Below are 41,532 nucleotides of genomic sequence, written 5' to 3'. Positions count from 1 at the left end.
CGCTGGTACTCCACCAGCGGGTCGCGCTGCGCCATGGCCCGCAGGCCGATGCCCTCGCGCAGGTAGTCCATCTCGTAGAGGTGCTCGCGCCACTTGCGGTCCAGGACGGTCAGCAGCACCCGGCGCTCGAGCTCCCGCATCACCTCGGGGGTGAGTGCCTCCTCGCGCTGGTCGTAGGCCGCCTGGGCGTCGGTCTTGAAGTCCTCGACCAGCTCCGCCAGCTCGAGGTCGTCGCGATCCTCGTACTCGGCCCGGACCAGCGACACCGGGTAGAGGGTGCTCATGTTGGTCCACAGCTGCTCGAGGTCCCAGTCCTCGGCGAAGCCCTCGGTCGCGGCGCTGACGTACTGCTCGACGACGGTGTCCACCGTCGAGCGCAGCCGGCTCTCGACGTCGGCACCCTCGAGCACCTTGCGACGGTCCCCGTAGACGGCGTGCCGCTGGCGGTTCATGACGTCGTCGTACTTGAGGATGTTCTTGCGGATCTCGAAGTTCTGCGACTCCACCTGGCCCTGCGCGCTCGCGATGGAGGAGCTGACCCGCTTGTTCTCGATCGGCTGGTCGTCGGGCATTCTGAGGGCCTGCAGCACCCACTCGACGATGTCGGACTTGAACAGCCGCATCAGGTCGTCGCCCAGGGAGAGGTAGAAGCGGCTCTCGCCCGGGTCACCCTGGCGGCCGGAGCGACCGCGCAGCTGGTTGTCGATCCGCCGCGACTCGTGCCGCTCCGAGCCCACCACGTAGAGCCCGCCGGCCTCGACGACCTGCTCGTGCTCGGCCGTCGCGGCCTCCTCCAGCCCCGCGAGGACCTCGGGGTAGCGGGCCTCGTACTCCTCGACGTGCTCGGAAGGGTCGATGCCCTGCTCGCGCAGCTCGTGGTCGGCCTGGAACTCCGGGTTGCCGCCGAGGATGATGTCGGTGCCGCGGCCGGCCATGTTGGTGGCCACCGTGACCGCACCGGCGCGGCCGGCCATCGCGACGATGGCGGCCTCCCGCTCGTGCTGCTTCGCGTTCAGCACCTCGTGCGGGACGCCGTCGGCCTTCAACAACCTGGACAGGATCTCCGACTTGGCCACGGAGGCGGTGCCGATCAGGACCGGCTGCCCCTTCTCGTGCCGCTCGGCCACGTCTTTGACGATCGCGTCGAACTTGGCCTCCTCGGTGCGGTAGATCAGGTCGCGCTGGTCGGCGCGGACCATCGGCTTGTTGGTGGGGATCGGCACCACGCCGAGGCCGTAGATCTTCTGGAACTCACTGGCCTCGGTCATCGCCGTGCCGGTCATGCCCGAGAGCTTCTCGTACATGCGGAAGTAGTTCTGCAGCGTGATGGTGGCCAGCGTCTGGTACTCGTCGCGGATCTCGACCCGCTCCTTGGCCTCGATCGCCTGGTGCAGGCCCTCGTTGTAGCGCCGTCCGACCAGCGACCGGCCGGTGTGCTCGTCGACGATCAGCACCTCGCCGTCCACGACCACGTAGTCGCGGTCGACCTTGAACAGCTCCTTGGCCTTGATCGCGTTGTTCAGGTAGGAGATGAGCGGGGTGTTGGCCGACTCGTAGAGGTTGTCGATGCCCAGGCGGTCCTCGACCACGTCGATGCCCTGCTCGACGATCGCGACGGTCCGCTTCTTCTCGTCGACCTCGTAGTGCTCATCGCGCTTGAGCCGGTCGACCAGCTTGGCGAACTCGGGGTACCAGCGGTGGGAGTCCTCGGCCGGGCCGGAGATGATGAGCGGCGTCCGCGCCTCGTCGATCAGGATCGAGTCGACCTCGTCCACGACGGCGAAGTGGTGGTCGCGCTGGACGCAGTCCTCCAGCGTCAGGGCCATGTTGTCGCGGAGGTAGTCGAAGCCGAACTCGTTGTTGGTGCCGTAAGTGATGTCGGCGTGGTAGGCCGCGCGACGGGACGCCGGGTCCATCTGGGAGAGGATGGCGCCCACCTCGAGACCGAGGAAGTGGTGGATCCGGCCCATCTGCTCGGACTGGAACTTCGCCAGGTAGTCGTTCACCGTGATGACGTGCACGCCACGACCGGTCAGCGCGTTGAGGTAGGCCGGCAGCGTCGCGACCAGCGTCTTGCCCTCACCGGTCTTCATCTCGGCGATGTTGCCCAGGTGCAGCGCCGCGCCACCCATGATCTGGACGTCGAAGTGCCGCTTGCCGAGCACCCGGTGGCTGGCCTCGCGGACGGTCGCGAACGCCTCGGGCATCAGCTGCTCGAGGGTCTCGCCCTTCTCGAGCCGATCCTTGAACTCCACCGTCTGGCCGCGGAGCTCCTCGTCGCTCATCGCGACGAAGTCGTCCTCGATGGCGTTGACCTGGTCGGCGATGCTCTTCAGCCGCTTAAGGATCTTGCCCTCGCCCACACGCAGCAGCCTGTCCATCAATGCCACGAAACTGGCTCCCTCACGTTGTCGTCACCCATGTGCACTCCTCGGAGCGTCCAGTTGTTCCGCTGGACCCCCGCGTCACCCGCGCACAGCCTCCCCCGGGCCGCGCGACGGCAGACGCACTGCGCCATCCTAGGCCACCCTTCGGCTGACGGCGTGCTCCAGCGGAGCGGCCAGGTCGCCCCTCGGCAGCACCTGGACCCCACTCAGGCCCAGCCAGCCGGCCATCAGCGCGAGCTCGTCGGCGAGCTCGGTGGCCACCTCGAGCACGTCGTGGCCGGGCTCGGCGAACGCGGCGTTGACCCGCAGCACCCCGGCCGCCCGGTCGGCCTTGAGGTCGACCCGTGCCACGAACGCGTCCCCGAGCAGGAAGGGGTAGACGTAGTAGCCGTGCACGCGCCGCTCCGCCGGCACGTAGATCTCGATCCGGTAGAAGAAGCCGAACAGCTGGTGCAGCCGCTCACGCTCGAAGACCATCGAGTCGAACGGGCTGAGCAGGGCCCGCGCCCGGACCCGGCGCGGCACCCGGGCCTCGTGCCACAGGTAGAGCGGCCGGCCGATCTCCCGACCCAGCTGGACCGGCCGCAACAGGCCCTCCTCCACCAGCTCGCGGATCGCGGGCCGGGTCAGGGTCAGCGAGGTGCGGAAGTAGTCGGCGAGGCTGCGCTCGCTCGCCACGCCCAGCGCCCGCGCGGCGCGGGCCACGAGCCCGCGGACCGCCTCGGCCGGGGTCGGCGTCGGCTGTTCCCAGACGGCCCGGGGCAGTACCCGCTCCGGCAGGTCGTAGATGCGCTCGAAGGAGGAGTTGCGGCAGGCCGCGGTCACCTCGCCGCAGGTGAACAGCCACTCCAGCACCGTCTTGACCGCGGACCAGTTCCAGCCCCAGGAGCTGCGGTCGCGAACCTCCTCGACCTCCAGCTGGCGGGCGCTGACCGGTCCGCGGGCCGCCACCTCCTCGTACACCTTGCGGACCAGGTCGGGCTGCTCACCAGCGATCCGGCCGACGTTGGCCCAGACCTCACGGTGCGCGGGCTCCATCCGGAACCGCAGCAGCGGCTGGAGCGAGACGTCGAGAAAGCTCGCCGCGTGCCCCCAGTACTCGAACAGCCGACGCGGTGCCGTCCCGGCCGCGCGGTCGAGCAGCGCGGGGTCGTAGGGACCGAGCCGGGAGAACAGCGGCAGGTAGTGGGCGCGCTGCACCACGTTCACCGAGTCGATCTGGAACTGCCCGAGCCTGCCCACCGTCGCGGTGAGGTCACGCATCCCCACCGGCCGTCCGGGCCGCGGAACGGCCAGCCCCTGCGCCGCGACGGCGACGCGCCTGGCCTGCCCGGGTGTGATCGACTCCATCTGTCGGACGCTAGCGGGCCGGGCTGACAGTTCCCGACGACAGGTCAGCCCCCGACGGTGGCCAGCGCGGAGTCGAGGCGGATGACGCCGTAGTCGTAGGCCCGGCGGCGGTAGACCACGCTGGGCATGTGGTGCTCGGCGTCGATGTAGAGGTAGAAGTCGTGGCCGACCAGCTCCATCTCCATCAGGGCCTGGTCGAGGGTCATCGGCACCGCGGCGTGCATCTTCTCCCGGACCACCAGCGGCCCCTCGCCCTGGACCTGCATCCCAGCGACGGTGTGGGTGTCGGACTCCTCACCGTCGGCGGCGGAGTCGAGCGTCACGGGCTCCTCGACGGAGGCCTTGAGCGAGGCGAGCGCGTGCTGGCCGTGGTGCACCCGCTTGCGGTCCGCGGCCCGTCGGAGCTGGGCCATCAGCCGGTCCAGGGCCATCTCGAACGCCGCCGACTTGTCGTCGGCCGCGGCCTCGGCCCGGACCACCGGACCCTTGCTGCGCAGGGTGATCTCGACCCGGCAGGCCTGGTCGTGCTGTCGCTTGTTGCGCTCCGTCGAGACCTCGACCTCGACCCGGATCGCCCGGTCGTCGAGCTTCTCCAGCCTGGTGATCTTTTCCTCGACGTGGGCCCGGAACGCCTCCGACACACTGCAGTGGCGGCCCTTCACGACAACATCCATGTCTGCCTCTCTCGGTCGATCGGTGGGGACGAGAAAGCGCTCAGCATCCCCCAGCCAGGCAGAGCCTGGTGCGCAGGAGGAAACGGAGCGCCATGAACTGACGCTAGACCCTGGTCTGGCCGTTGACCACGGCGGGGCGAAGTCCACAGCGACTTGTCAGGCTGCTGACAGAGCCCCGAGCCTCGGCTGCCCGCTCACGCAGCACGCCGGGCGGTGGCCGCGACCGTGGCCGCCCCGAGCACCGGCAGCCCGGCCCCGCGCAGCACGCGGGCGGCTTCGGCGAGGCTGCTGCCGGTGGTCACCAGGTCGTCGACGAGCACCGCCACGGCCCCCTCGGCGCGCAGCCGGGCCACGACGGCAGGCCGCCCGATCCGCAGGGCGCCGGCCAAGTTGCGGCGTCGGGCAGCGGCGTCCAGCCCGGCCTGGTCGGCGACCCCGGCGCGCTGGGCCAGCACCGGGACGGCCGAGACGGCATGCCGCCCCCGCAGCTGGCGCGCCGTCAGCCGAGCCAGCGCGGCCGTCGCGTCGTACCCGCGACGCCGGACCGCGGCCGCGGCGGAGGGCACCGGGACCAGGACGACGGGGCCCGCCGGTGCCGCCTGGCTCAGCAGCGCGTGCACCGCCTGGGCCAGCCGGTCGGCCAGCACCGGGCTGAGGCCGAGCGCGGACCGCTCCTTGTGCGCCACGATCAGGCCACGGGCGAGCGCGTCGTAGGGCGAGCACGTCGCGGTCATCGGGAAGCCGTCGGGGGCCGGCTCCGGCCAGGTGAGGTACGGGCGGAGCGCACGCAGCCGGGTCCGGCACTCCGGGCAGACCCCCCACCACGGCCGGCCGCAGCCGTGGCAGGCCGAGCCCAGCAGCAGGTCGCCCGCCGCGGCCAGCCACGGCTCGAGTCCCACCCACGCCAGTCTGCCGGAGGATGGTCGGCTCGGCAGGTGGGCGTGGCGACCTGTGGAGAACTCGGCGCCCGCCGCCGCCCTGTGGGCAGAGCCGGACCGCGACGGGTCAGCCAGGCGTCGCGACGGCGGAGACCTTGGTCAGGTACGGCTGCCAGGTGGTCCCGTCGTCGCGGTAGACCTGTCCGTCGGCGCTGACCAGCAGGGCCGTCTTGGTGCGCTGCAGGACGGCGAGCCCGCGCGGCTCCCAGGTGTGGGACTCCACTTCCGGGGTCACCCGGGACGCGTCGTCGCTGACCCGGACGGGCACGAAGGGGCCGGCGGTGCCCTGCCGGCGCAGGACCATCAGGTTGGTCGCGTCGGTCCAGGCCACGTCCTGCATGAACGTCCTGGGCGGAGGTTTGGTCGTTCCTGCTGCCGTCTCGGTGGACAGGGCGTACCAGCTGCTGACCGTGGTCGTCGTGCCCTTCCGGACGACGCGGGCCAGCCCCAGCTCGGTCGTGCCGCCGCGCTCGAGCAGCATCGCCATCCGGGTGCCATCGGGAGAGAGCCGGAAGGCCACGAGCCGGTGCCCGAGGAGGTCAGGGACACGCACCTCGGTCGCCGCCGCGGGTGTGACGATCCACATCCGCTGCCGCCCACCCTGCTCACCGGCCACCCAGAGCTGGTCGTTCCGGCTGAACTGGGGCCGCAGCAGGTGGGAGGCCCCCGGGGGGGTCACGGTGGTGACCGACGTGGTGCCCGGGGTGGTCTGCCGGAGGACCGATCCGCGGTCGGTGACGGCGGCCAGCGTCGAGTTGGTGAGCGAGACCGCCACCGAGGTGACGAGCACCCTCCCGTCCCCCAGCGGTCCCACCACCCTGGTCAGCTCGTGGCTGTCGGCGTTGGTGCTCACCGTGGCCAGCTCGCCACGCCGGACGGCGTACAGCTGCTCGGAGGAGACGAACGGGACGGGGTCGAGCCCGGCGGGCACGGCCCCGACAGGGACGGCCAGGTCACCCGGCTCGCTCTCGGGCACCGGGAACGGCTGGTTGTCGGTCAGCAGCAGCACCTTCTTGACCCCGGTGACCTGCTGCAGGGTGTACACCAGCTGCGCGGTGAGCCGGGTGCGGTCCGCGGCCGCCAGCTGCTGGACCTGGCTGCTGAGCGGCACCTGCGCCACCCCGTTGACGATGGTCACGGCGTCCCCGCTGAGGGTGGTCCCCTTGGGCACCGCGGTGATCACCGCCGGCGCCAGCCAGGTCGAGGGCCCGCCCAGCAACGTCTTGACCAGCGCGGACGCCACGTTGTCGGGGTTGCGCAGGTTGGGCAGGTAGATCGACTGCGGCACGAGACTGCCCGCACTCCCGAGGAAGAAGACGTCGTAGGGCTTGTACAGGCTGTCGAAGGAGGACTGGACCACCATCAGCCCGCCGGGCGGGCTGTCGATCCGCCACTGTCCGTTCTCCCGAATGAGCTGGAACTTCTGCAGGAGCTTCTGGGGGCGGGCGCTGAACGTGCGCTGCGGGCTGAGGAAGCCGACCTGGCGGCCCGTCAGCGTCACCGTGTTGCCGCTGACGACGTAGCTCGGGTCGCTGTAGAGGGTGGCGCCGGCGTCCGGGTCCCACTTCGCGGCGGCAGTGGCGCTGAGGTACTCCCGGGCGACCGCGTAGCTGGGCTGGTAGTTGGCGTTGGCCCGCAGGTAGTTCCGGACGATGGTGGTGGGGTCGTCGTCCGCCGCCGGCGGCGGCACCTCGACGTTGACGCAGTTGTCGCAGCTGGCCTGGGAGCCCTCGATCTTCTCGATCGGCCCGGACGTCGGCACGTTGACGCAGCCGCTCAGCAGGAGCAGCGGCACCAGGAGCAGCGGCACCAGGAGCAGCAGGAGCACCCGTGCCGGCGGACGCCGGACCGGGCTCCCCCTCATCCGGCCACCACCGACGGCTCGGAGCCGCTGACCGTCAACGGCCCACCGGACCCGCCACGCTCGTCGAGGGCGTCGGCGGGCTCCTCCGGCGGGCTCGTCGGGGTGGCGTAGTCGCGGGGAACCAGGGGCAGCGGCGACGTCTCGAGGATGGCCCCGACGGTCCGTGGCAAAGTCAGCCGGAACTGGGCGCCCAGGCCGGGGCGGCCCCAGGCCGTCAGCCAGCCGCCGTGCAGGTTGGCGTCCTCCAGCGCGATCGAGAGGCCCAGGCCGGTCCCGCCGACCATCCGGGCCCGGGCCGGGTCGGCGCGCCAGAAGCGGTGGAAGACCTGCTTGGCCTGGCCGGCCTCGAAGCCCACGCCGTGGTCCCGGACGGCGATGGCCACGGCGTCGTCGTCGCTCTCCACCCAGATGTCGATCGGGCGCGACTCGCTGTGCTCGATCGCGTTCACCACGAGGTTGCGCAGGATGCGCTCGATCCGCCGGACGTCCACCTCCGCGGTGGCCGGCTCCGGTGCGTGGATCAGCACCATGGTGCTGTTGCGGTCGGCCAGCGGCGCGTAGGCGTCCACGACACGGACGACGATGGCGCGCAGGTCGATCGTGCCGAGGCTCAGCTCGGCGGCGCCGGCGTCGAAGCGCGAGATCTCGAGCAGGTCGGTGAGCAGGGCCTCGAAGCGGTCCAGCTCGGCCTGCAGCAGCTCGGCGGAGCGGGCGGCGATCGGGTCGAAGTCCTCGCGCGCGTCGTGCAGCACCTCGGCGGCCATCCGCACGGTGGTCAGTGGCGTCCGCAGCTCGTGGGAGACGTCGGACACGAACCGCTGCTGGACCGCGGAGAGCTCCTCGAGGGTGGTGATCTGCTTCTCCAGCTCGCTCGCCATGTAGTTCATGGAGGTGGCCAGCCGGGCGAGGTCGTCGGTGCCGCGGACCTGCATCCGGTCGTAGAGGTTTCCCGAGGCCAGGCTCTCTGCGGCCTGGCGCGCGGCCCGGACCGGGGTCACGACCTGACGGCTGACCAGGGCGGCGATGAAGGTCAGCAGGATGACCAGGATCACCCCGGTGGTCACCGCCGCGTTCCGCAGCACCTTCAGCGTCGAGACCTCCTGGGTCAGCGGGAAGACCAGGTACATCTGGTAGCGCCCCGAACCCGGCAGGTTCAGCGACGCCCCGGCCACCAGGCCGGCCACCGCCGGCGTGCCGTCGTTGTAGTGCACCAGGGTCGGGGTGATCAGCAGGTCGCTGCTCTCCTGCACCCGGGCGGCCAGCCCGGGCGGGATGCTGCTGGGCAGCATCGCGCCGGAGGTGATGGTCTGGCCGCTCGTCGGCAGCACGACGCCGAAGGGCTCGGTGCCGCCGGCCCGGGCCGCGAAGCTGTAGACCAGGTCGCGCAGCACCTGGTCGACGTCGACCTGGGCTACCTGGTCGGCCCCGTCCAGCTGCTGCTGCGCGAGGTCGATCGCCTGCCGCGCCTCGCTCCGGGCCGAGTCCTCCTTGCCCTGCATCACCCCCGTGGTCGCCTGCTGCATCAGCAGGAACCCACCGAGGACCAGCACCAGCACCGAGGCGATGAAGACCGTGGCGATCACCCGCAGCGGCAGCGACCGCCACCACAGGTTCGCGGGCCGGCGCCACCAGGGCTCACGTGCACCCTCGGGCACCGCCGGGTCGAGATCAGCCATCGTGGGAGACAGTCTGGTTCAGTCGAGTGGGTTCGGCACAGTCGGCGGCGGTCAGGCCTGGACGGTCTCGCCGGCCTTGTAGCCGATCCCCCGCACCGTGACCACGATCTCGGGCCGTTCCGGGTCGCGCTCGATCTTGGAGCGCAGCCGTTGCACGTGCACGTTGACCAGCCGCGTGTCGGCGGCGTGGCGGTAGCCCCAGACCTGCTCGAGCAGGGTCTCGCGGCTGAAGACCTGCCACGGCCGCCGGGCCAGCGCCAGCAGGAGGTCGAACTCCAGCGGGGTCAGCTGGATCGGCATCCCGTTCCGCTTCACCGAGTGGCCGTCGACGCTGATCGCCAGGTCGCCGATGCGCAGCGTCTCGAGCTCGTTCTCGTCCGGACCGGACGGCCGACGCAGCCGCGTCTTGATCCGCGCCACCAGCTCCTTGGCCTTGAACGGCTTGGAGACGTAGTCGTCCGCCCCGGCCTCGAGGCCCTCGACGACGTCGATGGTGTCGGTCTTCGCCGTCAGCATGATGATCGGGACGCCGGACTCCAGCCGGATCTCCCGGCAGACGTCGACGCCGTCGCGACCGGGCAGCATCAGGTCGAGCAGGATGAGGTCGGGTCGGGCTTCGCGGAAGATGGTGACGGCCTTGTCGCCGTAGGCGCACCAGATCGGCTCATAGCCCTCGTTCCGCAGGACGATGGAGAGCATTTCGGCCAGGGCGGCATCGTCGTCGACGACCAACACCCGGCTTCGCGCGCCACCATTCCTGGTCGCTTCCGACACGATTTCTCCCTTCGTCCTTCTGCGCGTCGGAAAAGCCCAGCACGCTCACCGCACCAAATCCCGGCACCACACCATAAAGCCTCCGTGCCTCAATCGTGATCTTAGACATCGGGGCCGAACGAGCCCGGCGCCGAAACGGCCCCCTAGTTGAGGTCGGGGTCCTCCAGCCAGGTCGAGAAGTAGGCCATCTCGCTGCGCTGACGCCGCAGCACACCGCGCCACAGCTCGAGCGGACGGGCGCCGAAGACGTCGTCGTACTCGGCCGTCGCGATGTGCCACATGCCCGAGGCCACCTCGCCCTGGAGCTGCCCGGCGGCCCATCCGGCGTACCCGGCGAAGATCCGCAGGTCGCGGTAGGCCCCGGCGACGATCTCGATCGGGGTGTCCAGGTGCAGCAGGCCGACGGTGTCGAAGAGCGGACGCCAGCCCGGGGGCTCCTCGCCGGGGCTGGCCACGCTGGCCAGACAGATGGCGCCGTTGGGCGAGACCGGGCCGCCGTGGAAGAGCAGCCGCGGCTCGGAGACGGTCTCGACCCAATCGGGCAGTACCGCGTCGAGCGGGGTCTGGGAGATCTCGTTGAGGATGACGCCGAGCGCGCCGTCCTCGTCGCAGTCCAGGACCAGCACGACGGTCCGGTCGAAGACGCCGTCGGCGAGCAGCACGCTCGCGACCAGCAGGTCCCCGGGCGCGGGGGCGCGGGCGGTCACGCGACCCGGACCGCGTCAACGGGGCGCCGTCGGAGCGCGAGCCCGACGGCCACGCCGAGCGCGGTGCCCACCCAGTCGGCGACGACGTCCAGCGGGTCGCCGCTGCGGCGGGTGTAGAAGAAGTGCTGGACCAGCTCGCTGACCACCGCGTGGGTCGCGAACACCGCGGCCACCCGGACGACCGTGCGGCCGGACAGCACGCGGACCGGGGTCTGGGCCTGCGCCCGGACGACCAGCGCGGTCAGCACGAGGGCGGTGGGTAGCGCAAAACCGGACGCGTGCTCCAGCTTGTCGGTCTGGGGGAACCCGGACGGCGTCGGCGGCCCGGCCACCCGGTACAGCCCGTAGAGCTGGCCGGCGAGCGCCAGGACCGCCAGCACCGCGAGCACCCGCCAGCTGCGCCCGCCTCTCATCGGCTGGAGGTGGCCACTACGGGACGGCGTCGGGGTCGACCGGCAGCTCGACCGGGCCGCCGGCGGCGCGGCGGACGGCGGTGGCGACGGCCGAGTGGACGGCGGGGTTGAACACGCTGGGCGTGATGTACGCGGGGTTCAGCTCCTCGTCGGTGACCACCCCGGCCAGGGCCCGCGCGGCGGCCAGCAACATGGTGGAGGTGATCTCCGACGAGCGGGCGTCGATCAGGCCGCGGAATACCCCGGGAAAAGCGAGCACGTTGTTGATCTGGTTGGGAAAGTCCGAGCGGCCGGTGGCCACCACGGCGGCGTGCTTCATCGCCTCGATCGGGTCGACCTCGGGCTCGGGATTGGCCAGCGCGAAGACGATGGACTTCGGGGCCATCCCCGCGATGTCGTCCCCGGTCAGCAGGTTCGGCGCCGAGACCCCGATAAAGACGTCCGCACCCACCAGCGCCTCGGTCAGGCTGCCGCTGAGGCCCGCCTCGTTGGTGTGCTCGGCCAGCCACGCGAGCTGGCCGGTGATCCCCGGCCGGCTCCGGTGCACGACGCCGTCGATGTCGGCCACCACCACGTGCCTGACGCCGGCGGCCAGCAGCAGCTTGATGATCGCCGTCCCGGCAGCGCCGGCGCCCGACATCACGATGCGCACGTCGGCGATGGACTTGTCGGTGACCCGCAGCGCGTTGTAGAGCGCCGCCACCACCACGATCGCGGTGCCGTGCTGGTCGTCGTGAAAGACCGGGATGTCCAGCTGCTCGCGCAGCCGCGCCTCGACCTCGAAGCAGCGCGGGGCCGAGATGTCCTCGAGGTTGATGCCGGCGAACCCGGGCGCGATGGCCTTCACGACGGCCACGATCTCGTCGACGTCCTGGGTGTCCAGGCAGAGCGGCCAGGCGTCGATATCGCCGAAGCGCTTGAACAGCGCGGCCTTGCCCTCCATCACCGGCAGGGCCGCCTCGGGACCGATGTTGCCCAGACCCAGCACCGCCGACCCGTCGGTGACCACCGCGATGGAGTTCCGCTTGCTGGTCAGCCGGCGCGCGTCCTCCTTGTTCTTGGCGATCGCCAGGCAGACCCGTGCCACCCCGGGGGTGTAGACCATCGACAGGTCGTCGCGGTTGCGGATCGGGTGCTTGGAGCGCATCTCGATCTTGCCGCCGAGGTGCATCAGGAAGGTCCGGTCGCTGACCTTGCCGATCGTGACGCCGGGAACCGAGCGCATCACCTCGACGAGCTGGTCGGCGTGGTCGGTGTCGCGCGCCGCGCAGGTCACGTCGATCTGCAGCCGCTCGTGGCCCGACGCCGTGACGTCGAGGGCGGTGACCGTACCGCCGGCACCTTCGACCGCCGACGTCAGCGCGGAGACCGAACCACCGCCCGCCGGCACCTCCAGCCGGACCGTGATCGAGTACGACACCGAGGGCAGGGCAGTCACGTCCGGCATCTTCTCATGCGGCGTCGCCGACCGGCACTCATCGGGCCGCGCCTCGCTCGACCGCCTCGCGGGCCGCCCAGAGCCCGATGTCGCCGCGGCTCAGCGCCACCGCGAGCAGGTCGGGGAACTGGTCCGGCGTGCAGGCGAAGGCGGGGACGCCGAGGGCCGCGAGCGCCGCCGCGTGCTCGCCGTCGAAGGCGGGAGCGCCGGCGTCCGACAGCGCCAGCAGCACGACCACGGTCACGCCGTCGGCGAGCAGTTGGGCGACGCGGCGCAGCATCTCCTCGGCGATGCCGCCCTCGAAGAGGTCGGAGATGAGGACGAGCAGGGTCTCCTCGGGCCTGGTCACCAGCGACTGGCAGTAGGCCAGGGCCCGGTTGATGTCCGTGCCGCCGCCCAGCTGGCAGCCGAACAGCACCTCGACCGGGTCGGCCAGCCGGTCGGTCAGGTCGACGACCTCGGTGTCGAAGGCGACCAGAGAGGTGCGGACGGTGCGCAGCGACGCCAGGGTGGCGGCGAAGACGGCGGCGTAGACCACCGACTCGGCCATCGACCCCGACTGGTCGATGGCCACCACGACGTCGCGGGCCAGGGCGGAGCTGCGGCGGCCGTAGCCGATCAGGTGCTCGGGCACGATGGTGCGCTGCTCGGGCAGGTAGTGCTGCAGGTTCGCCCCGATCGTCGCGGGCCAGTCGATGTCGGGCAGCCGCGGCCGGCGGGTCCGGCTGGCCCGGCTGACCGCTCCGGAGACAGCCGCCACGGTCTGCCGGGCGACGCGGCGCTCGATCTCGGCGACCACCCGGCCGACTACCAGGCGCGCCGTCCGGCGCGTCGTCTCGGGCATCACCCGGTTCAGCCCGACCAGGGTCGCGGCCAGGTGCACGTCCGGTTGGACCGAGTCCAGCAGCTCGGGCTCCAGCAGCATCGACGTGAGCTGCAGCCGGTCGATCGCGTCCCGCTGCATCACCTGCACCACGCTGGTCGGGAAGTAGGTCCGGATGTCGCCGAGCCACCGGGCCACACCGGGGGCCGAGGAGCCCAGCCCGCCGGCCCTCCGCGGGCTGCTCCGCTCCTCCCCCTCCCGCCCGTCGTACAGCTGAGCCAGCGCACGGTCCATCCCGGCCTCGACCGGGCCGAGCGTGGTGTCCATCGCCTCCTCCGCCGCGTCACCCAGCAGCAGCCGCCAGCGCCGCCGGCGGGCGTCGTCGGTGCTCACCGGCCGGCCAGGATCAGCTCGACGGTGGCGAGGGCAGGCCCCACCAGGTCCGGCTCGGGCTCCGGCTGTGGCTGTGATGTCGTCGAGTCCGCCGACGCGGACCCGGCGGCGAGGCGGCCGGCGATGGCACGGCGTTCGGCGGGGCTGAAGGTGCCGAACGTCCGCCGGACCAGGGGCAGCAGGTCGGCGAACTCGGCGTCGTCGAGGCCGGCCACCCAGCGGTCGAGCAGCAGCCGCAAGGCTGGGTCATGGATCAGCAGCAGCGCCCCGTCGGCGAAGAACCCGTCCACCCAGGCGGCCTTGGCCCGGGCGTCGACGCCGTGGGAGAGCGCGCGGTCCACCCTCACGTCGACGTCGTCGAGCCGCTCGGCGTCCACCAGCAACCGGACCACCCGGCCCACCAGCAGTCCGTGCACGTCCCGTCGGTCGACCAGACCCGCCAGCGTGCCGAGCCAGCGTTCGCGGGACCCCTCGTCGGTCAGCAGCCCGACCGCGCTGCTGACCCGGTCGAGCCGCTGCCGCATCAGCGTCGCGGTGTCGTCGTCGAGCCCGGCCACCGCCTGCGGCAGCCCGGCGCAGATCCGCACCAGCAGCACCTCGCTGACGTGGCGCAGGGCGCTGGTGTCGGTCTGCCGGACGTCGCCGTAGCGCTGCGCCCGGGCCAACGGCGGCAGCGCGTCCATCAGGTGCACGACGTCGGCGTCCAGGGCCGCCCGTTCCGCCAGGACCTCGAGCAGTCGGCTCAGGGCCTCGGGCAGGGCGGCCAGCAGGCAGTGCTCCACCGCCCGGGTGAGCTCGACCAGGGTGCCCTCGGCCAGCCGGTCCTCGACCCGCGCCGTGGCGGCGGACTCCACCGTGGTGCCCCAGACAGCCGCGCGGACCAGGTCGACGGCGAACACCGGCTGCCAGGTCGCCGACCAGGTCTCGCGGAAGGTGCCCTGGCTCTCGACCGCGCTGTCGGCCGGGCGCACCCAGTCGAGGTCGAGCAGCTGGAGGCGGTGGAACAGCTGGGAGCGGGCCTGGTCGATCGGCCGGCGCAGGTCGAGGTCGAAGCTCCGAGTCTGCGGCTCACGCCGGACCCGCAGCCGTCGGCACGTCGCGACGAGGTCGGCCTCCAGCGGCACCATCGGCACCCGCTCGTCGACCGCACCCAGCTCCTCCCTCACCACCAGCTCGGCGGTCACGAACCGCGCGGACGCCTCGTCGCCGTCGCAGAGCACCGCCCGGGTCGCCTCCTGCACCTCGGCCAGCCCGGCCAGCGGTCGGTCGCGCAGCGCGGCCAGGGTCTCGGCGAGCCGGACGGCCTCGATCACGTGTGCGCTGGAGACCACCAGGTCGTGCCGGCGGAGCGCGTGCGCGACCTTGGTCAGCCAGCGCACGATGGGCTCGTCGCTCGCCTGCCACAGGTGCGCGTACCAACCCGGAGAGGTGATGCCGGCGCCGTAACCGCTCGCGCTGGCGAGGTGGCTGTGCGTCCAGGGCACCCAGGTGAGCGTGACCTTGCGCTTGGGTGCGCCGCGCAGGATCCGGGCATCGGCGACCGCCGGCGGCAGCGGCAGGGTGAGCACGGGCGCGTGCCAGGCCCCGCAGACCACGGCGACGCGACGGCGACCGCGCTTCAGCGCCGCCCGGATGGTCTGGCGCATGTACGCCTCCCGGCGGGCCTCCTGCTGGGCCGAGGAGTAGTGCGCCCCGGGGTCGGTCCCGGCTCCCACCTCCTGCCGCAGCTCGACCATCGCCTCGAGCAGCAGCGGGAAGGGCGACGAGCCGTCCCGACGACCCTCGACCACGTCGTCCCACCAGCGCTCGGCGTCGTCGTACCCCGCCGCCTCCGCCAGCGCCCGCAGCGGGTCCGACCGGGCCCAGCGGCGCGGGTCGTCCAGGCCCAGCGCGTCCTCGGGCTCGTGCTGGTCGGGCTCGGCCTCGTCCAACAGGTCCCGCGGCCGGGGCGCGAGGGTGAGCGCGGCGGGCAGGTCGCACATCCCCACCTCGACCTCGTGCTGCTGAGCCCAGCGCAGCGCCTGCCACTCCGGGGAGAACGCGGCGAACGGCCAGAAAGCGGAGACCGCCGGCTCGTCGACGGCGTAGGCCAGCAGCGCCACCGGCGGCACCGTGCCCTCCGCGGCCGCCCAGCCCAGGACGGGGTCGGCGTCGGCCGGCCCCTCGATCAGCACGACGTCGGGCTGGTACTCCCCGAGTGCGCGCACCAGCGACCGGGCCGAACCCGGGCCGTGGTGGCGGATGCCGAACACCTCGACCCGCGGGTCCGCGTCCGGCTCAGCACTCATCTGGCTCAGCACTCATCTGGCTCGGCACTCATCTGGCTCGGCACTCATCTGGCCTCGCGGCAAGCGGCGTAGAAGTCCGACCAGCCCTCGCGGTCGCGGACGACCACCTCGAGGTACTCCTCCCAGGCCACCTGGTCTGAGACCGGGTCCTTGACCACGGCTCCGACGATTCCGGACGCGATGTCCCCGGCGCGCAGCCGGCCGTCCCCGAAGTGTGCGGAGAGGGCCAGGCCGCTGGTGACCACCGAGATCGCCTCCGCGGTGGACAGGGTGGCCGACGGGCTCTTGATCCGCGTCCGGCCGTCCGCGCTGACTCCCGAGCGCAGCTCGCGGAACACCTGGACGACCCGCCGGATCTCCTCCAGCGCGGGTGAGACCTCGGGCAGCTCGAGGGTGCTCGCCATCGCCGCCACCCGGCTGGCCACGATCGCCACCTCGTCCTCCTCCCGCTCGGGCAGCGGCAGCACCACGGTGTTGAAGCGGCGACGCAGCGCCGAGGAGAGCTCGTTGACGCCCTTGTCCCGGTCGTTGGCGGTGGCGATCACGTTGAAGCCCTTGAGCGCCTGCGCCTCGTCGCCGAGCTCGGGGATGGGCAGCGTCTTCTCCGACAGGACAGTGATCAGCGCGTCCTGCACCTCGGCCGGGATCCGGGTGAGCTCCTCGATCCGGGCGATGCTGCCGGTGCGCATCGCCACCATCACCGGCGAGGGCACGAGCGCGGCCGGGCTGGGCCCTTCGGCGATCAACCGGGCGTAGTTCCAGCCGTAGCGGATCGCGTCCTCGGTGGTGCCGGACGTGCCCTGCACCAGCAGCGTCGAGCGACCGGACACCGCAGCGGCGAGGTGCTCCGACACCCAGGACTTGGCCGTCCCGGGTACGCCCAGCAGCAGCAGCGCCCGGTCGGTGGCCAGCGTGGCGACCGCGACCTCCATCAGCCGCCGCGAGCCGACGTACTTGGCGCTCACCACGGTGCCGTCGGCCAGGACGCCGCCCATCAGGTAGGTCACCACCGCCCACGGCGACAGCCGCCAGTGCGGCGGCCGCGGTCGCTCGTCGGCGGCAGCGAGGGCGGCCAGCTCGTCGGCGTAGACCTGTTCGGCGTGCGGCCGCAACGCGTCCGGGGGTGAGGCCGGGGGTGAGGTTGCGGGTGAGCTCGGGTCGCTCAGGCGGGGGTCACTCGGGTCCATCGGGGTCCTTCCGACTGGGCGGGGGGTCGACCGGGCCGGTCGCGAACGTCCGGGCGATCTCGGCGCGGATCTCGACCGACCGCGCGGCGGCGACCAGGGCGTCCTGGACGAGCCGGACGCCGGGGGCCGAGGCCCGACCGTCGTCGGCCAGCGCCTCGTGGGCCTGTGCGAGCAGGTCGGCGTCCCCGGGGTGCATTCGCGTCCCCAGCGCCGAGCCGTACGCCGCCGCCCGCCACCCGAGCTGACCGCTGAGCAGGACCCGGAGCGCGGCGACGGCGAGGGAACGGGGCCACGGGCCGGGCACGTCCAACGCGGCGTCGGGGCGCGCACGGAGCTCGGCCTCACCGGGCAGGGCGCCGGCCCCGCCGGTCGGGTCCCTGCGGGCCGGGACGGGGGCGGGGGCGCGGACGGCGACGGCGAGCCGCTGCCACGCCGGGTTCTGTTCCAGGAACCAGCAACCGGCCGCGCCGAGGGCTCCCGCGAGCAGTCTGCGGTCGTAGTCCGGACGCGTGGCGGCGAGACCGGCGAGGGGCGTCCAGTGCTGCGGCGGCAGCAGCACGTGCGCCTCGACGGCGGCCGCGAGCCACGCGTTGACCAGCTCGGCGACCGGCCGGGCGAGGAGGGCGTCCAGCAGGTCCTGCGCCGCCGGCGGAGCCCAGGGTCGCTCCGGCTCCGGCGCCGTGGCCGCGGCCGGGCAGTGCGCCAGGGTCGGCGAGGACCGTGTGCGGACCCAGCGCCGGGCCGCTTCACCGAGCAGCTCGGTTGCCGTGAGGGCCGGCCGCCGGTCAGTACCCAGCAGCGCCGTGGTGACCAGCTCGTCCCCCTCCGGCGCGACCGGGCCGTGCTCGAGCGTGGACACCTCAGGCCGACTGCCGGAGGAGGCCGGCCCGATCGGGGTGCGGGACGTCGGCGTCCAGCACAGCGAGGGGTCGCATCCCGGCGTCGCTCCACTCGACCACGACCGGTACCTCGTGCCCCCGGGCCCGGGCCAGCAGCGGCCACGGGTCGGCGCCGGGACCGACCACGTCGCGGCAGTGGCCGTCGCGGTCACGCAGCCGCCAGGGACCGGCCCCCTGGGGCGGCACCGGGGTCACGGCCACGACGGCGGGCATCCGGCTGGCCCAGGGGTCGGCCGCCAGCAACGCCGCGTAGCGGGCGCGGGCCGCGGCGAGCGACTCCGGCGCCAGATCCTTCGTGGTGAGGGCAGGCGCAACCTCCTCGAGGCCTGTCGTCAGGCTCACGACAGCTTCGTCGACAGGCTCAGCACGCGCCCGCTCGCCGACCACCGCCCGGTACTGGCCCGAGCCGGGGTAGAAGTGGAGCCGACCCCTCAGCCGGTCCCCGAATGTCACCGTGGTGTCGGGCGCCTGCCCGGGGACGGCGAATGTCAGCCACAGCGCCCAGCGCCGGCTGCGCCGGCCCCGGAGCCAGACCCGTCGGGTCTCCAACCGGGACTCCACGGCGTCCACCTGACCGACGGCGTACCAGTCGTCGTCCACGCCAGGTCCAGCGAGCACCTCGGCCCTGGTCACCGGGTACCCGATCCGGGCGCGGACGGTGGCCGCGAGGTCCGCCGGCAGCTCGGGCAGCCGGCGGTGAGCCTCGACCAGCAGGTGCAGCGCAGCCAGCCGCTCGAGCACCCGACCGGGCCAGCCCTCGCGTCCCAGCTCGCCCGGGATCGCCCGCAGCAGACCCGCCACGCCCGGTGCGTGGGCGTCGACCATCCGCGCCGCGACGGGTTCGAACGCGGCGTACCCCGTCCGCTCCAGTCCGGCCAGCCCGCCGCGCAGCTGGTCCTCGAGCCACCGGCTCAGCTCCTCGAGACCGTCCCCCACCCGCTGCTGCCGGGCGGCGGCGCGCGCGGCTGCGGCGGCCGGGTCGGCGAGCTGGCCCTTCGGCCCGGTCGGCCGTGGCGTCTCGGCCACGGCACGACCACGGCCCTGGCGCCAGCGTTCGGCGAAGTCGGCCGGTGGCGACTCCGACAGCCCGCCGCCGACCCAGCGCAGCAGCAGGGCCAACGCGTGCTTGCAGGGCGACTTGCGGCTGGGGCAGCTGCACGTGAAGGCGGGGGCGCCCGGATCGACCACCACCTCGTACGGCTTCGACCCGCTGCCTCGGCAAACGCCCCAGAGCAGCTGGTCGGTCTCACGACCCAGCTGCAACCAGCTGCCGAGGGCCACCCCGGCGGCCGCCCGCCGCGCCGCCTCGTCGGTGGCGAGAGCGAGCACCCGGGGCCGGTCCCATCCCGCGCCCGCCTCCCCCGCTGCCACCTCCGCCGCTGCCACCTCCGCCGCGGTCAACTTCGCCATGCCACGAACCTTAGTGGCGAGCACTGACGGTCCAGCTCCTGCTCGCAGCGGCCCGTGGAGTCGGTCCCGATGATGACGGAATCCGCGTTCGCTGAGGTACCCTCAGCCTTCACGGGGTCATGGAAAGTAGGTTCCCGTGCGCGATGGCCCCTTCGCTGGGCTGCTGTGGTGGCAGATCAGCTCGACGGCCAACGCCGTCGTGGGTCTGACCGGCCTGGCGATGGTCGTCCTGATCATCGTCCGCCTCGTCCGACTCGACCAGCTGCGGACCAACCGTCTCGCCTCGGCCACCGTGCTCGTCTTCCTCCTGCTCAGCCTGCAGCGGATCCTTCAGGTCAGCTACCAGGTCGCCAACCTGCTCGGGGACGACGGGCGCACCTTCGCCGCGGGGCAGCGCAACGTCTGGTGGCTGGCGTTGTGGCAGGTCATGCTCGCCGCCGGTGCGCTCTACTTCGTCGTGAACGGTCGCTCCTACGGCCGGATGCTGATGCAGGCCTTTCTCTTCGACTCCTTCGCGTCCCGCCAGCGTCTCGAGGCGTTGGAGGCCGAACGCGTGCTGAACCAGGCCCGGGCCGAGGCCGAACGAGACCGGGACGCCAACGCGGCAATGCTTCGGTCGGTGATCCACAACAGCACCTCGCTGATCACGGTGAAGGACCTCGACGGCCGGCTGCTGATGGCCAACAAGCCCTTCCAGCAGCTCATCGGCCTGTCGGAGGCGGAGCTGATCGGGCGGACGATCGACGAGGTCGACTCCGACGACGGCTACAGCTGGCGCGAGCACGACAGCCGCGCCCGGGACGAGCCGGTCCAGCTCGAGAAGGTCCGGCCGGGACCGGAGGGGCCACGGACCTATGAGGTGACCAAGTTCGCCCTCCGCGACGGCAACGGCGACCCGTACGCCATCTGCAGCATGGCCAACGACGTCACCGAGCGAAAGCGGGTGGCCGAGCTGGTGACCCAGGCGCGGGACGCGGCGCTCGCGGCGAACGCCGCCAAGTCGGCGTTCCTGGCCACGATGAGCCACGAGATCCGGACGCCGATGAACGCCGTCATCGGGATGAGCGACCTGTTGTTGGACACCGACCTCGACGAGCAGCAGCGCGAGTTCGTCGACACGGTCCGCACCAGCGGCGACGCGTTGATGGCGGTGATCAACGACATCCTCGACTTCTCCAAGATCGAGGCGGGCGAGCTCCGGCTGGAGTCGGAGCTCTTCGCGCTCCGTGAGGAGGTCGAGGGCTGCCTGGACTTCGTGGTGGCGGCCGCCTCGCGGAAGGGCCTGGACCTGGTCTGCTACGTCGAGGACGACTGCCCCACCCAGGTCAGGGGCGACGTGGTCCGGATCCGGCAGATCCTGGCCAACCTGTTGTCCAACGCCGTGAAGTTCACCGAGCGCGGCGACGTGCTGCTGACGGTCAGCGCGGGGATGAGGGCCGACCACCTGGTGGAGGTGGCGATCACCATCATCGACACCGGCATCGGCATGGACGAGCAGGGTCTCGGACGCCTCTTCAAGTCCTTCAGCCAGGTCGACGCCTCGACCACCCGCGTCTACGGCGGTACCGGGCTCGGGCTCGCCATCAGCCAGCGCCTCGCCGTGGCGATGGGTGGTGGCATCACGGCCACCAGCAGCCCCGGGATCGGTTCGGCCTTCACCTGCACCCTGGTGCTGGAGGTCGGTCCAGACGCTCAGCCGGCCGGGCAGCCGGCCCACGGGACGGTCAGCACCCTGGTCGGCCGGTCGGTGCTCCTGGTCGACGACAACGCCACCAACCTGCGGATCCTGGACCTGCAGCTGAGCGGCTACGGCATGACCTGCCGGACCGCCCTCTCTCCCGCCGCGGCTCTGGCGCTGGTGGTGGAGGGGGCGACCTTCGACATCGCCCTGATCGACATGAACATGCCGGAGCTCGACGGTGTGGAGCTCGGTGCGGCCCTGCGCCGGCGGCCCGGGCTCGAGCACACACCCCTCGTGCTGCTGACCAGCGTCGGCGACCGGCCGGACGGGGTCGACGACGTCTTCGCCGCGTCGCTGACCAAACCGGCCCGGAGCGGTCAGCTCCGCGACCTGCTCGTGACGCTGCTGAACCAGCGGAGCAACCAGGAGGAGGTGGGCGCCGGCTCGGGCGACGACCTGACCCCGACCGCGTCGTCGCTCCGGGTGCTGCTGGCCGAGGACAACCCGGTCAACCAGCGGGTCGCCCAGCTCATGCTCGACCGGCTCGGCTACTCCGTCGACACGGTCAGCACGGGTCAGGAGGCCGTCGACGCCGTCCAGAGCAGCACCTACGACGTCGTCCTGATGGACGTTCAGATGCCCCACATGGACGGTCTGGAGGCCACCCGCCAGATCCTGTCGCGGTCGGTGGCCACCAAGCGGCCCTACATCGTCGCGATGACCGCGAGCGCCCTGGTCGAGGACCGCGACGCCTGCGCGGCCGCCGGCATGGACAGCTACCTGAGCAAGCCGGTCCGGGCCCGGGAGCTCGCGCTGCTGCTGGCCGACCTGCCGACCGTCACCACCTGACCGACCGGGCGGCCTGACCGTTCAGCTCATGTTGTGCCGGAGATCGGCCGGCTCGCGGAGGCCGAGGACGCACTCCACCATCCGCGCGGCGGCGACCGCGGCGCCGACGTCGTGCATCCGCCAGAGCCGGGCCCCGTTCAGGGCGCACGCCGTTGCCGCGGCGACCGACGGAGCACCCCGGTCGGGCTTGGCCAGACCGGTCGACTCCCCGACAAAGTCCTTGTTGGACACCGCAGCCAGCAGGGGCAGGCCGAGGTCGGCGATCTCGGCGAGGCGTCGGGTGAGCTCGAGGCTGTGCCGCGTGTTCTTGTTCAGGTCGTGACCCGGGTCGATCACGATCCGGTCCTCGGGAATGCCGCCGTCCACGGCCCGCTGCACGCGTCCGGCCAGGAACGCCTTGACCTCGCTCACCACGTCGTCGTAGGTGGGTCGCGGAAAGTGCTGCCGCGGCTGCGCCCGGCTGTGCGTGACCACCACGGTGGCGGCGCTGTCGGCGACCACCTCGACCAGCTGCGGGTGGTGGAGCCCGGTGGTGTCGTTGACCACGGCCGCCCCGGCGGCGATCGCGGCCGCGGCGACAGCGGGCCGGAAGGTGTCGACCGAGATGACCACGTCGCTCGCCGCGGCCACGGCCTCGACCACCGGCAGCACCCGGTCCAGCTCCTCGGACTCACCCACCTCCGGTGTGTCGGGTGAGAACGGCACGCCACCGACGTCGACCCAGCCGGCACCGGCGGCCGCGGCGGCCAGGGCGGCCGACACCGCCCGGTCCAGGGCGAAGGTGCGGCCCCGGTCGAAGAACGAGTCCGGGGTCCGGTTGACGATGCCCATCACCACGATCTCGGTGGAGAAGTCGAAGACCCGTCGTCCGATACGCCGCCGCGGCCGGCGGATCGGTGGCAGGTAAGCAGTCGTAGGCACCGCCTCATCCTGACCCACCCCGCCAACCAGGACGAGCGAAACCCCGTCAGGGTCGGGCCGTCACCGACCCGCGACCTCGTCCCCGGCGGCCCGGTGCAGCAGCAGCGCGGCCACGAGCGGGTGCAGCATCAGTGCGGCCAGGACACCGAACGCGATGCCGTACGGCAGTTCCGGCCCGAGCGTCCCCGGCCGGGCCACGACGTCGACCAGGCGCAGGATCACCGCACCGATCGCGACGCCCAGCCCGATGGCGACCTGCTGCAGCGTCGAGGCGAGGGTGTTGGCGTCGGTCATCCCGGCCTGCTCGACGTCGGCGAACTGGAGGGAGTTGTAGGCGCTGAAGCCGACGGACCGGAACACCCCACTCAGCACCAGCACGGGCGCGATCAGCCACAGCGGCGTTCCCGGTCGGACGAACGCGAGGGCGGCGAAGGCCAGCAGGCCGCCCACGATGCTGGCGATCAGGACGGTCCGGAAGCCGAAGCGGCGGATCAGCGGGCTCGTCGCGGGCTTGATCGCGACGTTGCCCAGGAAGAGCAGCAGCACCAGCAGTCCGGCCCGGACCGGGCTCCAGCCGAACCCGACCTGGAACATCAGCGGCAGCAGGAAGGGCACGGCGCTGATCAGCATCCGGTAGACCCCACCGGCCACGTTGCTGACGCGGAAGGACTGCAGCCGGAGGGCGCCGAAGCGCAGCAGCGGGTGCGCGGCCCGACGCAGCCACAGGGCCGTGACCATCCCGAGCACGGCCGCCCCGACCAGGGTGGCCGCCGCGGGCAGACCGCCGCCACCCTGCGGCCCGACCAGCTCCAAGCCGAGCAGCAGCGCGGCGAGGGTGAGCGCACAGAGCCCGAACCCCCGCCAGTCCAGCGGAGGCATCCGGCCACCGGGCAGGGCCGGCACGACCCGCAGGGCGACCACGAGGGCGACCGCGCCGAGCGGGGCGTTGATGAGGAAGATCCAGTGCCAGCTCGCGACCGTGGTGATCCAGCCGCCCAGCGCCGGGGCGATCACAGGAGCGACCAGTGCGGGCCAGGTGAGGAAGGCGATCGCGTCCAGCAGGTCCCGCTTCTCGGTGACCCGGAGCACGACCAGCCGCCCGACCGGCACCATGAGCGCTCCGCCCACCCCCTGCAGCACCCGCATCGCCACCAGCATCGGCAGGTTGACGCTGACCGCGCAGAGGACGGAGGCAAGGGTGAACACGGCGATCGCGGTGACCAGGATCCGCCGGCCACCGAAGCGGTCGGTCAGCCAGCCGCTGATCGGGATGCCGACGGCGATCGTCACCAGGTACGCGGTCATGGCGAGGTTGACGTCGACCGGGTCGACACGCAGGTCGCGCGCGATCGCCGGAGCGGCCGTCGCGATGATCGTGCCGTCCAGGTTCTCCATGAAGAAGGTGCCGGCGACGAGCAGGGCGAGCGGCCGGTTCAGGGTCTCCGAGCGGCGGCGCGTGGAAGCCGAGGGCGCTGACGAGCTCACGTCGGACGACCCTATGTCAGCAGGGCACCAGAGCTCCGGGTGGTTCGATAGGAGCGTGGGGGTGACCAGCGAGGAGTTCCTGCAGCTGGTCGGTCAGCTGGAGGACGTGACGGTGACCGACCACGGCCGCTACAGCCAGCTGAGGGTGCACGGCCAGGGCTTCGGCTACGTCTGGGTCCGGACGCAGACCGTCGGGCTCAAGCAGCCGCTGAGTGAGCAGCTGGCCCTGGTCGCTGAGCGCCCGGACGTCTTCGAGGTGCAGTTCACGGCCGGGTCGATGGGCTGGGTGGTGGTGCACCTGGGGCGGATCGAACGGGTCGAGCTGGCCGAGCTGACCTTGGAGGCCTGGCGGCTGACCGCACCGGCGGAGCTCGTCGAGCGCCGGGGCCTCCGGCTGCCGAGCTGAGGACGACCCGCTGACGCGGACCGGGCTGACGCGGGCCGGGCTGACGCGGGCCGGATTCAGATGTCGATGGTCAGCCGGAGGCGCACCACCTCGTCCACCTCGACCTGCTCGGCCCGCCGGACCGCGGCCTTGACCGGCACCGCGTAGCCGCCGTCCTTCGGGAAGAGGGAGGTGGTCCACCTCGTCGACCCGATCGTGGCCGTCACCGGGATCATCCCCCAGCCGTAGGTGACGGCGGCGGCCGTCGCCTGGATCTGGGCGCTCTCGACCTCGGGCACCGTCACGAAGTGGAAGGGCGAGGGTCCCCGCCAGAACCACACCGGTCCGCTGAACTCCAGCTCCATCCGGACAGGATAGGGACGCGGGCCGCGGAGTGACCGAATGGCCGGACAGCGACCCCGGTGTCGGCGAGGATGGTCCCCCGACCCAGCCAACGAGGACGGTCTTCCCGGCCTCGCCAGGAGGAACACGATGTCTTATCCCCCGTCGTCCTATCCCCCGCCGCAGTACCAGGTACCGGCACCTTCGGGTCCGGCGCCGCTGGACCAGCCGCAGTACGACGCCACCATCGGCCAGGCCGCGTCCCGGTTCTGGCGCAAGTACGCCGTGTTCTCCGGCCGCGCCAGCCGCAGCGAGTACTGGTGGTGGTACCTGATCTCGTTCGGGATCGGGAATCGTGCTGCAGATCATCGGCTCGATCCTGCTGGGTGGCAGCCTGATGGCCGACGCCAGGAACCCGAGGCTGGACCTGTCGCGGCTCTTCGTCCCGCTGATTCCTGCTCTGGTCTGGACACTGGTCGCCCTCGTTCCCCAGCTGGCCCTCACGGTCCGGCGGCTGCACGACACGGACCGGTCGGGCTGGTGGTACCTCATCGTGCTGCCGGCGCTGCCCGGCTACGCCCTGCTCATCGTGGGCCTGCGCTCCCTGGTCGCCGACCAGTTCGGCGCGGGCGCCGTGCCGGTCGGGACCCTGGTGGGCGGAGGGATCCTCACCCTGGTCGGCGGCGTGGGCGCGATCATCCTGCTGGTCTTCATGATCATGGGTCCCAACCCGAACGGGGCCAGGTTCGACCGGCGCGGCGCGGTCAGCGGCTGACCGCGGGGCGATGAACGCGTCCGCCGCCCGAGACGTACAGCAGGCCTGTTCCGGAAGGAACAGGCCTGCATGGTCTAGACAGAGTCCCGCTGATGGCGGGACCCGTCCGGATCAGGGGTGGAGGTGGCGGGAATCGAACCCGCGTCCTCGGACGGCGAACCAGAACTTCTCCGGGCGCAGCTGGCTAGGCGTTTTCTCGGCTCCTGCACTCGCGACAGCACGTTGCAGACAAGCCCAGTCTCAGTTGATGTTCCCGCTAAGCCCTCAGACGACTCTCAGCAGGTAAGCCCCCTAGATGAGGCCAGGATCCGGGACGGAGGCACGCCCGGTCTGACCGTTCGATCACTGCTCAGGCAGCGAGAGCGAACTGAGTGCGCTTAGAATTGGCACTTATTGGTTTCCAAGGGACATTAACGAGTTGACCTTGGATTCTCGGCCCGCTTCTCCTGGGACTACCGACCCAAGTCGAAACCGATCACCCCCTGTGGAGTTGTCCCGGCCCGTACCCCCTGCTCGTACGACCCCGGTGTGCAGCCTCGGCCGCGAGGCCAGTCTACCCGCACGGCAGCGCCGGCGCGCCCTTCGGTATTCCCGGGTCCGGACGCGTCACCGCCCCGGCGCCAGCCAGGCGCCGGGGCGGGAGCTCGGATCGCTGCGTCCGGTCTACTTCTCCGAGAGGACCTGCAGCCGGGCGACGTGGCGCACCGGGTTCTTCCAGTTCTCGCCCTGGGCCGCCTTGGCCCCGCCCACGACCGTCAGCACGACCCAGCCGACGAAGATCAGGCCGCTGACCAGGTCGAAGATGTCCAGGTTGGTGATGCCGCCGGCGATGCTGCTGCCGAGCAGGCCGAAGAAGGTGACGAGGGTGAAGTTGAAGGCCTTGGCCGCCTCGCGCCGGGCCCGGGTGCCGGGGCTGGACAGCGCGTAGATGAGGGCCGGTCCGAGCAGCCAGACGAAGAAGGTCGAGAAGTGGGCGAGAGCGGCGACGCCGTTGCCCGCGCGGTCCCGCGCCTCGGGCCGGACCAGCGGCTGGTAGGCCGGGTGCAGACCCATGGCGGTCGACGCACTGGGCACGTGGACCAGGCCGTAGAACGCCGAGTTCAGCTCCCCACGGGTACCGGCGGAGAGAACCTGGCCGATCCGGGAGTCGAACTCGGACTCACTGATCCGGCCGTCGGCGTAGGCGTCCTTGAGCCAGTCCTCTGCGCGGTCGCGCTGCTCGGGGGTGACGTGCATCTTCAGACTGGGGTGCTCGTACGTGGCGGTCATGGGTCAAGGGTGCGCCGGCAGGAGGTACCGCACCATCCGGCGCTCCCCCGGACCGACCCCGAGCCCGCCCCTGGCCCCCCTGCTGCGACCGCTTAGGTTGGACGTCATGACTGCAGCCAAGCCCGAGATCGACTTCCCCGACGGCCCGCCCCCGCAGGAGCTGGAGGTGACCGACCTGTCCGTCGGCGACGGTGCCGAGGCCGGTGCCGGCGACCAGGTGCGGGTGCACTACGTCGGCGTCGCCTACAGCACCGGCGAGGAGTTCGACGCCTCCTACAACCGGGGGGCACCGCTGGACTTCCCGCTCGGTGCCGGCCGGGTCATCGCCGGCTGGGACCAGGGCGTCCAGGGGATGAAGGTCGGCGGCCGCCGTCGGCTGGTGATCCCCCCGCACCTCGCCTACGGCGACCGCGGCGCGGGCGGGGTCATCGGTCCGGGCGAGACCCTGATCTTCGTCGTCGACCTGGTCGACGTCCGGTAGCCCTTCGACAGGCTCAGGGAGCGGGAGCCGGCGGGCTGACGGAGCGTCCTACCAGCTGCCGCCACCGCCACCACCACCACCACCACCGGAGAAGCCGCCGCCCCCGAACGAGCTGCCGCCACCGAAGCCGGTTCCGCTGCCGCCTGACGTCGAGGGCGCGGGCGTCGCCGCGGTGGTCAGGCTGCTGGTGAGGAACGCGGTGTTGAAGAAGCCCATCTGGTAGCTGCCTGCGTACCAGTACGGGGTGGTGTCAGGCAGCCGGCCCATGGCCACCAGCTGCTGGCAGATGTCGGCCCAGCGGTCGGCGAGCTCGAAGATGATCGCCCAGGGCAGGTAGCGGGAGAAGATGTCCTCCCCTTCCTCGAAGCGCAGCTGCTCGGCCTCCGCCGTGGCCAGGTAGGTACGGAAGCCCTCGATCTGGTCGCAGACCGCGCGCCCGTCCGGGGTCCGCTGACCGCGCCGCAGCTTGCGCCGGATGACGCTGACGGTGATCACCACCGGCAGCAGCGGCACCAGGACGAGCAGCAGCCAGTGGCTGATCTGGAAGGCGAAGAACACGATGAAGGCGACGGCCCCGAGCCCGATCCCGCCGGCCGCCCGAGCCGGCGGCACCTTGCGGAACCAGCCGCGGGCGGCGACCTGGCTGATGACGGAGGTCTGCATCGCCCGGTGGGCCTCGGTCATGCTGCCCCGGTTGGAGAGGTCCTTCATGGCCCCGGGGGGAGCGCCGTTGAAGAGCTCGTTGAGCAGCACCATCTCGTGGGGGGCGCCGGCCCGCGTCGGGTCCAGCAGGGTGACGCGGAAGTCGTCGTCGCCCTGGCTCTCCACCCGCAGCGCCCCGCGGACGGCCAGATCGACGATCGTCGCCGCGGTCTCCCGGGTGTCCACCTGGCCGTCCGCCAGCAGGCCGGCCTCCGCGACCGGGATCCTCGGCGGGGTGAACGCCACCGGGATCGGGAGATCCGGGTCGTGAGGAACCACCGTGAAAGGCTGACCGGGTAACGGCACCACGCCCGGCGGCAGGCCGGCATAGCGCTGGTCACGGCCGTTTCTGCGCCACCAGGCCAACCCCACCAGCGGCGAGCCCACCAGCAGCGCAGCGCCCCCCACACCGCCGACGGCGAGACCGGCCTTCGCCGTGCCGCTCAAGGCGGAGGCGTCGGGCTCGAGGTGCGGCTTGTTGTCAGTCACCAGCCCGGACGCGATCTTGACGCCGAAGGACAGGCTCTGGTTCGCGGGCAGGCTCGGCACCGCGAACTGCGCCACCCCGGCGGTCGCCTTGTTCGTCGGGCAGACCGTCTTGCTGCCGGGAGCGCCGTAGAAGCAGCTGGTCTCCTCGGCCCCTCCGGGGACGGTGGCCTTGACGCTCAGGTCGGAGATGCCGGCATCCCAGCCGAAGCCGGGAGCATCCCAGAAGAGCTCGTCGTACCCAGCGAAGGTGCGCATGGAGCCGCTGACGTCATAGCTGATCACGTACGTCGCCGTCGCGGCGCTGACGGTCTGGTTCGGGTCGCCGATCCTGATGTTGAGGAAGGTGTTCCGGCCGCCGTCGGTCTCGCTGGTCTTGGTGGTGAACTCGGTGGCGACCCCGTCCGGGCTGCTCACGTCGATGTTGCTCACGTCGTAGGCCGCGTCGTTGTCGTCGTCGTACTTCTCGCGGGTGACGAGGTCGCGCTGGATGCCATGACGCCCGGAGCTGTCGCCGAAGCGGTAGTCGATCGTCTCCTGCACGTGCAACAGCCCGCTGGGCTTCAGCGTGAAGACCATCGCGTAGGAGTCGATCTGGTCCGCGCTGGCGGCGTGCGCCGAGGGCGCGGCCAGGACGACGAGACCGAGTGCCAGGGCCAGCGCGGCGAGCAGGCGGGCCAACCGGCGGCCGAGTCGGACGGGGGTCAACCCCGCTCCCCGCGGTTGCGGGCGGCCAGGGCGCGCTCGGCCTCCCGGCGACCCTCGCGCTCGGCCAGGCTCTGTCGCTTGTCGTACTCGCGCTTGCCGGTGGCCAGGGCGATCTCGACCTTGGCGTAGCCGTCGGAGAAGTAGATCGACAGCGGGATCAAGGTGGTGCCGGCGTCGGCGAGGTCCCGCTCGATCCGGCTGATCTCGCGCCGGTTGAGCAACAGCTTGCGGGTCCGCCGCGCGGTGTGGTTGGTCCAGGTGCCGTGGCTGTACTCCGGGATGTGGGCGTTGCGGAGCCACACCTCCCCCTCGTCGACCGTGGCGAAGGCGTCGGTCAGGCTCGCCCGGCCTTCGCGCAGCGACTTGACCTCGGTACCGCCCAGGACGATCCCCGCCTCATAGGTGTCGCCGATGCTGTAGTCGTGCCGCGCCTTCCGGTTCTGCGCGACGGGCTTGAGCCCCTTCTCCTTGGCCATCCCACCGTCCTCTCGTCCTCGCTCGTCACGCGGACAGGACCAGGGTCCTCCGCGTGTCGGGTCGGGGACGAACTCTACCCAAGCCGGAGGTCTGACCGGCCGGCTCAGTACCAGGTCATGGGGTTGACCACGGAGCCGTTCAGCCAGACCATCAGGTGCAGGTGGCAGCCGGTGGAGAAGCCGGTGGTACCGACGTAGCCGATCACCTGGCCCTGCCGGACGTGCTGCCCGACCGAGACGACGTAGCGGATCGCGTGGTTGTAGCCGGTGGTGACGTACTGCCCGTCGACCTTGCCGTGGTCGATCATCAGCCGGTTCCCGTAACCGGCGTTGTAGTAGCGCTCGGCGACCCGGCCCGCGTAGGCGGCATGGATCGCGGTGCCGCACGAGGCGCCGAAGTCGGTCCCGTCGTGCAGCTTCCAGTAGTGCAGGACGGGGTGGAACCGCATGCCGTACGGGGAGGTGATCGGCGCCGACACCGGGTAGATGAAGCCGTGGTGCGCCCCGGACGAGCTGGAGCTCCCACCACCGGAGTTCTCACTCGAGCCGGAGCTGGACGGGGGGCGGACGGGCGCGCTGCGGTGCACGGGCTTGCTCGCGGACTTCTTGGCCCGTCTCGCCTCGGACGCGGAGCGGGACGCCGCCTTGGCCGCCGCGCGCTGCTGGGCGGCGCGCTGAGCCCGCTCGTGCGCGGCCTGACGGGCGGCTGCCGCCTTCGCTCTGGCGATCCGGACGGCGATCCGGTGCTCGACGGTGGCCCGCTCCTGCGCGAGCTTGGCGTACTGCTTCTTGTCGGCGGCCACCTCCACCGCGGCGGCGTTCTCGACGGCCTGCTTCTGCTGCACCAGGGTGGTGACGCCGCGCTCCTGCTCCTCGGCCTGCAGCTCCAGCTTTCGCTTGAGCGTGAGGTTGTCGGCCGCGGCTTGACGGTCCTTGGCCACCTGGGCGGTGAGCTTGGCCTGCACGGCCTTCTCCGCGGCCAGCTTCGCCTTGAGCGTGGTCAGCTTGTCGATCGTGAACGAGCTCGTGTCGAACATGGTCGTCGACCACTGGAGCCGGGTCTGCAGGTCGACGGTGGTGTCGTTCTGCATCAGGACGGCGAGGGGCAGCAGGTTGGTCTGCTGCTGGTACTGGTCGCGGACCATCGCCCCGGCCATGGCGATCTCCGCGTCCAGCGCGCGCTGCGCCTTCGCAACCGCCCGCTTGGCCCTGGCCAGAGCCTGCTTGGCCTTCACCAGCTTCTTGGCCATCGAGACGTCCCGCTGGCGGGCGGTGACCAGATCGGCCTGGGTCTGGGCCAGCGCCACCCGGGCCTGGTCCAGCCGGATCTGGGCCTGGTCGACCTGGACGCCGGCGGCCGAGAGCGCCTGGCTGGACTCGTTCAGGTCGCTCCGGGTCTTGGCGAGCTGCTGCCTGACCTCAGCGCGACGGTCGGTCAGGCTGTCAGCGGCGGCGCTCGGAGCCAGCAGACCGAGGGTGAGGGTCGAGGCGAGCACGAGGGTCAGCACGGCGACGGACCGCCGCCCTGACCGGCGCGGCCGAGGGCCCTGGACGTCGGCGAGGACGCGAGGAAGATCCGGCACAGCTATCGACTCCCAGTTGATCGTCACAACCAGGACCCGACGCGTCCGACGCGCCGAACCCCTACTCTCGAGTAGAGGTTTAGGCTTAGGCCGGACTCAGACTCTCAAGTACTTCCTGGTTGTTACCAGCGTCGGAATGATAGACAGCACGAGTCCGACGGCCGCAACCCCTGCCATGGCCCATCCCGCCTGAGACCAGCCAATCCAAGGTAAAGACTGGATCGAGACTTCAGCTTTACGGATGATGACGAAGTAAACCAGTGAGGCCAGTGTTGCGCAGGCGAGAGCGGCGCCGGCGAGTGCAGAAAGTACCGCTTCCAAGAGGAACGGCAACGTGATATAGAGGTTGCTCGCTCCGACCAGCCGCATGATCCCGATCTCTCGCCGTCGCGCGAAGGTGGCCAGCCGGATGGTGTTGCCGATCTGCAGCGCGGCGGCCGCCAGCAGCAGGATCGAAGCGCCGATGGTCCCCCACTGCAGGAAGCGCAGGACCCGGAAGAACGGGTCCAGGTACTTGTGCAGGTCCTGGACGGTCTGCACCCCCTTAAGCCCCACCACCGAGCTGACGACACCCTGGTACTGCTCGGGGTTCTTGAGCTTGACCCGGAACGACTCCTGCATCTGGTCGACGGTGAGCGAGCTCTGGATCGGGTTGCCCTCGTAGGCGCGCTGGAAGTCCTCCCACGCCTGCTGCTTGCTCTCGAAGTAGACCCCGTCCGGAGCGACCTCCGGGTTGGCGACCAGCGTCTGCTGGATCGCGTCCTTCTGGGGCTGGGTCACGTCCTGGTTGGGCTCGCACTGGTCGCCGTCGCTGTACTGGGTGCAGAGGAAGACCGAGATCTCGATCTTCTCGTACCAGCGGCCCTTCATCAGCTCGACCTGCTGGTTGGCCAGCAGCCCGGCCCCGAAGAGGGAGAGCGACACCCACATCGTCATGACGACCGCCAGCGTCATGGTGAGGTTCTGCCGGAGACCGGCGCCGGTCTCGGAGAGAATGTGGCGGAAGCGCATGTCGTTGGTCCTTCGTCCTACTCAGGGGTGCGACCGCAGGGCGCGCGGCCGCCGGGAAACGGGCCGGCTCACTGGTAGCCGTAGACGCCCTTGCTCTGGTCGCGGACGACCTCGCCGTCGTCGAGCTCGATCACACGCTTGCGCATCTGGTCGACGATGGTGGAGTCGTGGGTGGCCATCAACACGGTGGTGTCGGCCCGGTTGATCCGGTCGAGCAGCTTCATGATCCCCACGCTCGTGGCGGGGTCGAGGTTCCCGGTGGGCTCGTCGGCGATCAGGATCATCGGCCGGTTGACGAACGCGCGAGCGATGGCGACCCGCTGCTGCTCACCTCCGGAGAGCTCGTCGGGCAGCCGGCCGCCCTTGCCGTCCAGGCCCACCAGCTCGAGCACCTCGGGGACGACCCGCTTGATGGTCGACGCGGGCTTGCCGATCACCTGGAGGGCGAACGCCACGTTCTCGGTGACCGTCTTGTTGGGCAGCAGCCGGAAGTCCTGGAAGACGGTGCCGATCTGGCGGCGCATGGCCGGGATCTTCCAGCTGTGCAGCTTGTTCAGCTCGCGACCCGCCACGAAGACCTTGCCCCGCGTCGCCCGCTGCTCGCGCAGGATCAACCGGAGGAACGTCGACTTGCCCGAGCCCGAGGCTCCGACGAGGAAGACGAACTCACCCTTGTCGATGTCGACGTCGACACCCTCCAGGGCGGATCGACGCTGCCCGTCGTAGGTCTTGGTCACGCCTTCAAATCGGATCACTGGTCTGCCTCGCACGTATCGACGACTTCCGCGCCCGCGCCTGCGGCTCGGTGCGGCCACGGACGAGTGTAGGTGCGCGAGTCAGCCCGTCCTGGCTCATCGCCCCTGGCCGCGGGCGCGTCGGCTCACCGGCAGCCGTTCACCGAGCAGCTCCGGCCCGGCCAGCGGATCAGCCGGCGGCGAGCTCGCTGGTACGGCGCCAGCGGATGCCGGAGTCGATGAACCCGTCGATCTCACCGTCGAACACGGCGTCGGGTGAGGACACCTCGAAGTCGGTGCGCAGGTCCTTGACCATCTGGTAGGGGTGCAGCACGTAGGAGCGCATCTGCGACCCCCAGCTGTTGCCGCCGTCGCCCTTGAGGGCGTTCATCTCGGCCTCCCGGTCGTGCCGGGCCTTCTCCAGCAGCCGCGACTGCAGCACCCGGAGGGCGGCTGCCTTGTTCTGCAGCTGGGACTTCTCGTTCTGGCAGGAGACGACGATGTTCGTGGGCAGGTGCGTGATCCGGACGGCGGAGTCGGTGGTGTTGACGCTCTGGCCACCGGGCCCGGACGAGCGGAAGACGTCGATCCGCAGGTCGGACTCGGGCAGCTCGATGTGGTCGGCCGCCTCGGTGACGGGCAGCACCTCGACCCCGGCGAACGAGGTCTGGCGGCGGCCCTGGTTGTCGAAGGGTGAGATCCGGACCAGCCGGTGGGTGCCCTGCTCGACCGAGAGGGTCCCGTAGGCGAAGGGTGCCTTGACCTGGAAGGTGGCGGACTTGATGCCCGCCTCCTCGGCGTAGGAGGTGTCGTAGACCTCGGTCGTGTAGCGGTGACGCTCGGCCCAGCGGAGGTACATCCGCAGCAGCATGGCCGCGAAGTCGGCTGCGTCGATGCCACCCGCCTCGGAGCGGATGGTGACGAGGGCTTCGCGCTGGTCGTACTCCCCCGAGAGCAGCGTCCGCACCTCGAGCGCCTCGATCGCCCTCTGCAGGGAGGCGAGCTCGGTCTCGGACTCGGCCAGGCTCGCCGCGTCGCCCTCCTCCTGGCCCATCTCGACCAGCAGCCCCAGGTCGTCGAGGCGGGTCCGCAACCCGCTCACCCGGTCGACGTCGGCCTGCAGCGCCGACAGCCGTGACGTCACCTGCTGGGCGTGGTCGACGTCGTCCCAGAGGTCGGGTGCGGAGACGGCCTGCTGCAGCTCGGCGATCTCGCTGCGCAGCCGGTCGAGGTCCAGCACGGCCTCGATCGAGCTCAGGGCGCGGTCGAGGGTCGCGAGGTCAGTTGAGAAGTCCGGGCCAGCCACGAGGGATGAGTCTACGTCTGCTCGACCGCCACTAGGCTCGCCGCACCTGGTGTGCGAGAAGGGGTGGCGGATGAGCGAGCAGGTGCTGGCGGTCGACATCGGCGGGACGAAGATCGCCGTGGCGGTCGTGGACGACGCCGGCACGATGGCGACCGAGGTGGTCCGCCCGACGGCGTCCTCGACCGACGCCGAGACCGTCTTCGCGCCCGCGGCGGACGCGATCCGGAAGGCCCTCGGAGCGCTGACCGAGCCCGGTGAGCCGCTACGGGTGGGGATCGGCTCGGCCGGTCCGATCGACGGGCCGGGGGGCACGGTCTCGCCGGTGAACATCGGCGCGTGGCGCTCGTTCCCGGTGGTCGCCCGGGTGCGCGAGGTGGTGGCGGCCGCGACCGGTGCCGAGCCCCGCGTCGGCCTGGCCGGTGACGGTCACTGTTTCGCCCTCGGCGAGCACTGGCTGGGTGCGGGCCGCGACGTCGACTCGATGGTCGGCCTGGTGCTCTCCACCGGGGTCGGGGGCGGGGCCGTGCTGGACAACGTGCTGTTCGCGGGAACGACGGGCAACGCCGTCCACCTCGGGCACATCAGCGTCAACGCCTGGGGCCCGCGCTGCGTCTGCGGCTGCCACGGCTGCACCGAGATGTACGCCCGGGGTCCGGCCCTGGTGGCCGCCGCCCAGCAACGGGGGTGGCGGGGCGAGGATGCGAAGGCCCTCACCGCCGACGCCCGGACCGGCAACGTGATCGCACTCGAGGTGATCGACGCCGGAATGCGGGCGCTCGCCGCGGGGATCGCCACGACCGCCACGGAGCTGGACGTCCGGACCTTCGTGCTGGGCGGCGGCGTCTCCAAGGCCGGCGAGGTGATCTTCGCCCCGTTGCGCCGGCACCTCCACGACTTCGCGGTCCTCGACTACGTCCGCGACCTGGAGGTCCGGCCGGCCGTGCTGGAGAACGCGGGACTGCTGGGCGCCGCCGCGCTGGCGTTCACGCTCTGAGGGCGGCGCCGGGAGGGCTCAGTCGTCCTCGGGGCGCTGCAGCTCCTCGATGCCCACGATGCGGTCCTCGCCCCGCGACCGGCGGTCCGGCCAGTCGCTGACCCAGATCAGCACGAACGCCACCAGCGAGCAGACCAGCGCGAGCACCGGGCCCGGGACCGACAGCCAGACGGTCGCCGCACCGGCTACGCCGAGGGCCGCGACGAGCACCAGGCGTACCCCCGAGAGCCGGCCGTGCCGGGCCCGCGAGGCGACGTAGACCACCCACGGCAGCATGGCCGCCAGGACCACGACCCAGGCGAAACGCGACATCGGACCGTCGAACGCACCGGCCGCGAGCCGGGCCATCCCGGCGAGACCGACCAGCCCGGTGAGGGCGCCGAGCAGCGCCGGGACCGGGCGCGCCCGTACCGAAGCGTCGACCGTCTCGTCGGTGGGCAGGTGAACCGGGGCGACTGGACTGAGGGTGGGCATCGGACGCTCCTCGGGGTGCTCGGTCACGGGGCGGGGGTCCCGTTGCCGACCAACCTAGTGCAGGCCGGTGCCTGCGGACGTCCTCCGCGCGGATCCTCGCCCTGCATGTCGCACGGGCGGTCGAGCGCCCCTGGGAACTCAGGCACGGGCTAGTCTGGCCGCCGTCAGGGGGCATAGCTCAGCTGGTTAGAGCGCCTGCTTTACACGCAGGATGTCGGGGGTTCGAGTCCCTCTGCCCCCACCCAGCGGACCACCCCTCGTCGACGGAGTCCGACGGCCAGGGATGGTAGGCCCATGGCCAAGACACCCGCCGTCGCCGACGAGCAGATCACGCGTGCCCTCGCCCTCTACGCGGGGATGGTGGGTCACGTGCTCACCGACCCCCAGCGCTGGCTGGGCCTGGACGACGAGCCCCCGCCCACCGCAGCCTTTCCGCTGAAGGCGCTCGACGCCCTCCGGGACCGGGCCCTGGGCAAGGCGAACCCGACTTCCGCGGCCTGGGCGCAGCAGCCCGTCGAGAAGCGCGTGCAGTGGTGGGTGACGCGGATCGGTATCAGCGCGGGGCTGGCGGCCGCCGCGCCGAGACTCGCCGGGGCCCTGTCCGACCGGGTGCCGCTGCAGGCCGCGCTCGGGGCGTCCGCGGCCGGGCTGGCCGTCTGCGCCACGGCCCGGGAGCACGGCCGGACCGCACCGGCCGACTGGGTGCCACTGCTCGCGCAGGTGCTCTTCGACCGCGAGATCGCGGCGGAGCCGGAGGTCCCGGACGCCGAAGAGTCCGAGCGCCTGCTGGTCGAGGAGCCGGACGAGGCCGAGGCCCCCTCCTCGGGTCCGGTGGCCGCGCTCGGACGAGGCGCAGCCCGGGCCGCGCTGACGGTCTGGCAGCTCGCACGGACATTCCTGGAGCTGCAGCGGCTGCTGGACGAGCGTCCGCGCGGCAGCTTCCTGACCCGTGCCGTGGGCAAGCTGCCCGTCGTGGGGGTCGCGGGCGGCTGGCTCGATGAGCGTGGCGGCATCACCAAGGCATCGCGGCAAACGGTCAAGCTGCTGGCCTGAACGGGCTGTCCCGCAGACGCGGAGCATCTACACGAACAGCGGCTCGAGGCCGAAGGCCGACTCGAGAGCCCGCATGTCCTCCTCCAACGGACGGCCGGCGAAGCGCTCGGCGGCGTCCAGCACCATCGGCAGGATGTGGATGTCGCCGACGGTGTTGAGGAAGACGCCGTCGCGGCCGAGCACCCAGGCGACCGCGGTGTCGATCGCCCCCTGGTCGCGCAGCGGCTCGTACCAGGTGGCGGCGGTCTGCTCCCGGTCGCCCCAGGGCGCACGGGTGATCGCCTTGATCGTCTGCACCGCGACGCCCCGGTCGGCACAGGTGGCCGTCAGCGCCTCGAAGTCGGCGATGTAGGCCGCGTTCTGAGACATCGGGAAGTTGTAGGGCAGCAGCACCGAGTCGAAGTCGAACTCCGCCAGCGACCGCAGGTGCTGCGCCGCAACCGTGACGCCGTGACCGGTGACGCCGATGTGGCGTACCAGCCCCTCCTCGCGGGCCCGGACGACCGCCTCCAACACGCCGCCGGGCGCGAAGGCGCATCGCCACTCGTCCTCCGCGACGAGGTTGTGCAGCTGGATCAGGTCGACGTGGTCGGTCTGCAGCCGCTCCAGCGAGAGGTTGATCTCGGCATACGCCTCGTCACGGGTACGCGTCCCGGTCTTGGTGGCCAGGAAGTACTCGTCGCGGTGCTCGGCGAGGAACGGAGCCATCCGCAGCTCGGACTCGCCGTAGCTGGCTGCGGTGTCGAGATGGTTGACGCCGTGCCGGCGGACCAGCTCGAGCGTGGCGTCAGCCTCGTCCTGGGTGACGTCGCCGAGCGCCGCCGCGCCGAAGATGATGCGGGTGCTGTCGTGGCCGGTCCGGCCGAACGGCATGGTGGGGATCATCGTCACTCCTGGGGCTCAGCCCGCTCGGCGAGCAGGATCGGGATCTCGCGGTCGGTCTTGACCTGGTAGTCCGCGTACGGCGGGAAGGCCGCGACGGCCCGCTGCCACCACTCCTCGCGTTCGGCGCCCTCGAGCTCGCGGGCGACGGCGTCGAAGCGGTCGGCGCAGTCCTGCACCATCAGCGCGGAGGGGTCCGCGCTCAGGTTGTGGTACCAGACGGGGTGCTCGGGTGCGCCGCCCTTCGAGGCGACCAGCAGGTAACGCCCTCCGTGCTCGACGCGCATCAGCGGCGTCTTGCGGAGGCGGCCACTCCTGCGGCCACGGGTGGTGTAGACGACCACAGGCAGGCCGGTGTCCCGCAGCGTCCCCGCCTCACGGCCGTCGGTCGCCTCGTAACGCTCGACCTGGTCGCGGACCCACTGCTCCGGGCTCGGTTCGTACTCACCTTCCAAGGGCATGGTCGGATCCTAGGCGGCACTTCTGACGCCTCCGAGGCCGGTCTGCCGACGCGACCGATCGGGGCAACCTCGATCATGGGCAGGTGACCACCACCGCTTCGACCCCTGCCGGCATCCCCACCGCCGATGACGTACGCGCCGCGGCGTCCCGGCTCCGGCCCTATGTACGCCACACCCCACTGCTGCGGATTACCATCGACGGCCGGGCGCTGGTCCTGAAGCTCGAGCAGCTGCAGCTGAGCGGCTCGTTCAAGCTCCGCGGGGCTCTGAACGCGGTCCTCGACGGGCACGCGAAGGAGCACATCGTGACGGCCTCCGGGGGCAACCACGGGCTCGGGGTGGCGACGGGCGCAAGCCTGCTGGGGATCACCGCCACCGTGTTCGTCCCCGAGTCGGTACCCGAGATCAAGGCTCGCCGGATCGCGGCGACGGGCGTCCGTCTGGTCCGCCACGGCCGCACCTACGCCGAGGCCGCGGCGGCCGCGGCGGAACTGGCCGCGAAGCCCGGGCACCGCTACATCCCCGCGTACGACGACCCGCTCGTGGTGGCCGGCAACGGGACGGTCGCCGCCGAGGTCATCGACGACGTCCCCGAGGTGGACACGGTGGTGGTGGCTGCGGGCGGCGGCGGGCTGGCGGCCGGGAGCGCCCTGGCCGTCGGGGCCCGGCTGCTGGTGGCGGCGGAGCCGGAACGCTGCCGAGCCGTCCACGACGCGCTCGAGGCCGGCCGGCCGGTCGATGCGCCGGTCGAGTCGGTGGCGTCCTCGGCCCTCGGGGCGACGCGGGTCGGTGACGTGCCCTTCGCCGTCCTGTCGGCACGACCGTCGAGCCAGCTGGCGTCGGTGCTGGTCAGCGAGGCTGAGATCCTCGACGCCCGTGAGCGGTTGTGGGAGGAGTGCCGGCTGGCGGTGGAGCCGGCCGCCGCCGTGCCGCTGGCCGCGTGGCTGGCCGGCCTGGTGCCCGGGGAGCTGCCCTGCCTCGTCATCTGCGGCGCCAACGCGGAGTGGACTCCGCGGTGAGCAGCTCGCGGGTGGGCCGGCGCTACCTCGTCGAGGCCTTCGACAGGCTCAGGACGCGGGGGCGGCGAGGGCGGCGAGGTGGGCCGCGATGTCACGCGGCTCGCCGATGCCCTGGTCGAGCGACCAGGTGAGCGTGCCGGTCGCGTCCAGCACGAACGAGCCGCGACGGGCGACCCCGACCTCGTCGTCGAACACCCCATAGGCCCGCGCGAGCGCTCCGTGGGGCCAGTGGTCGCTCAGCAGGTCGAACTCCAGTCCTTCGGCGTCGGCGAAGGCCCGGAGAGCGAACATCGGGTCGCAGCTGGCCGCCAGGACGCGGGCGCCCAGCTCGGTGAAGCGCTCCAGCTCGTCACGGACCGCGCCGAGCTCACCGGTGCAGATCCCGGAGAAGGCCCACGGGAAGAAGATCAGCACCGCCGGGGCGCCCTGCAGGTCCGCCAGCGTGACGTCCTGGCCGTGCTGGTTGCGGGCACGGAAGGCCGGCGCGGGCCGGCCGAGGGCAGGCTTGTCGCCGGAGGTCACCGACGCGAGCCCTTCGGCCGCACCAGCTTGGTCGCGGCCCAGTCGGAGGAGACCGAGGCGCTGTTGGTGAGGGCCAGACCGGCCGTGACCACCGCCTCGGCGAGATCGGTGGCGTCGACGTAGCCGTCCCGGCCCACCTTGGGCGTCATCAGCCAGATGAAACCCGAGTCGGTGAGGTCGGGCAGAGCGTCCACCAGCCCGTCGACCAGGTCGCCGTCGGAGTCGCGCCACCACAGCAGCACCACGTCGACGGCCTCGACGGCCTCCTCGATCAGCTCACCGTCGATGGCGTCCTCGACCAGCACCCGCACGTCGTCGTCCACGTCGGAGTCCCAGCCCAGCTCCTGCGCGACCATGCCGCGCGAGAGACCCAGCTTGTTGGCCGCAGAACCGCCGACCACGGCCCGTTCGGGCCCGGATGCACTCACCGTGACCGCCGTGACCGTCCGAGGCCGTCGTGCACCGGGATCGTGTCAGGAACGCGAGAACTCCGCTCGCTCATCTCCGGGTGCAGCCTCCTCAGTCGTCGTGCCCCCACGCCGGGGACACCTGACCCACAGCCTGCCAGAGGGAGCGGCGTCTGCGGAACCCCAGGGGGCGAGGACGCGCCGGATCTGTCCTGGAGAACCGGATCAGCGCTCCGTCGCCCGGCGGCGGAGGTCAGGGCTGGGGTGACAGGATCAGGAGTGACAGGATGGGGCGTCGCGTCGATCACCCGACCACCTCGAGCAACATCCACGGAGCACGCCGGCGTCACCATCGCTGGAGATCGTGAGGAGCAGGCATGGCTAAGCCCGGAACTCGTCCGGCCATCACCGCTGAGGGTCTCCTCAGCCAGATCCCGGACATCGACCCGGACGAGACCGCCGACTGGCTGGAGTCCCTCGACGGCCTGCTGGAGGAGAAGGGCCGCAACCGGGCCCGCTACATCATGTTGAAGCTGCTCGAGCGCGCCCGCGCCGCCCAGGTCGGGCTGCCGGCCCTGCGGAGCAGCGACTACGTCAACACCATCCCCGCCGAGGCCGAGCCCTGGTTCCCCGGCGATGAGCACATCGAACGCCGGCTGCGGGCCTACATCCGCTGGAACGCCGCGATCATGGTCAGCAAGGCCAACCGCAAGGGCCTCGAGGTCGGCGGTCACATCGCCACCTACCAGAGCGCGGCCAGCCTCTACGAGGTCGGCTTCAACCACTTCTTCCGCGGCAAGGACGCCTCCGGTGGCGGCGACCAGGTCTTCATCCAGGGCCACGCGTCCCCCGGCATCTACGCCCGCGCCTTCCTCGAGGGCCGGCTCAGTACCGACGACCTCGACGGCTTCCGCCAGGAGGTCTCACGCGGGCCCGGCAACGGCCTCTCCTCCTACCCGCACCCGCGGCTGATGCCGAAGTTCTGGGAGTTCCCCACCGTCTCGATGGGGCTCACCGGCATCAACTCGATCTACCAGGCGCGCTTCAACCGCTACCTGCACAACCGCAGCATCAAGGACACCGCCGACAGCCGGGTCTGGGCGTTCCTCGGCGACGGTGAGATGGGTGAGCCCGAGTCCCTCGGCGCAATCCGTGTCGCCTCCCGCGAGGGCCTGGACAACCTGACCTGGGTGATCAACTGCAACCTGCAGCAGCTCGACGGTCCGGTCGTCGGCAACGGCAAGATCGTCCAGGAGCTCGAGTCGTACTTCCTCGGCGCCGGTTGGCACGTGATCAAGGTGCTGT

General features: G+C 71.6%; 37 protein-coding genes, 1 tRNA gene, 1 other RNA gene and 1 pseudogene. 9 read left to right on the top strand and 31 right to left on the bottom strand.

Translation table 11 applies throughout. The features are described 5' to 3' along the window. From secA to ACFE7W_RS19865, 15 genes are all read right to left on the bottom strand, one after another. A partial coding sequence (gene secA, locus ACFE7W_RS19935) for a preprotein translocase subunit SecA (protein ID WP_375426576.1) occupies positions 1-2,381 on the bottom strand: 2,381 nt, incomplete at its 3' end. Positions 2,382-2,519: 138 nt separating this feature from the next. After that, positions 2,520-3,737, bottom strand: a complete 1,218-nt coding sequence (locus ACFE7W_RS19930; protein ID WP_375426574.1) for a winged helix-turn-helix domain-containing protein — start codon at positions 3,735-3,737, stop codon at positions 2,520-2,522. A gap of 44 nt (positions 3,738-3,781) precedes the next feature. After that, positions 3,782-4,411 (bottom strand): ribosome hibernation-promoting factor, HPF/YfiA family, encoded by a 630-nt coding sequence (hpf, locus tag ACFE7W_RS19925; RefSeq protein ID WP_375426573.1) that lies wholly within the window; start codon positions 4,409-4,411, stop codon positions 3,782-3,784. A 194-nt stretch (positions 4,412-4,605) separates the two neighbouring features. Beyond that, a complete protein-coding gene (locus ACFE7W_RS19920) occupies positions 4,606-5,310 on the bottom strand; it encodes a ComF family protein (RefSeq protein WP_375426572.1) in 705 nt (234 codons plus the stop codon). Positions 5,311-5,416: 106 nt separating this feature from the next. Further along, a complete protein-coding gene (locus ACFE7W_RS19915) occupies positions 5,417-7,213 on the bottom strand; it encodes an LpqB family beta-propeller domain-containing protein (protein WP_375426571.1) in 1,797 nt (598 codons plus the stop codon). After that, complete coding sequence (gene mtrB, locus ACFE7W_RS19910; protein ID WP_375426570.1) at positions 7,210-8,889, bottom strand: MtrAB system histidine kinase MtrB; 1,680 nt, start codon at positions 8,887-8,889, stop codon at positions 7,210-7,212. The genes ACFE7W_RS19915 and mtrB overlap by 4 nt, the downstream gene beginning before the upstream one ends. Positions 8,890-8,940: 51 nt before the next feature. Beyond that, positions 8,941-9,663, bottom strand: coding sequence for an MtrAB system response regulator MtrA (gene mtrA, locus ACFE7W_RS19905; protein WP_375426569.1), 723 nt, complete (start codon positions 9,661-9,663; stop codon positions 8,941-8,943). A gap of 143 nt (positions 9,664-9,806) precedes the next feature. Then, complete coding sequence (locus tag ACFE7W_RS19900) at positions 9,807-10,370, bottom strand: YqgE/AlgH family protein (RefSeq protein ID WP_375426568.1); 564 nt, start codon at positions 10,368-10,370, stop codon at positions 9,807-9,809. After that, a complete protein-coding gene (locus ACFE7W_RS19895; protein ID WP_375426567.1) occupies positions 10,367-10,783 on the bottom strand; it encodes a VanZ family protein in 417 nt (138 codons plus the stop codon). The genes ACFE7W_RS19900 and ACFE7W_RS19895 overlap by 4 nt, the downstream gene beginning before the upstream one ends. A gap of 16 nt (positions 10,784-10,799) precedes the next feature. Then, the gene (locus tag ACFE7W_RS19890; protein WP_375426566.1) at positions 10,800-12,221 is read right to left on the bottom strand and encodes an NAD-dependent malic enzyme; all 1,422 of its coding nucleotides are present in this window, start codon (positions 12,219-12,221) and stop codon (positions 10,800-10,802) included. A 37-nt stretch (positions 12,222-12,258) separates the two neighbouring features. Beyond that, complete coding sequence (locus ACFE7W_RS19885) at positions 12,259-13,437, bottom strand: VWA domain-containing protein (RefSeq protein WP_375426565.1); 1,179 nt, start codon at positions 13,435-13,437, stop codon at positions 12,259-12,261. Further along, positions 13,434-15,725: a DUF5682 family protein gene (locus tag ACFE7W_RS19880; RefSeq protein ID WP_375426564.1), complete on the bottom strand. Its 2,292-nt coding sequence runs from the start codon at positions 15,723-15,725 to the stop codon at positions 13,434-13,436. The genes ACFE7W_RS19885 and ACFE7W_RS19880 overlap by 4 nt, the downstream gene beginning before the upstream one ends. Positions 15,726-15,769: 44 nt before the next feature. Next, entirely contained in the window at positions 15,770-16,912 is a 1,143-nt protein-coding gene (locus tag ACFE7W_RS19875; RefSeq protein ID WP_375426563.1) for an AAA family ATPase, read from the bottom strand. After that, positions 16,899-17,771, bottom strand: a complete 873-nt coding sequence (locus ACFE7W_RS19870) for a hypothetical protein (RefSeq protein WP_375426562.1) — start codon at positions 17,769-17,771, stop codon at positions 16,899-16,901. Before ACFE7W_RS19870 ends, ACFE7W_RS19875 begins: the two co-directional genes overlap by 14 nt. A 1-nt stretch (position 17,772) precedes the next feature. Further along, entirely contained in the window at positions 17,773-19,221 is a 1,449-nt protein-coding gene (locus tag ACFE7W_RS19865; protein ID WP_375426561.1) for an SWIM zinc finger family protein, read from the bottom strand. A gap of 136 nt (positions 19,222-19,357) precedes the next feature. Between ACFE7W_RS19865 and ACFE7W_RS19860 the strand changes: the two genes are divergently transcribed. Then, on the top strand, positions 19,358-21,751 hold the full coding sequence (locus ACFE7W_RS19860) for a response regulator (RefSeq protein WP_375426560.1): 2,394 nt from the start codon (positions 19,358-19,360) through the stop codon (positions 21,749-21,751). 21 nt (positions 21,752-21,772) lie between these two features. Here the strand turns inward: ACFE7W_RS19860 and folP are convergent, their stop codons facing one another. Together folP and ACFE7W_RS19850 are read right to left on the bottom strand one after the other, a co-directional pair. Then, entirely contained in the window at positions 21,773-22,672 is a 900-nt protein-coding gene (gene folP / locus ACFE7W_RS19855) for a dihydropteroate synthase (RefSeq protein ID WP_375426559.1), read from the bottom strand. Positions 22,673-22,732: 60 nt separating this feature from the next. Continuing rightward, positions 22,733-24,157: an MFS transporter gene (locus ACFE7W_RS19850; RefSeq protein ID WP_375426558.1), complete on the bottom strand. Its 1,425-nt coding sequence runs from the start codon at positions 24,155-24,157 to the stop codon at positions 22,733-22,735. Positions 24,158-24,218: 61 nt separating this feature from the next. Here ACFE7W_RS19850 and ACFE7W_RS19845 point away from each other — a divergent pair, with 61 nt between their 5' ends. After that, on the top strand, positions 24,219-24,563 hold the full coding sequence (locus ACFE7W_RS19845) for an MmcQ/YjbR family DNA-binding protein (RefSeq protein ID WP_375426557.1): 345 nt from the start codon (positions 24,219-24,221) through the stop codon (positions 24,561-24,563). 56 nt (positions 24,564-24,619) lie between these two features. On the opposite strand, the gene ACFE7W_RS19840 is transcribed toward ACFE7W_RS19845, so the two are convergent. After that, on the bottom strand, positions 24,620-24,907 hold the full coding sequence (locus ACFE7W_RS19840) for a DUF1905 domain-containing protein (protein WP_375426556.1): 288 nt from the start codon (positions 24,905-24,907) through the stop codon (positions 24,620-24,622). A 332-nt stretch (positions 24,908-25,239) separates the two neighbouring features. Here ACFE7W_RS19840 and ACFE7W_RS19835 point away from each other — a divergent pair, with 332 nt between their 5' ends. Continuing rightward, a complete protein-coding gene (locus tag ACFE7W_RS19835; RefSeq protein ID WP_375426555.1) occupies positions 25,240-25,659 on the top strand; it encodes a DUF805 domain-containing protein in 420 nt (139 codons plus the stop codon). Positions 25,660-25,774: 115 nt separating this feature from the next. On the opposite strand, the gene ssrA is transcribed toward ACFE7W_RS19835, so the two are convergent. Further along, positions 25,775-26,142, bottom strand: a transfer-messenger RNA (tmRNA) gene (gene ssrA, locus ACFE7W_RS19830). Between the two features lie 180 nt (positions 26,143-26,322). Further along, the gene (locus tag ACFE7W_RS19825) at positions 26,323-26,928 is read right to left on the bottom strand and encodes a DUF1707 and DUF4870 domain-containing protein (RefSeq protein WP_375426554.1); all 606 of its coding nucleotides are present in this window, start codon (positions 26,926-26,928) and stop codon (positions 26,323-26,325) included. Positions 26,929-27,034: 106 nt separating this feature from the next. Here ACFE7W_RS19825 and ACFE7W_RS19820 point away from each other — a divergent pair, with 106 nt between their 5' ends. After that, a complete protein-coding gene (locus ACFE7W_RS19820; RefSeq protein WP_375426553.1) occupies positions 27,035-27,409 on the top strand; it encodes an FKBP-type peptidyl-prolyl cis-trans isomerase in 375 nt (124 codons plus the stop codon). A gap of 48 nt (positions 27,410-27,457) precedes the next feature. On the opposite strand, the gene ACFE7W_RS19815 is transcribed toward ACFE7W_RS19820, so the two are convergent. From ACFE7W_RS19815 to prfB, 6 genes are all read right to left on the bottom strand, one after another. Then, positions 27,458-29,305 carry a DUF2207 domain-containing protein gene (locus tag ACFE7W_RS19815; protein WP_375426552.1) on the bottom strand — a complete coding sequence of 616 codons (1,848 nt, stop codon included), beginning with the start codon at positions 29,303-29,305 and terminating at the stop codon, positions 27,458-27,460. Beyond that, positions 29,302-29,781 (bottom strand): SsrA-binding protein SmpB, encoded by a 480-nt coding sequence (gene smpB / locus ACFE7W_RS19810; protein WP_375426551.1) that lies wholly within the window; start codon positions 29,779-29,781, stop codon positions 29,302-29,304. Before smpB ends, ACFE7W_RS19815 begins: the two co-directional genes overlap by 4 nt. Before the next feature lie 104 nt (positions 29,782-29,885). Then, entirely contained in the window at positions 29,886-31,289 is a 1,404-nt protein-coding gene (locus ACFE7W_RS19805) for a peptidoglycan DD-metalloendopeptidase family protein (RefSeq protein WP_375426550.1), read from the bottom strand. A 171-nt stretch (positions 31,290-31,460) separates the two neighbouring features. Beyond that, positions 31,461-32,375, bottom strand: a complete 915-nt coding sequence (gene ftsX / locus ACFE7W_RS19800; RefSeq protein WP_375426549.1) for a permease-like cell division protein FtsX — start codon at positions 32,373-32,375, stop codon at positions 31,461-31,463. Positions 32,376-32,443: 68 nt separating this feature from the next. Then, complete coding sequence (ftsE, locus tag ACFE7W_RS19795) at positions 32,444-33,130, bottom strand: cell division ATP-binding protein FtsE (protein WP_375426548.1); 687 nt, start codon at positions 33,128-33,130, stop codon at positions 32,444-32,446. A 169-nt stretch (positions 33,131-33,299) separates the two neighbouring features. Then, complete coding sequence (gene prfB, locus ACFE7W_RS19790; RefSeq protein ID WP_375426547.1) at positions 33,300-34,415, bottom strand: peptide chain release factor 2; 1,116 nt, start codon at positions 34,413-34,415, stop codon at positions 33,300-33,302. Between the two features lie 70 nt (positions 34,416-34,485). Between prfB and ACFE7W_RS19785 the strand changes: the two genes are divergently transcribed. Beyond that, positions 34,486-35,409 carry an ROK family protein gene (locus ACFE7W_RS19785; RefSeq protein WP_375426546.1) on the top strand — a complete coding sequence of 308 codons (924 nt, stop codon included), beginning with the start codon at positions 34,486-34,488 and terminating at the stop codon, positions 35,407-35,409. 18 nt (positions 35,410-35,427) lie between these two features. Here the strand turns inward: ACFE7W_RS19785 and ACFE7W_RS19780 are convergent, their stop codons facing one another. Next, positions 35,428-35,883 carry a hypothetical protein gene (locus ACFE7W_RS19780; protein ID WP_375426545.1) on the bottom strand — a complete coding sequence of 152 codons (456 nt, stop codon included), beginning with the start codon at positions 35,881-35,883 and terminating at the stop codon, positions 35,428-35,430. 167 nt (positions 35,884-36,050) lie between these two features. Between ACFE7W_RS19780 and ACFE7W_RS19775 the strand changes: the two genes are divergently transcribed. Together ACFE7W_RS19775 and ACFE7W_RS19770 are read left to right on the top strand one after the other, a co-directional pair. Continuing rightward, a tRNA-Val gene (locus ACFE7W_RS19775) sits at positions 36,051-36,124 on the top strand. A 53-nt stretch (positions 36,125-36,177) separates the two neighbouring features. Then, complete coding sequence (locus tag ACFE7W_RS19770) at positions 36,178-36,936, top strand: hypothetical protein (protein WP_375426544.1); 759 nt, start codon at positions 36,178-36,180, stop codon at positions 36,934-36,936. A gap of 27 nt (positions 36,937-36,963) precedes the next feature. Here the strand turns inward: ACFE7W_RS19770 and ACFE7W_RS19765 are convergent, their stop codons facing one another. Both ACFE7W_RS19765 and ACFE7W_RS19760 read right to left on the bottom strand, forming a co-directional pair. Next, a complete protein-coding gene (locus ACFE7W_RS19765; protein ID WP_375426543.1) occupies positions 36,964-37,821 on the bottom strand; it encodes an aldo/keto reductase in 858 nt (285 codons plus the stop codon). Between the two features lie 2 nt (positions 37,822-37,823). Then, positions 37,824-38,279, bottom strand: a complete 456-nt coding sequence (locus ACFE7W_RS19760; RefSeq protein ID WP_375426542.1) for a nitroreductase family deazaflavin-dependent oxidoreductase — start codon at positions 38,277-38,279, stop codon at positions 37,824-37,826. An 83-nt stretch (positions 38,280-38,362) separates the two neighbouring features. On the opposite strand from ACFE7W_RS19760, the gene ACFE7W_RS19755 reads away from it, so the two are divergent. Beyond that, positions 38,363-39,298 carry a serine/threonine dehydratase gene (locus ACFE7W_RS19755; RefSeq protein WP_375426541.1) on the top strand — a complete coding sequence of 312 codons (936 nt, stop codon included), beginning with the start codon at positions 38,363-38,365 and terminating at the stop codon, positions 39,296-39,298. Positions 39,299-39,346: 48 nt separating this feature from the next. Here ACFE7W_RS19755 and ACFE7W_RS19750 read toward each other — a convergent pair whose 3' ends face one another. Next, a complete protein-coding gene (locus tag ACFE7W_RS19750; protein ID WP_375426540.1) occupies positions 39,347-39,820 on the bottom strand; it encodes a peroxiredoxin in 474 nt (157 codons plus the stop codon). Next, the gene (locus tag ACFE7W_RS19745) at positions 39,817-40,176 is read right to left on the bottom strand and encodes a DUF3052 domain-containing protein (RefSeq protein ID WP_375426575.1); all 360 of its coding nucleotides are present in this window, start codon (positions 40,174-40,176) and stop codon (positions 39,817-39,819) included. The genes ACFE7W_RS19750 and ACFE7W_RS19745 overlap by 4 nt, the downstream gene beginning before the upstream one ends. A 428-nt stretch (positions 40,177-40,604) precedes the next feature. On the opposite strand from ACFE7W_RS19745, the pseudogene ACFE7W_RS19740 reads away from it, so the two are divergent. Beyond that, positions 40,605-41,532 (top strand): annotated as a pseudogene (locus ACFE7W_RS19740) (pyruvate dehydrogenase (acetyl-transferring), homodimeric type); the annotation flags it as partial.

It is taken from the genome of uncultured Friedmanniella sp. (assembly GCF_964244285.1).
GTDB lineage: Bacteria > Actinomycetota > Actinomycetes > Propionibacteriales > Propionibacteriaceae > Microlunatus.
This window is presented reverse-complemented; position numbering and strand designations above follow the sequence as displayed.

Coding starts and splice junctions, on each gene's coding strand:
- ACFE7W_RS19880 (WP_375426564.1), bottom strand. CDS start 15,725: ATGAGTGCTGAGCCGGACGCGGACCCGCGGGTCGAGGTGTTCGGCATC.
- ACFE7W_RS19780 (WP_375426545.1), bottom strand. CDS start 35,883: ATGCCCACCCTCAGTCCAGTCGCCCCGGTTCACCTGCCCACCGACGAG.
- mtrB (WP_375426570.1), bottom strand. CDS start 8,889: ATGGCTGATCTCGACCCGGCGGTGCCCGAGGGTGCACGTGAGCCCTGG.
- ACFE7W_RS19770 (WP_375426544.1), top strand. CDS start 36,178: ATGGCCAAGACACCCGCCGTCGCCGACGAGCAGATCACGCGTGCCCTC.
- smpB (WP_375426551.1), bottom strand. CDS start 29,781: ATGGCCAAGGAGAAGGGGCTCAAGCCCGTCGCGCAGAACCGGAAGGCG.
- ACFE7W_RS19895 (WP_375426567.1), bottom strand. CDS start 10,783: ATGAGAGGCGGGCGCAGCTGGCGGGTGCTCGCGGTGCTGGCGGTCCTG.
- ACFE7W_RS19820 (WP_375426553.1), top strand. CDS start 27,035: ATGACTGCAGCCAAGCCCGAGATCGACTTCCCCGACGGCCCGCCCCCG.
- ACFE7W_RS19765 (WP_375426543.1), bottom strand. CDS start 37,821: ATGATCCCCACCATGCCGTTCGGCCGGACCGGCCACGACAGCACCCGC.
- ACFE7W_RS19760 (WP_375426542.1), bottom strand. CDS start 38,279: ATGCCCTTGGAAGGTGAGTACGAACCGAGCCCGGAGCAGTGGGTCCGC.
- ACFE7W_RS19875 (WP_375426563.1), bottom strand. CDS start 16,912: ATGGACCCGAGTGACCCCCGCCTGAGCGACCCGAGCTCACCCGCAACC.
- ACFE7W_RS19930 (WP_375426574.1), bottom strand. CDS start 3,737: ATGGAGTCGATCACACCCGGGCAGGCCAGGCGCGTCGCCGTCGCGGCG.
- ACFE7W_RS19840 (WP_375426556.1), bottom strand. CDS start 24,907: ATGGAGCTGGAGTTCAGCGGACCGGTGTGGTTCTGGCGGGGACCCTCG.
- hpf (WP_375426573.1), bottom strand. CDS start 4,411: ATGGATGTTGTCGTGAAGGGCCGCCACTGCAGTGTGTCGGAGGCGTTC.
- ACFE7W_RS19915 (WP_375426571.1), bottom strand. CDS start 7,213: ATGAGGGGGAGCCCGGTCCGGCGTCCGCCGGCACGGGTGCTCCTGCTG.
- ftsX (WP_375426549.1), bottom strand. CDS start 32,375: ATGCGCTTCCGCCACATTCTCTCCGAGACCGGCGCCGGTCTCCGGCAG.
- ACFE7W_RS19825 (WP_375426554.1), bottom strand. CDS start 26,928: ATGACCGCCACGTACGAGCACCCCAGTCTGAAGATGCACGTCACCCCC.
- ACFE7W_RS19785 (WP_375426546.1), top strand. CDS start 34,486: ATGAGCGAGCAGGTGCTGGCGGTCGACATCGGCGGGACGAAGATCGCC.
- ACFE7W_RS19745 (WP_375426575.1), bottom strand. CDS start 40,176: ATGGTCGCGCAGGAGCTGGGCTGGGACTCCGACGTGGACGACGACGTG.
- ACFE7W_RS19865 (WP_375426561.1), bottom strand. CDS start 19,221: ATGGCGAAGTTGACCGCGGCGGAGGTGGCAGCGGCGGAGGTGGCAGCG.